51 protein-coding genes and 1 pseudogene (1 of these 52 running past the window's edge) are annotated in these 57,671 nt (G+C 43.4%); 26 read left to right on the top strand and 26 right to left on the bottom strand.

The genetic code is table 11. The features are described from left to right. On the bottom strand, window positions 1–1,157 hold the beginning of the coding sequence (locus GPUN_RS13735; protein ID WP_006006457.1) for an ABC transporter permease subunit. The gene continues 1,201 nt to the left of window position 1, outside the view; only the first 1,157 of its 2,358 coding nucleotides appear in the window; its start codon is at window positions 1,155–1,157; its stop codon lies beyond the left edge, outside the window. 96 nt (window positions 1,158–1,253) lie between these two features. On the opposite strand from GPUN_RS13735, the gene GPUN_RS10440 reads away from it, so the two are divergent. The 3 genes from GPUN_RS10440 to GPUN_RS10430 are packed head-to-tail and all read left to right on the top strand — an operon-like array spanning window position 1,254 to window position 5,392. Then, complete coding sequence (locus GPUN_RS10440) at window positions 1,254–1,757, top strand: glycine cleavage system transcriptional repressor (protein ID WP_006006455.1); 504 nt, start codon at window positions 1,254–1,256, stop codon at window positions 1,755–1,757. Between the two features lie 32 nt (window positions 1,758–1,789). After that, the gene (gene ppk1 / locus GPUN_RS10435; protein ID WP_040520944.1) at window positions 1,790–3,862 is read left to right on the top strand and encodes a polyphosphate kinase 1; all 2,073 of its coding nucleotides are present in this window, start codon (window positions 1,790–1,792) and stop codon (window positions 3,860–3,862) included. Continuing rightward, complete coding sequence (locus GPUN_RS10430; RefSeq protein ID WP_006006451.1) at window positions 3,863–5,392, top strand: Ppx/GppA phosphatase family protein; 1,530 nt, start codon at window positions 3,863–3,865, stop codon at window positions 5,390–5,392. It begins immediately after the preceding gene. Between the two features lie 83 nt (window positions 5,393–5,475). Here the strand turns inward: GPUN_RS10430 and GPUN_RS10425 are convergent, their stop codons facing one another. From GPUN_RS10425 to tkt, 4 genes are all read right to left on the bottom strand, one after another. Next, complete coding sequence (locus tag GPUN_RS10425; protein ID WP_006006449.1) at window positions 5,476–6,375, bottom strand: fructose bisphosphate aldolase; 900 nt, start codon at window positions 6,373–6,375, stop codon at window positions 5,476–5,478. 68 nt (window positions 6,376–6,443) lie between these two features. After that, window positions 6,444–7,616, bottom strand: coding sequence for a phosphoglycerate kinase (locus GPUN_RS10420; protein WP_040520961.1), 1,173 nt, complete (start codon window positions 7,614–7,616; stop codon window positions 6,444–6,446). Window positions 7,617–7,759: 143 nt separating this feature from the next. Beyond that, the gene (epd, locus tag GPUN_RS10415) at window positions 7,760–8,788 is read right to left on the bottom strand and encodes an erythrose-4-phosphate dehydrogenase (RefSeq protein ID WP_006006445.1); all 1,029 of its coding nucleotides are present in this window, start codon (window positions 8,786–8,788) and stop codon (window positions 7,760–7,762) included. Window positions 8,789–8,797: 9 nt separating this feature from the next. Continuing rightward, complete coding sequence (tkt, locus tag GPUN_RS10410) at window positions 8,798–10,795, bottom strand: transketolase (protein ID WP_006006443.1); 1,998 nt, start codon at window positions 10,793–10,795, stop codon at window positions 8,798–8,800. A 366-nt stretch (window positions 10,796–11,161) separates the two neighbouring features. Between tkt and metK the strand changes: the two genes are divergently transcribed. Together metK and GPUN_RS10400 are read left to right on the top strand one after the other, a co-directional pair. Further along, window positions 11,162–12,313 carry a methionine adenosyltransferase gene (gene metK / locus GPUN_RS10405; protein WP_006006441.1) on the top strand — a complete coding sequence of 384 codons (1,152 nt, stop codon included), beginning with the start codon at window positions 11,162–11,164 and terminating at the stop codon, window positions 12,311–12,313. Between the two features lie 54 nt (window positions 12,314–12,367). Further along, window positions 12,368–13,168 (top strand): M48 family metallopeptidase, encoded by an 801-nt coding sequence (locus GPUN_RS10400; protein WP_006006438.1) that lies wholly within the window; start codon window positions 12,368–12,370, stop codon window positions 13,166–13,168. Between the two features lie 90 nt (window positions 13,169–13,258). Here GPUN_RS10400 and GPUN_RS10395 read toward each other — a convergent pair whose 3' ends face one another. Then, entirely contained in the window at window positions 13,259–14,137 is an 879-nt protein-coding gene (locus GPUN_RS10395) for a mechanosensitive ion channel family protein (protein ID WP_006006436.1), read from the bottom strand. Between the two features lie 211 nt (window positions 14,138–14,348). Between GPUN_RS10395 and GPUN_RS10390 the strand changes: the two genes are divergently transcribed. From GPUN_RS10390 to ruvX, 4 genes are all read left to right on the top strand, one after another. After that, window positions 14,349–15,077 (top strand): 16S rRNA (uracil(1498)-N(3))-methyltransferase, encoded by a 729-nt coding sequence (locus GPUN_RS10390; protein WP_040520959.1) that lies wholly within the window; start codon window positions 14,349–14,351, stop codon window positions 15,075–15,077. 109 nt (window positions 15,078–15,186) lie between these two features. Next, a complete protein-coding gene (gshB, locus tag GPUN_RS10385) occupies window positions 15,187–16,134 on the top strand; it encodes a glutathione synthase (RefSeq protein ID WP_006006433.1) in 948 nt (315 codons plus the stop codon). A gap of 50 nt (window positions 16,135–16,184) precedes the next feature. Beyond that, window positions 16,185–16,760: a YqgE/AlgH family protein gene (locus GPUN_RS10380; RefSeq protein ID WP_006006431.1), complete on the top strand. Its 576-nt coding sequence runs from the start codon at window positions 16,185–16,187 to the stop codon at window positions 16,758–16,760. Between the two features lie 64 nt (window positions 16,761–16,824). Next, on the top strand, window positions 16,825–17,259 hold the full coding sequence (gene ruvX, locus GPUN_RS10375; RefSeq protein WP_006006429.1) for a Holliday junction resolvase RuvX: 435 nt from the start codon (window positions 16,825–16,827) through the stop codon (window positions 17,257–17,259). On the opposite strand, the gene GPUN_RS10370 is transcribed toward ruvX, so the two are convergent. The 3 genes and pseudogenes from GPUN_RS10370 to GPUN_RS10360 all read right to left on the bottom strand — a co-directional run bounded on the left by GPUN_RS10370 (window position 17,256) and on the right by GPUN_RS10360 (window position 19,175). Beyond that, window positions 17,256–17,579, bottom strand: a complete 324-nt coding sequence (locus tag GPUN_RS10370; RefSeq protein ID WP_006006427.1) for a putative signal transducing protein — start codon at window positions 17,577–17,579, stop codon at window positions 17,256–17,258. The genes ruvX and GPUN_RS10370 overlap by 4 nt on opposite strands. Window positions 17,580–17,793: 214 nt before the next feature. Beyond that, window positions 17,794–18,147: pseudogene (locus GPUN_RS10365) on the bottom strand (ATPase, T2SS/T4P/T4SS family); the annotation flags it as partial. Continuing rightward, on the bottom strand, window positions 18,135–19,175 hold the full coding sequence (locus GPUN_RS10360) for a type IV pilus twitching motility protein PilT (RefSeq protein WP_006006424.1): 1,041 nt from the start codon (window positions 19,173–19,175) through the stop codon (window positions 18,135–18,137). The pseudogene GPUN_RS10365 and the gene GPUN_RS10360, both read right to left, overlap by 13 nt. A 31-nt stretch (window positions 19,176–19,206) precedes the next feature. On the opposite strand from GPUN_RS10360, the gene GPUN_RS10355 reads away from it, so the two are divergent. From GPUN_RS10355 to GPUN_RS10340, 4 genes are all read left to right on the top strand, one after another. Beyond that, complete coding sequence (locus GPUN_RS10355) at window positions 19,207–19,917, top strand: YggS family pyridoxal phosphate-dependent enzyme (RefSeq protein ID WP_006006421.1); 711 nt, start codon at window positions 19,207–19,209, stop codon at window positions 19,915–19,917. A 54-nt stretch (window positions 19,918–19,971) separates the two neighbouring features. Continuing rightward, on the top strand, window positions 19,972–20,790 hold the full coding sequence (gene proC / locus GPUN_RS10350) for a pyrroline-5-carboxylate reductase (protein WP_006006418.1): 819 nt from the start codon (window positions 19,972–19,974) through the stop codon (window positions 20,788–20,790). Between the two features lie 14 nt (window positions 20,791–20,804). Further along, window positions 20,805–21,353: a YggT family protein gene (locus tag GPUN_RS10345; protein WP_006006415.1), complete on the top strand. Its 549-nt coding sequence runs from the start codon at window positions 20,805–20,807 to the stop codon at window positions 21,351–21,353. A gap of 68 nt (window positions 21,354–21,421) precedes the next feature. Continuing rightward, window positions 21,422–21,856 carry a DUF4426 domain-containing protein gene (locus GPUN_RS10340; RefSeq protein ID WP_238528975.1) on the top strand — a complete coding sequence of 145 codons (435 nt, stop codon included), beginning with the start codon at window positions 21,422–21,424 and terminating at the stop codon, window positions 21,854–21,856. A 49-nt stretch (window positions 21,857–21,905) separates the two neighbouring features. Here GPUN_RS10340 and yaaA read toward each other — a convergent pair whose 3' ends face one another. Beyond that, window positions 21,906–22,706, bottom strand: coding sequence for a peroxide stress protein YaaA (gene yaaA, locus GPUN_RS10335; RefSeq protein WP_006006411.1), 801 nt, complete (start codon window positions 22,704–22,706; stop codon window positions 21,906–21,908). A gap of 227 nt (window positions 22,707–22,933) precedes the next feature. Here yaaA and tal point away from each other — a divergent pair, with 227 nt between their 5' ends. The 3 genes from tal (at window position 22,934) to GPUN_RS14000 (ending at window position 25,958) form a co-directional block, all read left to right on the top strand. Continuing rightward, window positions 22,934–23,893, top strand: a complete 960-nt coding sequence (gene tal / locus GPUN_RS10330) for a transaldolase (protein WP_006006410.1) — start codon at window positions 22,934–22,936, stop codon at window positions 23,891–23,893. Between the two features lie 50 nt (window positions 23,894–23,943). After that, window positions 23,944–25,596: a glucose-6-phosphate isomerase gene (gene pgi, locus GPUN_RS10325; protein WP_006006408.1), complete on the top strand. Its 1,653-nt coding sequence runs from the start codon at window positions 23,944–23,946 to the stop codon at window positions 25,594–25,596. A 188-nt stretch (window positions 25,597–25,784) separates the two neighbouring features. After that, the gene (locus tag GPUN_RS14000; protein ID WP_006006406.1) at window positions 25,785–25,958 is read left to right on the top strand and encodes a DUF3545 family protein; all 174 of its coding nucleotides are present in this window, start codon (window positions 25,785–25,787) and stop codon (window positions 25,956–25,958) included. Between the two features lie 22 nt (window positions 25,959–25,980). Here the strand turns inward: GPUN_RS14000 and ung are convergent, their stop codons facing one another. The 10 genes from ung to GPUN_RS10275 all read right to left on the bottom strand — a co-directional run bounded on the left by ung (window position 25,981) and on the right by GPUN_RS10275 (window position 39,779). After that, window positions 25,981–26,658 carry a uracil-DNA glycosylase gene (ung, locus tag GPUN_RS10320; RefSeq protein ID WP_006006403.1) on the bottom strand — a complete coding sequence of 226 codons (678 nt, stop codon included), beginning with the start codon at window positions 26,656–26,658 and terminating at the stop codon, window positions 25,981–25,983. Between the two features lie 27 nt (window positions 26,659–26,685). Then, on the bottom strand, window positions 26,686–27,969 hold the full coding sequence (gene thrC, locus GPUN_RS10315; protein ID WP_006006401.1) for a threonine synthase: 1,284 nt from the start codon (window positions 27,967–27,969) through the stop codon (window positions 26,686–26,688). 3 nt (window positions 27,970–27,972) lie between these two features. Further along, a complete protein-coding gene (thrB, locus tag GPUN_RS10310) occupies window positions 27,973–28,950 on the bottom strand; it encodes a homoserine kinase (protein WP_006006398.1) in 978 nt (325 codons plus the stop codon). A gap of 1 nt (window position 28,951) precedes the next feature. Further along, on the bottom strand, window positions 28,952–31,426 hold the full coding sequence (gene thrA / locus GPUN_RS10305; protein WP_006006396.1) for a bifunctional aspartate kinase/homoserine dehydrogenase I: 2,475 nt from the start codon (window positions 31,424–31,426) through the stop codon (window positions 28,952–28,954). A gap of 359 nt (window positions 31,427–31,785) precedes the next feature. Continuing rightward, window positions 31,786–33,051 (bottom strand): M14 family metallopeptidase, encoded by a 1,266-nt coding sequence (locus GPUN_RS10300; protein ID WP_006006395.1) that lies wholly within the window; start codon window positions 33,049–33,051, stop codon window positions 31,786–31,788. A 7-nt stretch (window positions 33,052–33,058) separates the two neighbouring features. Continuing rightward, entirely contained in the window at window positions 33,059–33,901 is an 843-nt protein-coding gene (locus tag GPUN_RS10295) for an SGNH/GDSL hydrolase family protein (protein ID WP_006006393.1), read from the bottom strand. A 14-nt stretch (window positions 33,902–33,915) separates the two neighbouring features. Beyond that, window positions 33,916–35,397 (bottom strand): SLC13 family permease, encoded by a 1,482-nt coding sequence (locus GPUN_RS10290; protein WP_006006391.1) that lies wholly within the window; start codon window positions 35,395–35,397, stop codon window positions 33,916–33,918. 101 nt (window positions 35,398–35,498) lie between these two features. Beyond that, a complete protein-coding gene (locus GPUN_RS10285; RefSeq protein ID WP_006006389.1) occupies window positions 35,499–38,501 on the bottom strand; it encodes a TonB-dependent receptor domain-containing protein in 3,003 nt (1,000 codons plus the stop codon). A gap of 151 nt (window positions 38,502–38,652) precedes the next feature. Further along, window positions 38,653–39,123 (bottom strand): hypothetical protein, encoded by a 471-nt coding sequence (locus tag GPUN_RS10280; RefSeq protein ID WP_006006387.1) that lies wholly within the window; start codon window positions 39,121–39,123, stop codon window positions 38,653–38,655. Further along, on the bottom strand, window positions 39,120–39,779 hold the full coding sequence (locus GPUN_RS10275) for a sigma-70 family RNA polymerase sigma factor (protein WP_439644182.1): 660 nt from the start codon (window positions 39,777–39,779) through the stop codon (window positions 39,120–39,122). Before GPUN_RS10275 ends, GPUN_RS10280 begins: the two co-directional genes overlap by 4 nt. 555 nt (window positions 39,780–40,334) lie before the next feature. On the opposite strand from GPUN_RS10275, the gene GPUN_RS10270 reads away from it, so the two are divergent. Together GPUN_RS10270 and GPUN_RS10265 are read left to right on the top strand one after the other, a co-directional pair. After that, a complete protein-coding gene (locus GPUN_RS10270; protein ID WP_006006380.1) occupies window positions 40,335–43,130 on the top strand; it encodes a TonB-dependent receptor plug domain-containing protein in 2,796 nt (931 codons plus the stop codon). Between the two features lie 216 nt (window positions 43,131–43,346). After that, the gene (locus GPUN_RS10265; RefSeq protein ID WP_006006377.1) at window positions 43,347–43,793 is read left to right on the top strand and encodes a DUF1499 domain-containing protein; all 447 of its coding nucleotides are present in this window, start codon (window positions 43,347–43,349) and stop codon (window positions 43,791–43,793) included. A 67-nt stretch (window positions 43,794–43,860) separates the two neighbouring features. Here GPUN_RS10265 and GPUN_RS10260 read toward each other — a convergent pair whose 3' ends face one another. Then, complete coding sequence (locus GPUN_RS10260) at window positions 43,861–44,559, bottom strand: type 1 glutamine amidotransferase domain-containing protein (RefSeq protein WP_040520943.1); 699 nt, start codon at window positions 44,557–44,559, stop codon at window positions 43,861–43,863. 121 nt (window positions 44,560–44,680) lie between these two features. Here GPUN_RS10260 and GPUN_RS10255 point away from each other — a divergent pair, with 121 nt between their 5' ends. Both GPUN_RS10255 and GPUN_RS10250 read left to right on the top strand, forming a co-directional pair. Continuing rightward, window positions 44,681–45,613, top strand: a complete 933-nt coding sequence (locus tag GPUN_RS10255; RefSeq protein WP_006006373.1) for a LysR family transcriptional regulator — start codon at window positions 44,681–44,683, stop codon at window positions 45,611–45,613. 454 nt (window positions 45,614–46,067) lie between these two features. Beyond that, entirely contained in the window at window positions 46,068–46,601 is a 534-nt protein-coding gene (locus GPUN_RS10250) for a YehS family protein (RefSeq protein ID WP_006006372.1), read from the top strand. 23 nt (window positions 46,602–46,624) lie between these two features. Here the strand turns inward: GPUN_RS10250 and GPUN_RS10245 are convergent, their stop codons facing one another. From GPUN_RS10245 to GPUN_RS10235, 3 genes are all read right to left on the bottom strand, one after another. Then, the gene (locus tag GPUN_RS10245) at window positions 46,625–47,137 is read right to left on the bottom strand and encodes a GNAT family N-acetyltransferase (RefSeq protein WP_006006370.1); all 513 of its coding nucleotides are present in this window, start codon (window positions 47,135–47,137) and stop codon (window positions 46,625–46,627) included. After that, window positions 47,124–50,006 (bottom strand): M16 family metallopeptidase, encoded by a 2,883-nt coding sequence (locus GPUN_RS10240; RefSeq protein ID WP_158309273.1) that lies wholly within the window; start codon window positions 50,004–50,006, stop codon window positions 47,124–47,126. Before GPUN_RS10240 ends, GPUN_RS10245 begins: the two co-directional genes overlap by 14 nt. A 286-nt stretch (window positions 50,007–50,292) precedes the next feature. Continuing rightward, entirely contained in the window at window positions 50,293–50,679 is a 387-nt protein-coding gene (locus tag GPUN_RS10235; RefSeq protein ID WP_006006366.1) for an MAPEG family protein, read from the bottom strand. A gap of 119 nt (window positions 50,680–50,798) precedes the next feature. On the opposite strand from GPUN_RS10235, the gene GPUN_RS10230 reads away from it, so the two are divergent. Further along, window positions 50,799–51,470 (top strand): response regulator transcription factor, encoded by a 672-nt coding sequence (locus tag GPUN_RS10230; RefSeq protein WP_006006365.1) that lies wholly within the window; start codon window positions 50,799–50,801, stop codon window positions 51,468–51,470. 42 nt (window positions 51,471–51,512) lie between these two features. Next, on the top strand, window positions 51,513–52,901 hold the full coding sequence (locus tag GPUN_RS10225; protein WP_040520942.1) for a HAMP domain-containing sensor histidine kinase: 1,389 nt from the start codon (window positions 51,513–51,515) through the stop codon (window positions 52,899–52,901). Here GPUN_RS10225 and GPUN_RS10220 read toward each other — a convergent pair. After that, window positions 52,882–53,442: a DUF3833 domain-containing protein gene (locus GPUN_RS10220; protein ID WP_006006363.1), complete on the bottom strand. Its 561-nt coding sequence runs from the start codon at window positions 53,440–53,442 to the stop codon at window positions 52,882–52,884. The two genes, GPUN_RS10225 and GPUN_RS10220, sit on opposite strands and share 20 nt — an antisense overlap. A 10-nt stretch (window positions 53,443–53,452) precedes the next feature. Further along, complete coding sequence (locus GPUN_RS10215; protein ID WP_006006362.1) at window positions 53,453–53,953, bottom strand: chalcone isomerase family protein; 501 nt, start codon at window positions 53,951–53,953, stop codon at window positions 53,453–53,455. A gap of 244 nt (window positions 53,954–54,197) precedes the next feature. Here GPUN_RS10215 and GPUN_RS10210 point away from each other — a divergent pair, with 244 nt between their 5' ends. The 4 genes from GPUN_RS10210 to GPUN_RS10195 form a co-directional block, all read left to right on the top strand. After that, window positions 54,198–55,181, top strand: coding sequence for a 1-aminocyclopropane-1-carboxylate deaminase/D-cysteine desulfhydrase (locus GPUN_RS10210; protein ID WP_006006361.1), 984 nt, complete (start codon window positions 54,198–54,200; stop codon window positions 55,179–55,181). Window positions 55,182–55,286: 105 nt separating this feature from the next. Then, the gene (locus GPUN_RS10205; RefSeq protein WP_006006360.1) at window positions 55,287–55,703 is read left to right on the top strand and encodes a hypothetical protein; all 417 of its coding nucleotides are present in this window, start codon (window positions 55,287–55,289) and stop codon (window positions 55,701–55,703) included. Window positions 55,704–55,808: 105 nt separating this feature from the next. Further along, window positions 55,809–57,005 carry a saccharopine dehydrogenase family protein gene (locus GPUN_RS10200; RefSeq protein WP_006006359.1) on the top strand — a complete coding sequence of 399 codons (1,197 nt, stop codon included), beginning with the start codon at window positions 55,809–55,811 and terminating at the stop codon, window positions 57,003–57,005. After that, window positions 57,002–57,671, top strand: a 670-nt coding sequence (locus GPUN_RS10195; RefSeq protein ID WP_040520941.1) for a carboxynorspermidine decarboxylase, incomplete at its 3' end; no start/stop codon positions are given. The genes GPUN_RS10200 and GPUN_RS10195, both read left to right, overlap by 4 nt.

The raw sequence follows: 57,671 nt of genomic DNA, 5'->3' as shown, positions 1-57,671 counted from the left end.
GCGTTATGTTGTAAATCAAACGCTGTGTGCAACGTGCCTAGGCCCATTTCTATTGGCATAGGCAATGCTAAAGTCTTTCTTAATAAGAAATCACCGCTGTTGTTAACAAGTGTAAATTTGTTCAGGCTGACGCGGCTATTTGTATTTTTATCGTTGTTGCTAGCTTGTTTGTTATCATTGCTATGGTCTATGTTAGGCTCTACTGAGCGCACAAAGATGTCGAGTGACGATGGCGAAAGACTAAGCGCATTAATGTTCGCTTCATTGTGTGTGGATCTGCCGTTTTCATAAGCTTTAGCCTTGTCTGTCATTGCGCTGTTAACTGTACTGTTGATTGTATTATTGATTGTATTATTGATTACGCTGTTGGATACGTCAGTAAAATTACCGGCTTCATCCAGCACCAACGTTTGAATAATGTTCAATTGACTATCGTACATTCGCAGTTCGTTATGCGTCGCCACTAACACTTGCTCAAACGGTACGATAGGCAACAAACGCATCGCACCTTCATATAATCTGATAGTGGGCGCCTCTAAGCTTGAAAAGCTGTGCCTGAGAGTGAGGATATTATTAACACGACTTTGCGTGCGAACGGGGCGTTGAATAAATAGTTCTTCGCCACTTAAAGAAATGTTCCAAGTACTTGAGTTTGTTTGACTAAATTCATCTGGCAGTGCAATAGACGATGTTAAGAAGAAAGAATCTTTATTTTCTAAATAATATATTTCTAAGACATTGTCACTGGTCAACACTACTACATGTTGATTTTGATCGCCTGCTAAGGCAATGATATGTTTAGTGCAGTTTGGTGCAAATTTTTTAATCGCGCGATTAGCAGGGTTAACGCTAGCACTGCCGTCGTGGGCTAAAGACACGCTTGCGCTTAGATACAGCGCACAGTCTTTTACGCTTAAATTCACCCATTCCCCCTGCAGTTGAGTAAGGCCAATACTGTTGCTAGCAAAGCTACTTAAGGTATTATGGATTCTTTCGCTTTTAGGCGATTGCAGCAAGGGCAAGGCATTTGTGAGTATATGTAGTAGTAAGGTGGCAAAAATGGCCAACACCAATAGGCCAAACGCAGTAACAACTAGCTTAAAAAAGTAGTCACGGCGAAAACGGCGTTTCTCAAATAGGGTAGTTTTGCTTTTCATTACATAGAATTGGGTTTACATTTCATAAACAAGATGTGATTTTGCGATTATAAAAACACTTTACCACCCACAAATCAACTATAAGGAATCAAGAATATGCAGGCAATGGTACTTTCGATAATAGGGGCAGACAAATTAGGCTTAGTAGACGAGGTTGCCAGTGCAGTTGCCAAGGCCGATGGTAACTGGCTGCGCAGTAGTTTTTGCCATTTAAGCGGCCATTTTGCTGGGTTTGTAGAAATAATGCTGCCCAAAGAAAATCACAGCAGTTTAGTGCGTGACTGCCACGCGCTGTCAAACTTACAAATAACCCTATTGCCCGCAAATGAGGCGACATCAACAAACACTAAGCGCATTCGCATAAAAGTGACCGGCAACGATCGCAAAGGCATAGTGTCGGACGTAACGAGCGCCTTAACACGCTTTGATTTAAACATCGTTGAGCTAGACACAAAATGCGAAAGCGCACCCAACTGGGGGAATTTACTCTTTAGCGCAAATATTGTGGTAGAAACCTCTGAAAATATTGATACCACTAAGCTACGTGCCGCAATAGAAGGTATTGCAGATGATTTAATGGTAGACTTAAAAGAGAAGTAATTCTGTATAAATACTATCAAAAACAAGGAACTATGACTAGCATGAGTATTTTGTATTTCCCTAAAGAAATCAGTTGGCTTGCATTTAACGAACGTGTGTTACAAGAGGCAGAAGATATAAATACCCCTTTAGTTGAACGTCTGCGGTTTTTGGGGATTTATAGCAATAATTTAGACGAGTTCTATCGTGTGCGGGTGGCCGATGTAAAACGCCTTATTACCATTAGTCAAAACGAAGAACAGTTTGATACAGCCGCCGAATTAATCTCTTTGCTGACGCGTATTCATGAAAAAGTGCGCGGCCTGTCAGCCAAATTTGACCAAACACACCGCAAAGTCACGAAAGAATTAGAACGCTATAATATTTTCATTTTGCATCATTCCCAGCTTAGCCAGACGCAAAATCAATGGGTACAAGAATACTTTCGTAATCATGTTCTGCGTCATGTAGCACCCATTTTACTAGACAATAAAGTACAGCTAATTCAGCGTCTAAACGACAGCTCGGTTTATTTAGATGTGGCCCTGTATCGTCCCGGCAGAACCACTAGATATGCGGTGGTAGAAATCCCCACTAACGCCACCGACCGCTTTATTGTGTTACCACCTCAACGCACTCGCAAAAAGAAACAAATCATTTTACTTGATGACATTATAAAGCTGTGCGTTCACGAAATTTTTAGGGGTTTTGTCAAGTTTGAAAACGCTGAAGCCTATTCGTTTAAGATTACCCGCGACGCAGAGTATTCCATAAACGACGAGATTGACGAAAGCTACGTAGAAAAAATGTCGGAAAGCATGAAACAGCGCTTAATTGCTGAGCCCGTACGCATTATTCACGACTTTGGCATGCCCAATGAGATGATTGCAGATTTACGCAAACGCCTGCGTATTTCATCTTCTGATACCATTCAATCGGCGGGGCATTACCGCAACTTCAAAGACTTTATTAGCTTTCCAAATGTGGGGCGTGCTTACTTAGAATATGCGCCCCTAGCGCGCATAAGGAACAAAACCTTTGCCCAACACGACACTGTTTTTCAAGCCATAAACAAGCAAGATATTTTGCTTTACTACCCGTATCACGACTTTTTGCATTTTACAGAATTTGTGCGCCAGGCCGCTTTTGATCCCATGGTTAAACATATTAGGCTGAATATGTACCGAGTTGCCAAAGGTTCACGCATAATTAACTCTTTGGTTGACGCCGTTGATAATGGTAAAAAAGTGACAGTGGTGGTGGAGCTTCGCGCCCGCTTTGATGAAGAAAATAACATTGCTTGGTCAAAACGCATGACCGACGCGGGCATTAAAGTGATTTTGGGCAACCCTTCGGTAAAAATTCATAGTAAACTGTGTATTGTTACGCGCGAGGAACGCGGCAAACTGCGCCACTATTCGCACTTTGGCACCGGTAACTTTAATGAAAAAACGGCGAGGATCTACACTGATTTTTCACTGTTTACCTGCAACCAAGAGCTTGGACTAGAGGGTATTGAAGTCTTTGAGATGATCATAAACCCCTATCGTAAGTACCGCTTCAACCTGCTGCAGGTCTCGCCTATTAATGCGCGTAGTAAAATACAATCGCTTATTCGCCAAGAAATTCAGCGCCACACAGAAGGCAACAAGGCCTGCATTACGATTAAACTGAATAACTTGGTTGACCCAGAGCTCATTGACGATTTGTATCGCGCATCGCAGGCCGGTGTAAGAATCAGAATTATATGCAGAGGAATGTGCTCGTTAATACCGGGCGTTAAAGGACGAAGTGAAAACATTAGTATAATCAGTATTGTAGATCGCTTTTTAGAGCATCCGCGCATAATGGTGTTTGAAAACGGCGGCGAGCGTAAGGTGTTTATATCCTCAGCCGACTGGATGACACGCAACATGGATTACCGCATTGAGGTTGGCTGCCCGGTATTTGATGAAGACGCTAAGCAGATGCTGATAGATTTACTTGAACTTCAATTTCAAGACACCCTAAAAGCCCGTGTTATTGATGAAAAGCAAACTAACGAGTATGTGAAACGAGGCAATCGTAAAAACATACGTTCACAAATACAAACTCACGAATATTTAACCAAACGAGAGGAGTTCTAGTTGAGCGACCTGTACCAAGTTTTCAACGACAAGCAACACGCAAAAACTGAACTATATGCCGCCCTAGATTTAGGCTCAAACAGTTTTCATTTGGTCGTTGCAAGAGTTGTTGCCGATGCTGTTCAAGTAGTGAGTAAGGTAAAACAAAAGGTGCGCTTGGCGGAAGGTTTAGACGATCGCAATATTCTATCAAGCGAAGCAATCTCGCGAGGCGTAAGCGTACTGGAAAGTATGAAAGAATCAATGCAAGGCATTGAGCCAAGAGCGATTCGCGTTGTGGCAACACACACGCTGCGCCGAGCAAAGAACTCACGCGCGTTTTTACGCCAAGCGCGTAAAGTGCTGCCCTTTCCTATCGAAATTATTTCAGGCAATGAAGAAGCACGGCTTATTTTTGTAGGCATAGGCAGTAACTCTTCCTATTCGGGTGAGCGCTTAATTTTTGATATAGGCGGAGGTTCTACAGAATTCGCCATTGGCAGCGGCACCGAGCCTAGAATTACTAAAAGTATTCAAATAGGCTGCGTTAGCCATCAGCAGCGCTTTTTCCAGAATGGCGAAATAAGCAAAGACGCCACACGAAGAGCGGTAACCGCGGCCAAAGTTGAACTTGAACTTGCTGCGATAAGTTTAAACCGCTTTAAGTGGGAACAGACCGTGGCCAGTTCGGGCACAGCACGCGCGGTGTGCGCGGTAATTAATAGTAAAAAAGGCGTGTCTGTAGATGCGCCAGTAACATACCAAGCGTTGCTTGATTTACTTTCTCAATGTATTGAATTAGGCCACAGCGAAGCCCTTAAGTTTGAAGGCTTAAGTGTAGATAGGCAGCCTGTATTTGTGGCTGGGCTATGTATTTTAATTGCGATATTTCAATCGTTAAAAGTGACCCAAATGGCGTTTAGTGAAGCAGCCCTGCGCGAAGGTGTTCTGTATGAACTGCAGCCTAATCACAGCAGCCAAAATGTGCGCGTGCGCACGGCCCAAAGCTTAGCTACACGCTATGCGGTTGATATAAACTACGCCCACAAAGTCCTTACCACCTGCATGTACATTTTTGACAGTGTTAAAGACGCGTGGGAGCTCAAAAAACCGTCCCTCAGGCATTTCTTAGGCTGGTCTGCGCTATTGCACGAAGTAGGCCTTCAAATACATTCAAGAGGCATACAAAAGCACTCTAGCTATATACTACAATACTCTGAGATGGCCGGATTTAACCAAGATCAGCAGCAAATAATTGCATCTTTAGTTAGGTTCCATCGTAAAAAGATCCGCAAAGACGACTTGCTAACAGAGGCAAGTATAAGTGAAAGAGAGTTGACTCAACTGCTAGTGATTTTACGTTTAGCGGTGCTGCTAAACATCAATCGTTCAAAGTCGACCTTACCTGAGTTTACTATTACCGTAGAAGATAATGAGCTTAAGCTCGGTTTTGCGCAAGAATGGTTTGAATTATCGCCTTTATTACTGGCTGATATTGGTCAAGAAAATGACTATTTAAAGCATACAGATATGCATTTAACCTTGCTGTAGTCTTACTTTAAAGCAGCTTGTAACAACTAAAAAAGCTTATGTATTAGGTGCTTTTTTAGTTGTTACAAGCAATACAAACAAGCTTATGTAGCAGAGGCATCGTAAATTGTTTGAATGGTATGATCCAACTCATCGTTAAAATCATCTTCACAAAGCTGAGCGCTTAAACCTTGCGTTAGTGCGCGCGAAAAACTGGCTATCATCGATTTATTTTCAGACAAACGCTTGTTAGCTTCGTCACGGCTATACCCGCCCGACAAGGCAAGCACTTTTAACACTTTAGGGTGATTAATTAAATCGGCGTAAAAATTTGCGTGTTCTGGCAACGTAAGCTTTAACATAACCATTTGATCATCATTTAGACTGTCTAAATGCGCCAAAATAGAAGCTTTGAGCAAGCCTTCAGCGGCGGCTTTTTCAGGACTGTTAATATCTATCTCAGGCTCTATAATGGGCATTAAGCCTGCCGCTAAAATTTGTTTTCCTATTTCAAACTGCTGCGCCACGACCGCGTCAACACCTGCTTGCTTAGCCATTTTTATGACGGAGCGCATTTTTGTACCAAACACATCTTGCGCCCTTGCTTTTGCTAATAATGCGTCCAACTCAGGCATAGGTTTCATGATTTGTGCGCCGTTTTCTGCATCCGCTAAACCTTTGTCCACCTTCAAAAATGGCACTACCTGTTTGTTTTCCCACAAAAAACGCGCTGAAGATTTCCCTTTTATGCCTCTGTCTAGGGTATCTTCAAACAATATAGCGCCCAGTACACGACTACCATCAAAAGACGGACTTGTGATTATACGCGTTCGCATAGCATGAACACAGGCGAACATTTCCTCGTCGTTAGCGTAGCCCGACTCGTCAATACCGTATAAACCTAAGGCTTTTGGCGTGCTGCCGCCACTTTGATCAAGTGCCGCAATAAACCCTACCGTAATTTTTACTTTTTCCAACATTGCTTGCTGAGCAGCCGTGGTCATATTCAACTCCTTTTACGCTATAATTTAGTCTACGTTCTTTTGTATTTTACCATTGCTGGTAATGTCATTTAATCTCTGTCTAAAATAGCCACTGCGGGCAAGGTTTTACCCTCAAGGAACTCTAAAAACGCACCGCCTCCTGTGGATATATACGAGACTTTATCAGCAATACCGTATTTGTCCACAGCGGCGAGTGTATCACCGCCACCGGCAATTGAAAATGCGTCACTTTGCGCAATAGCATGCGCAATCGCTTTAGTGCCTTCACCAAACTGGTCAAATTCAAATACGCCTAGCGGGCCGTTCCACACAATAGTGCCGGCATTTTTCAATATATTGGTTAGCACCTTGACGGTATTAGGCCCTATATCGAAAATCATATCATTGTCACTTACCGCATCTACCGATTTGGTAATAGCGGGCTCATCTTTTGAGAACTGCGATCCTACTAACACGTCGCTGGGGATGGGAATATCACCGCCGTTGTCTTTCGCCGCTTTTATGAGCGCTTTTGCCTGATCAATTAAATTCATTTCAACAAGAGACTTGCCCACATTGTGCCCTTGGGCAGCAATAAAAGTGTTTGCAATCCCACCGCCTACAATAAGCTGGTCAACTTTGCTTGATAAGCTATCAAGCACGGTAAGTTTAGTGCTTACTTTAGAGCCGCCTACAATAGCCACCATGGGCCTTGCTGGATTATCTAGCGCTTTGCCTAGTGCTTTTAGCTCACCGTCAAGCAAGGGCCCGGCGCACACTTGCTTAGCATATTTCGCCACACCGTGAGTGCTCGCCTGTGCTCTATGAGCAGTACCAAATGCATCCATAACGAAAATATCGCACAAGGCTGCGTATTTTTTGGCTAAAATATCGTCGTTTTCGACTTCACCCACATTAAAGCGAACGTTTTCTAAAAGCGCAACTTGCCCGGACTTAAGCGCAACTCTTTGATCTAAATAATGACTAATAAGCGCCACTTTTTGACCTAAGGCCTCACTCAAATAATCAGCCACCGGCTGCAGCGAATACTTTGTTTCTGGCGACCCCGGGGTAGGCCTGCCTAAATGAGACATAAGCAAGACTGCTGCCCCTTTTTCTAGCGCTGTTTTTATGGTGGGTAAGGATGCTCTTAGTCGCGCATCGGAGCTAATCTGGCCTTCGTCAATAGGAACATTTAAATCTTGTCGAATTAAAACGGTTTGCTGGTTTATATCTAGCTCAGACATTGTACGTATTGGCATAGCTGTTTCCTCATTGCAGATTAATATGTGAATAAGCGCTGCTGTTGTTTCGTCTTTATGCTTATATTCACCCATTTGCAGAATAGTAATGCTAAGCTGATGACTAAGAACTTCTAATGCTCACTATTGGCTATGCGTGACTTTCACTGGCCATCACAAGCATAACCAATTTTATGCATATACAAAGCAGTGTCTAACATTCTATTGGCAAAACCCCATTCATTGTCACACCACAGCAGTGTTTTCACTAAGGTTTTGTGACTCACGCGTGTTTGCGTACCATCAACAATGCAAGAATGCGGGTTGTGGTTAAAATCTATCGACACCAAAGGTTCTTCGGTGTAATCAATAATATTAGCGGGGTAATCTCGGCCTGCGTACTTAAGCGTATGGTTAACATCGGCGGTAGTCACGTCATCACGTAGCGTTACGCTTAAATCCATTGCGGTGACATTGATAGTAGGGACTCGCACCGCGATGGCCTCAAACTTGCCCGCAAATTCTGGTAGTATGCGCTCTATGCCTGCCGCAAGTTTGGTGTCTACTGGAATAATCGATTGACTCGCTGCGCGCGCGCGCCGAGGGTCTTGGTGATAACCGTCGATGACCTGCTGATCGTTCATCGACGCATGAATAGTAGTAATAGTTCCGCTTACAACGCCAAACGCGCTGTGTAAGGCCTGAATAACCGGCACTATACAGTTTGTGGTGCACGAACCGTTTGACACCACGGTATCGCTTATTTTTAAAGAACTATGATTTACGCCATATATAATTGTGGCGTCTACGTCTTGGCTAGCGGGTGATGAAAACAGTACTTTTTTAGCACCTTGACCTATATGTGCCAGCGCTTCAGATTTCTCGCTGTAAATGCCAGTACACTCAAGCACAATATCAGCATTCACGCTATTCCAGTCAATATCGCTTATGTTGTTATGGCGCATTAATACAATTTTATGCCCGTCAATATACAGATGGCCTTTATCTACGCTTACTTTATGTGCAAAACGTCCGTGGGCAGAATCGTATTTGAGCAGATGGGCCATGGCATCTGGCTCGGCAATTTCATTAATGGCTACCACCTGTACGTACTCTGCGTAACCGTTTTCAAATAGGGCGCGCACAATATTGCGCCCTATTCTACCAAAGCCGTTAATGGCTATTTTGAGCAAGAATGTCTCCTAGCGTTGAAGGGCTAATGCAGCGTCTACAGCCGCTTCTACCGTTATTCCAAAATGCTGGAACAATTCACCCGCAGGCGCTGACTCACCAAAAGTGTCCATGCCAATTACAACGCCGTCTAAGCCAACATATTTATACCACGTGTCTTTTGCAAGCGCTTCAATGGCGATACGTTTGGTAATAGTGGGGGGTAATACTGAGTCGCGATATTCTTTAGATTGACGATCAAACACGCTTGTGCACGGCATTGATACCACTCTTACCGACATACCCTTTATGGCTAATTGCTCGGCCGCTTGCGCTGCTAAATGCACTTCAGAACCTGTTGCAATAAATACCACATCAGGATGTTCGCCAGTATCAAGCAACACATAAGCGCCGCGTTCAACGTCTTTCACTTGCGCTGCGTTTCTTGCCTGCTGTGGCAGTCCTTGGCGAGTAAATATAAGCGCGCTAGGCCCATCGGTTTTTTCTATCGCGGATTTCCAAGAAATAGCCGATTCAACTTGGTCACAAGGACGCCACGTATCTAAGTTAGGCGTAGCACGAAGCGCAACAAGTTGCTCAACCGGCTGGTGTGTGGGCCCATCTTCGCCCAAACCAATTGAGTCATGCGTATATACGAATATAACTGGCAGCTTCATGAGCGCGGCCATGCGCACCGCATTTCGTGCGTATTCCACAAACATAAGGAAGGTCGCACCATATGGCTTAAAACCGCCATATAAACTAAGGCCGTTCATCATTGCCGACATGCCAAATTCACGCACGCCATAATTAACGTAGTTACCACTGGCGTCACTTGCAACAATGGTTTTGCTGGTGTTGTGGATGGTTAGGTTAGACCCGGCTAAGTCTGCAGATCCGCCTAATAATTCGGGTAATACTGGTGCATATGCGTTTAAGGTGTTTTGCGAGGCTTTGCGCGTGGCTAAGGAGGCTGGGTTTTGCTGTAGTTCGCTTATATAATCGCTGCATGTTTTTTCCCAGACATCTGGCAGTGTCGCGTTCTTACGACGAGTGAACTCAGCGGCTAACTCAGGGTGGGCCTGCGCGTAGCGGGCGAATTTATCATTCCATGTTTGTTCTGCAACAGCGCCTTTTTTGCTAGCATCCCAAGCTGCGTAAACGTCTTTAGGCACTTCAAATGGAGGGGATGTCCAGCCAAGGGCCTCACGCACAAGTACTATTTCGTCATCGCCCAAAGGCGCACCATGACAACTTTCACTGCCCTGCTTGTTAGGCGAGCCAAAGCCAATGGTGGTTTTACAACAAATTAAGCTTGGTTTATCTGTTTGCGCCTGCGCTTTTGCAATGGCCGCTGAAATCTCGTTAGGTTCATGTCCGTTTACATCAGCAATTACGTGCCAGCCATAGGCCTCAAAACGCTTCACCGTATCGTCAGTAAACCAGCCTTGTACGTCGCCGTCTATTGATATACCGTTGTCATCCCAGACTGCAATAAGCTTGCCTAGGCCAAGCGTACCGGCTAGCGAACATGCTTCATGAGAAATACCTTCCATGAGGCAGCCGTCGCCTAAAAATGAATAGGTGTAGTGATTAACAATGTCTAAGTCGTCTTTGTTAAATTGCGCAGCCAATACTTTTTCAGCCAGCGCCATGCCAACGGCGTTGGTAATGCCTTGGCCTAAAGGACCGGTGGTGGTCTCAACACCGGGTGCATAGCCGTATTCTGGGTGACCGGGTGTTTTAGAATGCAGCTGGCGAAAGTTTTTTAGCTCTTCAATAGGTAAATCATAGCCCGTAAGGTGCAATAGCGAATACAGCAGCATGGATCCATGACCGTTAGAAAGAATGAAGCGATCGCGGTTAGCCCAGTTAGGGTTTTTTGGATTGTGCGATAAGTAATCACACCACAACACCTGGCTAATATCGGCCATCCCCATTGGGGCGCCAGGATGTCCTGATTTAGCTTTTTGTACTGCATCCATACTTAATGCACGAACTGCATTAGCAAGGTGACGACGAGAAGGCATGATTGCTCCTTGGTAAAAATTACGACGGTCGCTATTGTTACTCACCCGCCCCGCTTGTTCAATAATTAAATCTCGTTTTGGGTTTCTTTTATTCACTTGTTATGGAGTATTAAGGACTTGTAAAAACCAAATAGACTTTTTTAACGTAAAGCACCATATCGATTTCGCTGTGAATTTTAGACGTCTAGAAGTAAAGACTGGTAAATGAGCTGATGTGAGCTATAATATTGGCCTGCATATTTACTTTGCCTGTTTTTATAATGGAACGCTCATCAAAAGCAGTGAACGTAAGCATTTTATAGTTTAACTAAGCCCGTTGCTGAGTAAAGCACAGTGGGGGGGCTGTTTATTTTTTAGGATTTTGGCATGACAACACACGTATTTACTTCGGAATCGGTATCTGAGGGGCACCCTGATAAAATCGCAGATCAAATTTCTGATGCGGTACTCGACGCCATTCTTACAAAAGATCCCAAAGCAAGAGTGGCGTGCGAAACGTTTGTGAAAACAGGCATGGTCTTGGTCGGCGGCGAGATAAACACAACGGCGTGGGTTGATATTGAAGAATTAACCCGTAAAACCGTCAAAGATATTGGTTATGTTCACTCTGACATGGGCTTTGATGGCGGCTCGTGCGCCGTACTAAATGCAATCGGTAAGCAGTCATCAGACATTAACCAAGGCGTCGACAGAGAAAGCCCCCAAGCTCAAGGTGCGGGCGATCAAGGACTCATGTTCGGCTATGCCAGTGATGAAACCGACGTGCTCATGCCTGCACCCATAACGTATGCACACAGACTGGTGCAGCAGCAAGCCAAGCTGCGTAAAAACGGCACCTTAAACTGGCTGCGTCCCGATGCAAAAAGCCAAATTACCTTCATATATGAAGACAATGTGCCAGTAGGGATAGATGCTGTCGTATTGTCTACTCAGCACTGCGATAGTGTTTCGATTAAAACCTTACGTGAAGCGGTAATGGAAGAGATTATTAAGCCCATACTGCCCGCGCAGTGGCTAAGTAACAAAACTAAATTCCACATTAATCCAACCGGTCGCTTTGTGATTGGCGGCCCAATGGGCGACTGCGGCCTAACAGGTCGTAAAATTATTGTGGATACCTATGGCGGTATGGCGCGTCACGGCGGCGGTGCCTTCTCAGGTAAAGACCCATCAAAAGTAGATCGTAGCGCGGCCTATGCAGGTCGCTATGTGGCAAAGAACATTGTTGCCGCTGGTCTGGCTAAACGCTGTGAAATCCAAATATCTTATGCTATCGGCGTTGCCGAGCCAACCTCCATCAGCATAGAAACATTCGGTACCGGCAAAATTAGCGAGACACTGCTAGTAGAATTGGTCAAAACTCATTTCGACTTAACGCCTTACGGACTTGTAAAAATGCTCAACCTAGAGCAACCTATTTACAAAGAAACAGCCGCTTACGGTCACTTTGGTCGCGAGCAGTTCCCATGGGAAGCAACCGACAAAGCCGTTTCCCTAAGAAGCGACGCTGGTTTATAATATTGACTTGTGTAAAACGTCACTGCGTTTTGTGGCGAATGCTTAGGAGCTTGTATGAAATTAATGGCGATAAAAGCCCTAGCAGTCATTGCTACTGCGCTACTGCTAAATGCCTGCGCCACATCACCTACCGGCCGCAGCCAAGTGCTGCTGTTTCCCGACGGTGAATTAGCCACTATGGGTCAACAAGCCTTTGCAGGTATGAAGTCTGATATTAAAATATCAAACAAGCCTGTAGCAAACGACATGGTGCAGTGTATTGCTCGTGAGCTCCTTAAATACGTCGATGACTCAGTCTATAAGGGCGAATGGGAAGTGGTGGTATTTGACGATGACCAAGTGAATGCTTTTGCCCTTCCTGGTGGTAAAATTGGAGTATATACCGGCTTATTAAATGTGGCGGTCAATCAGCATCAGGTAGCCGCAGTAATAGGCCATGAAATTGGCCACGTCATTGCTAAGCATGGGAATGAGCGTATGTCGAACAACGCCGTCATAGGATTTGGACAGCAGGCAGTGGGTCAAGTGTTAGCGGCTAACCAAGTGTCACAAACGCCTGAAATTATGATGGCACTTGGCGTTGGCCTGCAGTTTGGCACCTTAAAATATAGCCGCGTGCATGAAAGTGAAGCCGACGAAATAGGCCTTACCTTAATGGCTAAAGCGGGCTTCAAACCCACTGAATCTGTTTCGCTTTGGCAAAACATGGCGGCGCAAAGTGGGGGCAAACGTCAGCCTGAATTTATGTCGACCCATCCAGCGCCAGAATCGCGCATAGAAAATCTGATAAACCAAATGCCACAGGCTGAAAAGTTATTTAAGGCAGCTCGCAACCGACCTAACTGCGGCGATTAGCTTGCTTCTTATACGATGTAGACGATTACAAAAAAAACCGTTGATATTACTATTAACGGATTCATTATTACGTAAGTGAATACGCCATGTTTATAAGTGCTCCTTTGCTATGGGCTCTTCATTTTTATGCATGTGAACATCCATTTGAGGATAAGGGATAGAAATACCTTCCTCGTCAAAGCGCAGCTTCACGGCTTCAATGAAGTCAAACTTAAAACCCCAGTAATCACTGGACGCTGTCCATGGGCGCACCACAAAATTAACGCTGCTGTCGCCAAGTTCAGACACCGCTACCTGTGGGGTAGGATCAGCCAATACGCGAGGATCGGCAGCCAGCATTTCCAGTAACACCGATTTGGCTTTTCGAAGGTCGTCGTCATAACCAATGCCAAACACCATATCGACACGGCGTGTTTCTTTGGCACTGTAGTTGGTTATGTTACCACTGTAAATTGACCCGTTTGGTATAATAATTTCTTTGTTGTCGGGGGTGACCATCATTGAGGTGAAAATACCGACACTTTTTATGGTACCCGAGGTATTAGCAGCATCTACATAGTCACCTGCTTTGAAGGGGCGAAATACCAGTAACATTACGCCTGCCGCAAAATTTGCAAGAGAGCCTTGCAAAGATAAGCCTATTGCCAAACCTGCGGCGGCTAAAATGGCGGCGAACGAGGTAGTGTTCACGCCCAACTGATCTATAGCCGCAATGACGACAAATAGCATCAAAATTGCGCCTATAATCGATTTCAGAAAATCAACTAGCATTTCATCGTATTTTGATTTAGCCATTACTTTGCCAAAAATACTGAGTAAGATTTTGACGACTATTTTACCCACTATGAGTATTACTATCGCCATTGCGATATTAATACCAAATGGAATAAGGTACTGATCTACGTATTTTGATGCTTCTTCAATGGTAATTCCATATTTTGCTGCTTCTTCAGTGGTGTTTTCCAACATGAATTCGCTTCCTTACTGACTATATTTAACAAGAGGCGCTATTGTTTTGTCATTTCAAGTGCCGTATTTTTGAACATATTCTTATTGCTTCAATGAGGTAATAAGAATACATACAGTACTTAAAATACCAAGTTAGCAGCGCAAAACAAAGTTATTATTTATGCCGTTTTGATTTATACTAATGGTCATTTATCCTCTACTATCTGCAAAAATGCGAATTCCAAGATTTTTTATAGAAGACCCTTTAATTATCGACAGCACTATTAACGCCCCTACCGAATTAGCGCACTACATGCATAATGTACTGCGCCTTCGCATAGGCACGCCCATTGTTTTATTTAATGGCAATGGCAGTGATTTTCCTAGCGAGATAGTCGACATACAAAAACGCAGCGCAAGCATCCTCATTAATGCGCAAATTTCACTGTCGCTCGAGTCACCTCTGCATTTACATTTAGGCCAAGGTGTCTCTAAAGGTGAACGAATGGATTTTGCTTTGCAAAAGTCGGTTGAATTAGGCGTGACGGAAATTACGCCTATTATTACTGAAAATTGCAACGTAAAGCTTGACCAAGAACGTTGGGATAAGAAACTTGCTGCATGGCAAAAACTGATTATTGGCGCCTGCGAACAAAGCCAGCGGAACATCTTACCCATACTGCATCAGCCAGTGACTATGCATCAGTGGCTAGGACAGTCTAGCGATTTAACAAAAATCATTTTGGCGCCGGGTGCGAAAACCTACTTGTCGGGCCTGCAACAGCCGCAAAAAGGCTTTAGAGTTGTTATTGGACCTGAAGGAGGCTTAAGCGAAAAAGAAATTTATACGGCCACTGAGACAGGATATACACCGGTCAATATTGGCAGTCGTATCTTACGCACTGAAACCGCCGCTATTGCTTGTTTGGCTATATTACAAGCTAAGCACGGTGATATATAAGCCGCGAATTTTGTGTCTATTAAATTAGATTATTGGCAGCTGCGCTTGCTTTTATCTATAAAACCCACACAATTGAGTGACAAAATATGCAACTAATACACGAGCCCCTATGACTATTAAGCTTGGCATTGTAATGGATCCGATTGAGTCCATTAACATTAAAAAAGATACGACCTTCGCAATGATGCTAGAGGCGCAAAAACGCGGCTACGAAATTTACTATATGCAAATTGGCGATTTATACATTACTAACGGCCAACCTAGGGCGACTGTTACCCGCATTAGCGTGCAAGAAAAAGCATCTGATTATTATTCAATACTGGCACAAGACGACATCTGCCTAGGTGATTTGACGGTGCTGTTAATGCGTAAAGATCCGCCTGTTGATAGTCAGTTCATTTATGCGACACATATATTTTCTTTAGCAAAAGACTTAGGTACGCTTGTCGTAAATGACCCACAGGCATTGCGCGACTTTAATGAGAAATTATTTACCTCTTTATATAGTGACTTCATTCCTCCCACATTGGTTACGAGTAATAAAGAACGCATAAAAGCGTTTCATGCAGCGCATAAAGATATCATTGTGAAGCCGCTTGACGGTATGGGCGGCACCAGCATATTTCGTGTAAAAGAAGATGGCGTTAATTTGGGCGTTATTTGTGAAATTATTACCTCTAATGAAAGTGTGCATGCAATGGTGCAAGCGTACATGCCAGAAATTAAACTAGGCGATAAACGTATTTTGCTAGTAGACGGTGAAGTGATCCCCTATTGCTTAGCACGCTTGCCCAGCGGTAACGAAACGCGCGGAAACTTAGCCGCTGGGGGCATCGGGCAGTCCCAGCAGGTAAATCAGCAAGACATGCAAGTAGCCCAAGCGATTGCCAAGGATATGCCCGATAGAGGCATCCTATTTGTTGGTTTAGATATGATTGGCAATAAGGTCACTGAAATTAACATCACCAGCCCAACCTGTGTAAGAGAAATTGAAGCAGCTTATGACATTAACATATGCGCTAAGCTGTTCGATGCCATTGAAAAACGCTTACACTAAACTATGCAAGACCATTTATGTCGCTAAAACGCAATAAGGGATACTATTTTATGTCTAAAATCAAAACCACGCAAAGTCTCAAAAATCACTTTTTAATTGCAATGCCAGTATTAAGCGACCAGTATTTTTCACGTTCGCTCACCTTTATTGTTGAACACACGAGCGAAGGCGCAATGGGCATTGTGATTAATCAGCCTTCTACTATGACGTTTAGAGAACTCATAAAAATGGCTGATGCAAGTGCAATTGTTGACGACGACATAAGTAATAAAGTTGTTGTATGCGGCGGCCCGGTGCATACCGACCGTGGGTTTATACTGCATATGGCCAAAGGTGGCTACAGCTCTTCTATTAACGTTAGCTCTGATATTATGTTAACTACTTCAAAAGATATTTTGTCTATGCTAGGCAAGCAAGACGGGCCGGCAAAATCAGTCGTCGCCCTTGGTTACGCCGGTTGGGATGCTGGACAGCTTGAACAAGAAATTCAAGACAGCGCATGGCTGACCATTGAGGCCGACAAGGAAATACTTTTCGACACCCCTAATAGTAAAAAATGGGAAGCAGCGGTTAATAAATTGGGCATCAATGTATGGCAGCTAACGCAGCAGGCAGGACAAGCATGATGATGCGGTCCTTTTTAGCCCAAGGCTTGTTAACACGGCTGCTGTTAAGAATGCGATCGTAAATATGCATACATTGCCCAGCGACTCCATACGCACCGTTATTGCTTTTGATTTTGGCATGAAAAGTATAGGCTTAGCAGTAGGACAAGCGATTACTAACACCGCCTCCCCTTTGCAAGCAATTAAAGCCCAAGACGGCATTCCTAACTGGGAGAATTTAGCTAAGATCATTTCGCAGTGGGAGCCAGACGGACTGCTTGTGGGTTTACCGCTCAACATGGACGGCACTGAGCAGCCTATTACTGCCAGCGTAAAGCGCTTTGTTGGTAGGCTCAAACACAAATATAATCTTCCAGTATTTTTGCACGACGAGCGCTTATCAACAGTAGACGCAAAAGCAAAATTATTTGAACTGGGCGGCTACAAGAAGCTCAGTAAAGAAAAGGTCGACAGCGTGTCTGCCTGTTTAATTTATGAAAGCTGGGTTTTTACTGTCTAAGCATCTGCAGGCTTTTCTTGCTGGCACTGCCAACACATCATAAATTGACCTTCGTTTATCTCATTACACGTGCTGCATTGCCATTCGATTTGGCTAGCTTTTGCTAACTCCCGCTCTAAGGTATCAACCAAGCCTTGCGCCCTTTGTCGCCATTGTTCATCTACCAGCCATATTTCAGGTAAGGTTTCATGCGGCGGAATTTCGCCGCTGGCGCCTTGGATAAATTCGTTTTTTAAAAAACACGGAATGTCGGCATCATCAAGCATCGCTTTAATTTCACGTACTTTTATTTGGTTGTAGTCGGTATAAAATTTTTCCAAAATAATCAATCCTGACGATTTGTACATTGTCTAAACGCACTCTAGCAATTCCTTCAGGCTTACGCCACTCACCCCTTCCACAATTTTTGTGACCTCGTTGCTGCTCACGGATATATTAGTCTTGCGCAAAGCTCGATATCTTCTATTAAACTGATTATTTCAAAATTAAACTACGAATAATTCCGGCTAGTTGTCCATATCAATAGACACACTTTTGCATGCCCTGATCTTGGCCCTTCACCATAGCTTCTTTTAAAAGGCCAATTTCGTTTCGTTGAATAAGAGCTTTAATAAGCGGCGTGTTGAGTAATATTTCTATCGCAGCTACTCGGCCGTTGCCGTCAATATTTGGCACAAGTTGCTGGGCAAAAATGGCGCGAATGTTTTGGCTTAAATCAAACCTTCGCTTTGCGTGACTGCTCGCTGGAGGTAAATGCATTATGCGCTCAATGGCCTGGTTGGCGTTGTTTGCGTGCAAAGTCGCCACACATAAATGTCCTGTCTCGGCAAACAACATTGCATATTCTATGGTTTCCATAGAGCGAATTTCACCAATCAAAATAACGTCGAGGATTTATCGATTGACTCGGCTGCTGCATCTTGACGACTAATAATGCCTTGGGCGACTAATTTTTGGAGGCACTGCTCCATGGTTTGCATGCCACGAGCTTGGCCCGTTTGCATAACCGAGTACATTTGCGGCACTTTGTCCTGTCTTATTAGATTTCGAATGGCCGGAATACCAATCATTATTTCGTGTGCCGCGACGCGCCCGCCGCCGGTTTTTTTCAGCAGGGTTTGTGATATAACCGCGCGCAGTGACCCAGACAGCATCGAGCGCACCAGCGACTTTTCTGCAGCAGGAAATACATCTATAATTCTGTCTATTGTTTTGGGTGCCGAGTTAGTGTGCAAGGTGCCAAACACCAAGTGACCGGTTTCAGCCGCCGATATTGCTAGGCGTATGGTTTCTAAGTCACGCAGCTCGCCCACCATTATTACGTCGGGATCTTCTCGTAAAGCCGAGCGCAGTGCATTATTAAAGCTGTGAGTATCGCGGTGTACTTCACGCTGGTTTAGTACGCACAGCTTGTTTTGATGTACAAATTCAATGGGGTCTTCTATGGTAAGAATATGCTCGCGCTTATAAGTATTAATATGGTCAACCATCGCCGCCAGCGTGGTTGATTTACCCGAGCCAGTAGCCCCCGTCACCAGCACTATGCCGGTTGGCTGATTAATTATTTTCTTGAATATTTCAGGTGCGCCAAGCTGTTCTAAGCTTAAGACTTCGTTGGGAATAGTCCGCATTACCGCAGCAGCGCCGCGGTTTTGGGTGAAAGCGTTTACTCTGAAGCGCGATAAGTTCTGTATTTCAAAAGAAAAATCTACTTCTAGGTTTTCTTCGTATTCTTTACGATGTTTGTCATTCATTATATCGAAAATGAGTGCATTTACGGTTTTGTGGTCAAGCTCTGGTAGATTTAGCTTTCGCATTTCACCGTCCACACGGATAATGGGAGGCAATCCTGCACTTAAATGTAAATCCGAGGCTTTATTTTGCACACTAAAGGCCAATAATTCGTTAATATCCACAGGCTAATTCCAACTATAAGTAAAAAATGTTATGGCAACCGAGACTACACAAGCAACAGCGACACTAACGGCAAATTTTGCGCGCATTAACGACCAAATAAAACAGGCAGCAAACGCTAATAAACGCGACCCCAGCCATATTAAATTGCTGGCCGTAAGTAAAACCAAACCCGTATCGGATATAGTAGTTGCGTATGCATTCGGGCACCGCGATTTCGGTGAAAACTACGTACAGGAGGCGGTCGAAAAAATTCAGCAAATGTCTTCATACTCAGACATTTTGTGGCACTTTGTCGGCCCCTTGCAGTCAAATAAAAGCAAACTCATTGCAGAATATTTTGATTGGATGCATTCGCTAGACCGAATCAAAATTGCCAAGCGCCTAAATGAGCAGCGTAGTGCGCATCAAAGCCCGTTAAATGTGTGCGTGCAGGTCAATATTGACGACGAGCAGAGCAAGGCAGGCATTGCGCCTTCAGAAGTGATAAACTTTATAGAACAACTGCAGCCCTTAAGCCGCATAAAATGCCGAGGCTTAATGACTATACCCAAAGCAGACGTGAGTGATACTGAGCGCAGGGCTAGTTTTGCAAAAATGCAGGATTTATTTTCGCAATGCGCACAACGCTTTGACAACATAGACACCTTATCGATGGGCATGAGCGATGATCTTGCTATTGCGATAGAATATGGCAGCACAATGGTGCGGGTAGGCACCGCTCTTTTTGGCAAGCGCGACTAAGCATTAACGCTATCTTGACCTAAACTGACCTAAACTAACCTAACAGGGGACATTTTGAATAACACACAAAAAATTAGCTTTATTGGCGCAGGCAACATGAGCAAAGCCATTATTTCAGGCCTCGTAGACAAGGGTTATTTACCCACTAATATTATGGCAAGTAACCCCAGTGCGGGGAAACTTGATGCCTTAAAAGACACATTAGGCATTCATACCACGCACAATAATCAAGAAGCCATCGATTTTGCCGACGTGGTGATGCTGTCGGTAAAACCGCACTTAATGCACAGCGTATGCGCTGGCTTCACATTACACAACCTTGACACTTTGTTTGTGTCTATTGCGGCCGGGCTCACAGTAAAAAGGCTGCGTGAGTTTTTACCTGAAAATGCCCATATTGTCAGAGTAATGCCTAACACGCCCTCGGCCATTGGCTTAGGCATGTCGGGGATTTATGCCACTAGCGACATTACCGATTCACAAGTTCATTTAGTGGAACAAATAATGCAAAGCGTGGGCAAAACAGTCGTGGTAAAGACTGAAGATGACATTAACACGGTGATTGCCGCCGCGGGTTCAAGCCCTGCATATTTCTTCTTAATTGCCGAAGTAATGCAGCGCGCTGCGATTGACATGGGCATGGATAAAACCAGTGCACGCACTTTAGTTGAGCAGGCGATGCTAGGCAGTGCCAGCCTTATGCAAAAAACGCCAGAGCTAGAATTATCACAGCTTAGGGCCCAAGTTACATCTAAAGGTGGCACGACTGCTAAAGCGGTTGAAAGCCTACAGCAAGACAACATCGACAAAATATTTGCACGCGCCATGCAGGCCGCAGTTGCTCGTGCAAAAGAAATGTCAGAACAGTTTTAATAGGAAAAATAAGTATGGCTTCTCCCGTGTTAACGTTATTAATGTCAGTGTTCAATCTGTATTTAATGATAATAGTGATTAGAATTTGGCTGCAGTTGGTAAAAGCAGATTTTTACAATCCTTTCAGTCAATTTACGGTGAAGGCAACCCAGCCTGTGGTGGGCCCGCTGCGGCGTATTGTTCCGTCAATTGGACCATTAGATACCGCCACGCTGGTATTTGCCATACTGGTTGTATATGTAAAAATATTGACTTATGCGCTAATCGCTCAAGGCGCCCTTCCCCCTTTATTTACAGCCTTTATATTTGCATTATTCAACCTTGTTAATCAGGTGCTATGGCTTATATTTATCATTGTGATTATTCGCGCAATTTTAAGCTGGGTAAGCCAAGGCGGTCATCCGGTTGAAATGGTGATGAGCCAATTAACCGAGCCATTGCTGCGCCCTATTCGTAAAATAATGCCTGAGATGGGCGGTTTAGATTTGTCTGTATTGGTATTTTTACTGGGTTTACAGTTTATCATTAATCTATTTGGCAGCGCTTTTGGTCCCTTTGTGTAAGCAAATTTGTATACACGTCATAAGATCGCTCAAAGACACAGAATATGAACAAAGAGGCAAACACGAAAATGAAAATTAAATTTATATGCTTATCAGCGTGGGTGATTTTTGCCGCTATTTCGGCGCAAGCCAGCGCTGAAATTAAAAAGGACCTAGGAGATTGGGAAGTGCATTACATTGCCCTTACGACCACTTTTTTATCACCAGAAATAGCGCGAGCGAATAATATAGTACGTAGTGGTAGAAACGCCTTAGTGAATATTTCGGTGCTCAACAAACGCACCAAAGAAGCACAAGAAGTAAATATTACAGGCACTGCGCGTAATCTGCTGGGCACAAGCAAAACCCTTGCGTTTACGCAGGTGAAAGAAGGCAAAGCAATTTATTATCTAGCCAGCGTAGGGTTTTCAGATAAAGAAATACTGCGTTTTGATATTGATATTAATCAGGGCCGCAGTAATCAAAACCTCCAATTCCAACAAACCATGTATGTTGAAGACTAGACTCAGCGGTTTTATATCGCGCTAGCTTGTGCTTCGCACTTGGCATACTCTAGCGCTGGGCGCGCTTGAACACTAGCTTGATATCACTAGATTCACTTTCATCAAAATAGTAGCCGTCAACGTCAAACTGTTTCAGAATGCTTACATCCATAACTTTATGCTCAATAATAAAGCGCGCCATTAAGCCCCGCGCTCTTTTCGCATAAAAACTTATAATTTTGAATTTCCCATTCTTCTCATCCTTAAACTGCGGTGTAATAACCGTCGCATTAAGAAGTTTAGTATTGATTGAAGAAAAATATTCATTAGACGCCAAGTTTATAAGCACCTCGTCACCTTGGTCTTTCAATGCCTTGTTTAACTCGGCGCTTATGGTGTTATCCCAATATTGATACAGATTATTGGCATCGTCTACTTTTAGCTTAATGCCCATTTCTAACCTGTAAGGTTGCATTAAATCTAAGGGTTTTAAAGTGCCATATAAACCCGACAAAATACGTAAATGCGCATTCGCAAATTCAACGGATTTTTGGTCTAAAGACCCCGCATCTAGCCCCGTATAAACGTCGCCGTTAAAGGCATACATGGCCGGGCGTGCGTTATTGTCGGTAAACGGAAACTCAAAACTCGAAAAGCGTTGAGCATTCAAAATGGCCAATTTATCGCTAATTTTCATTAGGCTGCTTAAATCTGCCGGAGACAGTGTTTTACATCTTTTAACCAACTCCTTCACATTGTCAATTAACAACGGCTGAGAAGTGACTAACGATGCTTGCGTTTCACTGTTCAAAAATGCAGGAAGCGGTGATGTAAAATCGAGATTTTTAGCCGGTGACACAACAACAAGCATAAACATACCTTTTAGTTAATGAGTTAAGCCATGCACTTGGCCTTTAATACGTATTATAATACGCTAATGTTAAGCAACTTGGCCAGCAAACACCTCAAGTTTTAGTTATACAAAAACCACTTTAACGATATATTTTATACCCATAGATTGGTTTTCACTGGTTTTTCAACCGCTATACTTGATATGATGATGCTTTAACGAAATTCAATACAAGCGAGCCTTTATACATGTCTAACCAATTAGAATCTTTACGTGCCATAACCACCGTTGTTGCTGACACAGGCGACATTGAGGCAATAAAAAAACATACCCCGGTAGATGCAACCACCAATCCCTCGCTGCTGTTAAAAGCGGCGTCTATGCCTTATTATGCCACTTTAATAGACCAGTCTATAGAATATGCAAAAAGCCAAAGTAATGTACAAAGTGAGCAGCTTGCTGCGGCAGGCGACAGACTCTCGGTACTGATCGGAAAAGAAATTTTAAATGTCATTCCAGGCCGTATATCCACAGAAGTAGACGCTCGCCTGTCGTTCAATACCCAAGCCACTCTTGCTAAAGCCAGACAGTTAATTGGTATGTATAAAGAAGCGGGGGTTGATAAATCGCGAATATTAATAAAAATGGCCTCAACCTGGGAAGGCATAAAAGCAGCAGAGGTTCTTGAAAAAGAAGGGATTAACTGCAACTTAACCTTATTATTCAGCTTTGCCCAAGCACGTGCTTGCGCAGAAGCAGGTGCTTTTTTAATATCGCCATTTGTAGGTCGTATACTCGACTGGTATAAAGCAAATATGCAAAATGAAGACTTTGATGGCGCTAAAGACCCAGGCGTTATATCGGTCACCAGCATTTATAATTACTATAAAGAACATGGTTATAAAACCGTGGTAATGGGCGCAAGTTTCAGAAACACCAGTGAAATAATAGAGCTTGCTGGCTGCGACAGACTCACCATTAGCCCGCCGTTGCTAGAAGAATTAGCCAACACTGCAGGTACTCTTAGTCCTAAATTAGTCGACAACGGCGCCACAAGCCCCGCGCCTACTCCTTTAAGTGAAGCAGCCTTTAGGTGGGAAATGAATGAGGACGCCATGTCAACGCAAAAACTAAGTGAGGGTATTCGTAACTTTGCTGGCGACCAAGTGAAGCTTGAAGCGCTGTTAGCACTAAAATTAAATCGCTAAGTGATCATATTTTTGTATAAGTAGTTGTGTGCTCACGCAAAGGAAAATAAATGAATAAGTTAACACAAACAGATGCTTGGATTTCACTTGAGCACCATGCGCCGCTTGTAAAGCGTCAGCATATGCGCGACATGTTTAAAACAGATCCCCTACGGGCTGAAAAGTATTCACTACATGCCGCTGGCTTGTTTTTAGATTATTCAAAAAATAGAGTAAGCGCAGACGTACTTGATGATCTTTATGCATTGGCAAACGAGCGCTTATTGCCAGCTAAAATCAAGGCTATGTTCAGCGGTGAGAAAATTAACACAAGCGAAGGGCGCGCTGTTTTACATACCGCACTGCGAAACTTTTCTGGCAAGCCTGTTATGTTTGATGGCAAAGACGTCATGCCCGAGGTGATGGAAACCTTACAAAAGGTAAAAGCCTTTACGCAAGCTATTCACAACAAAACACACAGAGGCTACACCGGCAAAGCGATTAAAAAAGTCGTCGCAATTGGCATAGGTGGGTCATTCTTAGGCCCTAAAATAGTGACGCAAGCGCTTAAGCCCTGCAAAGTTGCCGCGCTAGAAGTGGTGTTTGTAGCTAACGTTGATGGCTGCCATATAGCAGATGTATTAGCGCAATGTAGTGCTCACGACACCCTGTTTGTGATGTCCTCAAAATCGTTTAGCACCCAAGAAACACTGCAAAACGCTTTATCTGCCAAAGCATGGTTTTTAGCCCAAGGTGCTGGCAAAAAGGATATTGCGAAACATTTCGTAGCAGTGTCTTCAAATGTGGCCAAGGCGGTTGAATTTGGCATGGCCGAAAGCAATATATTTCCCATGGCCGATTGGGTAGGTGGACGCTATTCGTTGTGGTCAGCAATAGGCTTACCGATTAGTTTAGCACTTGGTTATGATCATTTTGAAGCCCTGCTAAAAGGTGCTCACGAAATGGACTGCCATTTTCAAGAAGCACCTCTTGCGCAAAATATGCCTGTTATAATGGCGATGTTAGGAATTTGGTATCGCAACTTCATGGGTGCTCAGTCACATGCACTGCTGCCTTATTACCATTACCTAAGAGGCTTCCCCGCCTACGTGCAGCAGCTTGACATGGAAAGTAATGGCAAAGCTACTACTCTTAAAGGAAAGGCGGTAGATCATGGAACAGGCCCTATTATATGGGGCGGGGAAGGCACAAACGCCCAGCACTCATTTTTTCAACTGATCCACCAAAGTAACATGCCCATACCTTGCGACTTTTTGTTTCCTGTAAAAGTGCCTTATTTAGACCAAGCACAGCAACAAACTCACCACGATATGCTGGCGTCAAACTGCTTTGGGCAAACCCAAGCGCTTATGCAAGGTAAAACATTCGAACAGTGCTACAAAGAGCTTGCCAACACTGGTTTATCCGAAAAGGAAATGCAAACACTTGCGGCACATAAAACAATGCCCGGTAACAACCCAAGCAATACCTTAATATTTGATGAACTTAACCCTGCCAGCTTAGGCGCGTTGATCGCTTTGTACGAGCATAAGGTGTTTGTTCAGGGCTGTATTTGGGACTTGAATTCGTTTGACCAGTGGGGGGTTGAACTAGGCAAAGACCTGGGTAATAAGGTACTTGATATGATCCAAGGTAGGATGAATATTGACGGCGCAGACGCCTCTACTCAAGCACTCATTAAACGCTTCAAGCAGGCAAAATAATATTTTTATTCTTATTTTTATTACTAAATTGTAATCCCAACTTAACATTAACTTTACATTGTTATATTATTTTACCGATGTATGTGATACTACTATGTTTGGTCACAGTAAACATTCGAGAGCACGAACAGCAAAATCTCAATATATGCAGTAGGTTTACCACTCGTTGTAGCTAATGGAGAAATATCATGGAATCAATAGATTTTTTGAATGCGGTAGAACGTGAGAGTCGCGGTGAGAAAACTAAAAGTAAAAAAAGAAAGTGGCGCGAAATTGAGGCAATTAAAGATCGTTTCAGATTAAAAAAAGAACTATGCGATATGGACATGAGCTGGGAGGCGGAACTCAGTCGAGGACGCTGACATATCCTTAACAGCATATACCTTATGGCACTTGCCAATCTATAGGTTTTTTGCCAAGCTTAATGAGTAAATCATTGGCTTGGCTAAAATGCTTGCACCCCAAGAAGCCACGATGCGCTGACAGCGGCGATGGATGAACGCTAGTCAACACATGGTGCTTTGACGTGTTGATTAATTTGATTTTTTGCTGCGCAGGCTTACCCCACAGTAAAAATATAAGATCTTGAAGATGCTCACTTACCTGCATTATAACGGTGTCAGTAAACTGCTCCCAGCCCATGCCTTTATGCGAGTTCGCGTTTGCTTCGTCCACTGTCATCACCGTATTTATCATTAATACGCCTTGCTGTGCCCACTTTGTGAGGTTGCCGTGCTTTGGCATACTAAAATCTGCAACATCTGTCTGTAGTTCTTTATAAATATTACGTAAAGAGGGCGGGATTTTCACATTATCTTGCACAGAAAAACAAAGACCGTGAGCCTGACCTTCGCCGTGGTAGGGATCTTGCCCTAGGATCACAACGTTAACATGATCACAAGGCGTAAGTGAAAAAGCATTGAACACATCGGCTTTGGGCGGAAATACTTTCATGCCACTTAAGCGCCTTGACTGCACAAACGCCAAGAGTGCTTTAAAGTACTCTTTCTCTTTCTCGGCGCCAAGCAGTGTTTGCCAATCTATCTTATTGTGCTCTTGCATACCTACCCTTTGATTGCGGCGCAGCGCTTATTTTAAGATGCTGAACATATGCGCTTTAAGCGCTTCATAATTATTGTCTATATCGGTAAAATGCGCTTCTTTAGCCGACGCTTCTGCTAAGGCCGTTGGCAATGCTATTGATTGGCCTAGTACATTTTCAACTGTTTCTCTAAATTTAGCTGGGTGCGCGGTGCCTAAAAAGATCCCTACTTCATCACCTGTCAGCGACTTACTTAAAGATCTATAGCCAATAGCCGCGTGCGGTTCACAGATATAGCCTAAAGCCGCCAACTGGCGCATTGCCACCTGCGTGTATTCTTCATCAACCGCTTCGCCTGTGATAATATCGACATCTATCCAACCTTTATCAACCATCGCTTGAATGCGCGGCCAGTTGTTTGGCTGGCTTACGTCCATTGCATTTGAAATGGTGGGAATAGTCGCGTTAGGCTCCCATTTTCCAGTGTGCAAGAATCGCGGAACAGTGTCGTTGCTATTGGTAGCGGCTATAAAACGCTTAATAGGCAAGCCTAGTAACTTAGCAATAATACCCGCCGTCAAATTACCAAAATTACCACTGGGCACCGCAAATACAGCTCTATCTCTCTTCTCTACAGGCAGTTGCGCAATGGCTTCAAAGTAATAGCATATTTGCGCCATTAACCGGCTAATATTAATTGAATTGGCAGAATTTAAGTGCAAACCATCGCGTACGTCTGGATCGTCAAACGCAGTTTTCACAAGTTGCTGGCAGGCGTCAAAGTCACCTTGAATAGCCACGGTGTGAATATTACCGCCTAAGGTTGTAAAGAGCTTTTCCTGCAGTTTGCTTATTTTGTCTTTGGGGAACAATATTACCACTTGGATATTGTCAATACCGTGAAAGGCATGTGCAACTGCCGCGCCAGTATCTCCAGAGGTCGCAGTAAGAATAGTGACAGGTTTGCCCTTACTAATATGGGTTAAACACTGCGCCATAAAACGACCGCCAAAATCTTTAAAGGCCAGCGTTGGGCCATGAAAAAGCTCTAGACTAAACACGTTATCACTAACAGCCACTAAGGGCGCAGCAAAAGTAAAGGCATTGTTCACAAAGTCAGCCACGGTTGCATGGGGTAACTCATCCCCAATTAAATGGCTTAGTATTTGCACGCTACGCTCGGCTAAAGGCATAGCAAGTAGCGCGTTGATATTTTCTAATGGGGTGATTTTTTCGGGAAAGTAAAGGCCCTGCTGTTTACCTAAGCCTTTTTGAACGGCGTAGCAAAAGCTTGCAGTATCACTACTGTCTTTTAAATTAACTAATTCCACAGTTTATTCATTTCCTATTGGTAGGATAATGCGGGTTCCCACAGTATCTATTTTACAAATATGGCTAAAGCCATCGTTGTTTTGAATGTAGTGCTGGTTTAACCATTGCTCAATCACTTGTGCGCTTTGAAGACTGTCAGTTACCACAAATATGGTTGGCCCCGACCCTGATATACCAAAACTTAAGGCATTATTTTGCTCACTAAACGCGCGCGCTTTATCAAATTCAGGCAGCATTACTTTACGGTGTTGTTCTGCAATGACATCTTTCATCATTTTAGCCGCTAAGCTTTGATTGTTGCTATGCAAACTATCAACAAATACTGCTAACTGGCGCCCAAAGTTAAGCGCATCAGCCAAACTATAGTGTGTCGGTAGCAATGCTCTGGCCTTCGCGGTTGACACCGACAGGCCCGAATAAGAACTTACCCAATACCAATTATCAAACACCGGTAGTTGAATTGCAATTGGCGAATGCTCACCGGTCATTAATGTCATGCCGCCATAATAACCAGGGGCCACGTTGTCGTAGTGAACTGAGCCGCTGATTTGCCCTTCTAACTCACCCATCATATACAGCAGTTCGTTTTTATCAAATGGCGCTCGCCCAAGCGTTTTTTCAGCGTGTGCGTTAAGGGCATAAAATGCGGCAACAATAGAGCTTGCGCTAGATCCTAAACCGCTGCCTATGGGGAGATTTTTGTGTAAATGCAGACGCACTTTCAACGGTGTAAGCCCCGCTTTTTGCATAGCGTTTTGAAAATGCGCATAGCAGGCTGTAACAATATTGCCTTGCGGATCAGCTGGCAGTTTATGTGCGAAACGGCCGTCTTGCGTCAGCGAAAATTGCGCCGCGTCAAACACTTCGACCCAGTCACCTAGTTGCGTTTGGTCAATAGGCGCAAGCGCTGCCCCTAACACGTCAAAGCCCAAACTTACATTTCCAATAGAAGCGGGTGTGAAGGCACGCGTACTTGTCATATTAGTTAAATTCCAACTGTAAGGGCATGGTACGTAGTATATCAGCAAATACGCCCGCAGCGGTCACCGTCGCGCCAGCGCCATAGCCACGAATAACAAACGGAATAGGCTGATAATAGTGACTGTGAATAGCCAAAGCGTTTTCGCCGTCTTTTACGGTGGCCAGCGGATGGCTCAGGGTCACCGCCTGAATACTTACCTTGCACTGACCTTCGCTAATGGAGCCTACATATCGCAGTACTTTGCCATCTTCTTTAGCTGCGTAGGCCATTTCGCCTATGTGTTGATTTAGTTTTGGCAGGTTTGCCATAAACGACGCTACATCACCGCTTGCATCAAACCATGGCGGCAGCACCGACTCTATTTCAATATCGCTAAGCTCCAGACTTAAGCCTGATTCACGCGCCATGATCAACAGTTTTCGTGCGACATCCATACCGCTTAAGTCATCGCGTGGGTCGGGTTCAGTAAAACCATTCTTTTTCGCCGTTTCGGTGGCCTTGGAAATACTCATGCCTTCATCCAATTTGCCAAATACATAGGAAAGCGAACCTGACAGTATGCCCTCGAACTTTTCAAGTTTATCGCCTGCAATAACCAGCTTTTGAAGATTGTCAATTACCGGTAAACCTGCGCCAACGGTGGTTTCATACAAATACTGGCGGTTGCACTGCTGGGCGGTCTTTTTGAGCATTAAGTAGTCTGCGTAATCGCCGGTATTGGCTTTCTTATTTGGCGTGACCACGTGAAAACCAGCTTTCATCATATGCACGTACAAGCTGGCAATCTTTTTATTGCTAGTACAGTCTACCACCACAGGGTTTGTTAGGCTGTTATAACTAACAAAATTAGCCAGACGGTCAACACTGAAGCTCCCGGTACTTTGCTTTAACAGCCCGTTTATGTCTTGCGACAAATCTATGCCGGTATTTTGCAATAGACAGTGCTTTGAATTGGCGATGCCAAACACTGTTAAACGAATGTTGCGGCCTAACAAAGCCTGCTGCTGCTTACCAATTTGATTAAGCAACTCCAGACCAACGGTACCTATGCCAATTAAAATTACATCAATACTGAGCATATTGGTAAAGAAATTTTGGTGAATAATCTTAACTGCTTTCTTGGCTTTGCTGTTTTCAATAACCGTAGAAATGGAACGCTCTGAAGAACCCTGCGCAATAGCCACATTATTCACACGCGCTTGGGCTAGGGATTTGAAAAACTTCGCCGCCAAACCTCTAGACTGGCGCATACCGTCGCCTACCAAGGTCACTATGGCTAAATCTTCACGCACTTCTATGGGCTCAAGTAAATGATTCGCTAGCTCAAGAGCAAAATTCTCTTCAAGTAACTCTTTTGCTCTTACCGCGTCTTTGTGGGCAATACAAAAGCTAATGCTGTATTCCGATGAGCTTTGCGTAATTAAGCTAATCGATATATTGCCTTTAGAAATGACGTCGAATATACGACTCGCCATGCCCACCATACCTTTCATACCCGGGCCTGACAGGTTAAACATCGCTATATCTTCTAGATGCGAAATACCTTTGACGCTAGTCCACTTTTCGCTAGCTTCATGGCTAATTAAGGTGCCCGGTGCAGCAGTATTAAGCGTGTTTCTAATAAGACAAGGAATGCCAAATTGCGCAATGGGGCCTATGGTCTTAGGGTGTAACACTTTGGCGCCAAAATAAGACAGCTCCATGGCTTCTTGATACGTCAGCTTGTCGATTAATACCGCGCCTTCAACTTGATTAGGATCGGCATTGTAAACACCGTCTACGTCGGTCCAAATTTCACAGCAGCTAGCATTGATACAGGCAGCCAAAATAGCGGCAGAATAATCTGAACCGTTGCGTCCTAAGGTTACCTTCTCACCTAGCTCGTTAGCGGCAACAAAGCCTGGCATGATAATCAAGGTGCTGCCGTCGCTGGGCACGTCGCTAAATCTTACTCTGCAGTCAGACAGCACCGCTAGGCTGTCGAGGTAATCGCCTTCAGCAACAATGTATTCAACGGGATCAATAATGAGATTTTTAATATTGTGAGCGGTCATAATGGCGCTGAATATACGTACACTGACATATTCACCCATGCTTAAAATACTGGCGGTCACCTGATCAGGGCAAATTCGAAGAAGGCTAATGCCGTCTAGCTGCTGCTTCAATAGCGCTAGACGTTCGCTAATGTAGGCGTCTACACCCTCAAAATCGAAGTTAGGTAGCTTAAGGTGCAGCTCATTCGCAATCCCATGCAGGGTCATATCTAATTTGGCATATAATTCACCAAAGTCTTTACCCATACTGGCTTGCTCGCACAATAACGATAGCGCATTGGTAACCCCTTTAGGCGCCGACAATACCACCGCTGCCCCCTTGCAGTCTTTGCTTTTATGCGTGTTAGCACTTATTTCAAAGACATTCAAATAACGAGTAGCATCGGCCAATGAGGACCCACCAAACTTTAACACCTTCATTTACAATTCCGCCCTTATCAATTAAGTTTACTGACTAGATAATTTTTTATTTCTCAAACGCTTTTCAAAAATTCTTGCACAAAAAAAACCCGCTTAATGCGGGCTTTTGTTAACTAGACTGACACCCGCTAACATCTGCCCTTGTTTAAGGTCATCATAATAGTACGCATAATAGCAGGCGCATTTATAATTATGTTTATGTCGTTAGTGTTCTTATTTGTTTTCATAAGTTCAATTTGCCGTATAGACGTCTATATGTCAACTAGAAATTCGGTGAATTATGTTTTATTGTAATCTACGTAGTTTTTAAATAGTCGAACCAACTAATGTGAACAACTGAAATACCCTTAAAGCTCCCTTCACTTCGAAGGGTTGTCATTTACAATAGGCTCCACTAACAAGGGTGTAAATATAAAACTTTCCGGTTCTGTGTCCAACATTTTTTGCATAAGTGTTTTTGCGGCTTCTTGGGCAACATGACGGATCAATTGGCGATCGGTATTATCACCCATTTCATAAGTGATAGAGTGGATTTTGTATTCATCTGCAAGAAACTGTTTAAACACACCGCGACCAGGGCTCGTGCCTGGACTCGGGCGTACAACAAAAGACGACAGTGTGGCGTTTTTAAGGCGCTTTAACCAGTCTTTTGAAAAGTCTTGTGGCGCTACTGCGTAGTCAGACCCCATGGTATAAAAAACATCTTGTTGGGTGGAGTGAAAGTCGAGTGCAAAAACAAGCCTTTGCTGCTCAATCAAGGTTAAATCAAGCCAATATTTGACCTGCTGTGTTTCGATTTGCGTAAACTTGCCCCAGTCTCGATTTAAATCAGAACCTAGAGTGTTATGTCGCCAGTTGCCGTGGGCAACCCCATCGGGATTCAAGTTAGGCACGATCATGACATTAAAGCGGGCTAAAAATTCGCGGTTGAGGTCATGCTCTATAGATAGTTGTTCAACAAAAGAAATAAGTGCCAAAGCGCCTGTTATTTCGGGTGGATGTTGGCGCCCAATAATTAAAAACCATTCATTATTTTCAGGTTTTGAATGCACCAGCGCGTCTATATTTCTGCCTTGGGTAGATGAACCCAATTTGCTTAGTGAAAACGGCGAGTTTTCTGCAATACTGTTCATCCACTGCGCATAAAAAGCGTTGTCAACTATCTCTTGAGCGGCAATATAAATAGCCTCTTGTCCAAGCGTCAACTTAATGTGAATGTTGCTATCGATTATTTCAAAAGGCATAGGCTGCCAATGTTTGCCATCAATACTCATTTTAGGTGAATAGCGTGCTTTGGCGCCTTCACTTTTTAACACTAAGCGCAGTTCCTGAGTATTTGCTGGTGTTTGGTTAATGACTTTAAATGCATACCAAGGGCTAGGGTTAATAGGGCTATTTTCAGGTTTGCTCAGCAGTTCGTATTGTTTGTTAGAAAATTCATCATCTGCTAGCTGCACGCAAGCGTCTAACTTTCCAGCATCAAAGTTAGCCGCAAAATGGACATCTTTAAATTCGCATGCATAGCTAGAGGCGCTAAACGCTAATAAAAAAGCGCTTAGTAATGCTAAGTGACTTATTCTTTTTTGCACGTTTATTTGTTCAAAACTCGTCTTTACATTATGCATACTGCACCTATTTTTTAGCGTTTTTATAAAATCCTTGCGTCACCAACCAGCTTAGTTTTTGCAATTCAAGTGCAAGGCTTGGGTCAAGCCCCGCCGTAAAAATATTTCCTTGGGGCGACTCCTGATAAAAACTTGCGTACAGCACGCAAGCCATTAAATAGGTGCCAGCGACACTAGGATGCTTTAACTCTTTTTTGTAGCTTAAGCTCGCATGACCCTCTTGATCTTTTGAAATTCCTAACACATCGGGCACGAATAATTCGATATGGGGAAGTTCTTGTTCGGCAAGCCAAAAGGCGAGGCCCACGGGCACAACCAAAACATCGAGTTCATTAGCTATAGATGTATACGCGTTGGCAAGCTGCATACCCATGTCTAATTGTCCTTTATAGCCCCACGTCATTAACAAAATTGGCTGTAAGTCTTTTTCTTTGATTCGTTTAACGGCCTGTTTCAAAGCCTTGGTAAACCGCGCCTGTTTTTTAGCGTCAATAGGCTCATTGCTGTGTCCTTGCAGAACTACCGCCTCCCAAGTGCCTTTAGGTTTTGCTAATAAAAAATCTAAATCGTCCAAATGTTCATAAATATGGCCACCAGACAAGGTCGATAAACGCAGTCGATTCTCACCCGCTCGCCATTTATCACTAGCCCTGACTAAACTGCCCAGATGATTATGCACACCGTTATTATAAAAGCTAAAACTATTGCCCATAAACAATGCTTTTTTTACGTCCTTAGCGGGCGCGATTTTCGCTTGAATTAATGTCGGTTTGACAGTTGATGCAAATCCATGTAATGACCAAATACCAAGCAAAGTTAATATACATAATTTGCCGATTACATTTTTCATATTTGACGCCTTTTTCATGAGAACACCCAAGGCGCTAGCCACACAGAAACGATACTGAGTAAAATCATACCCATAACATTTAAGATAAAGCCCGCTCTAATCATCTGTGGAATATTGAGCACACCTGAGGCAAATACAATGGCGTTGGGCGGGGTTGCAACCGGCAGCATAAATGCGCAGCTTGCAGCTAAGGTAATAGGCACGCATAACAGTAGTGGCGAGACACCCAGTTCCAGCGCTACCGCAGCGACAACCGGCAAAAAAGTAGCTGCGGTGGCAACATTGCTCGTCAATTCAGTTAAAAATATGACCAAGCCTGTAGCAGCAATAACTAAGGCGAAAATACCAAAAGCGTCAAGATAGGTTAAATGTCCGCCTAGCCAAGTTGCTAGTCCTGATGAAGACACCGCTGCCGCCAAGGCTAAACCGCCGCCAAATAAGATGAGAACGCCCCAAGGCAAACGATTCACATCATGCCAAATCATGACTTGAGGTTGCGATTTATCACCACTTGGCAACAAAAAGAGTATCAAGGCTGCTGTCATCACTATGCCCGTATCGCTTAGAAAATCGATACCTAAAAGGGTAGATATGGGGCGTCGTGCCATCCAAAATAAAATCACTAAAGAAAACACAATGGCAACGCGCTTTTCAGCCTTGCTCATTGGCCCAAGCTCGCTACGCAGTTTTGCTAAATGTTGGTTAACTGCAAGGTTAGCCGGAATGTCGATATTAAAGCTCCAGCGCGTTAGCGAAAACCAAGCAAGGGGCAGCATGCACACAGTAACCGGAACGCCTACCAACATCCAGCTAGCGAAAGTAATGTGAATGTTATAGTTTTCAGTTAAAAAAGCAGCCAGCAAGGCATTAGGAGGCGTACCAACAAGTGTTGCTAAACCACCAATAGTGGCGGCATAAGCAAGTCCCAATAGCATGGCAGCCTGAAAAGACTTCGTTTGCTTTGCATCTAGATGCGTGTTGTTGTCGGCAATGACTTTGGCAACTGATAATGCAATAGGCATAAGCATCATAGTGGTAGAGGTATTTGTCATCCACATTGACAGCAGCGCCGCCACAATCATAAAGCCGCCTATTAAGCGTCGTCCGTCGGTACCGGTGTAGCTTAAAATAGCCAGCGCAATACGCTTGTGCAAATCCCAGCGCTCAACCGCTAAAGCCAGAATAAATGCACCTAGGAATAAATAAATGATGGGATTTGCGTAAGAAGATGTCGCGTCTGCCATACTACTGATACCTAAAAAAGGGAAGGTAACAATAGGTAAAAAGGCGGTTACAGGAACGGGCACAGCCTCGGTCGCCCACCAAATGGCCATCCACATTCCCACAGCAGCAACGCGCCAAGCCGTTGGCTCCAAGGTTGTATGGCTGGAGCCTAACAACATCATAATAACAAACACTAAAGGCCCTAAAATAAGCCCTATATCCTGATAACGTGCACGGGTTTGATCCGTAATATCGGGTAAACTATTACTCATAAAAAACAGCCTAATACTTTTAAACAGAAAACTAACTTACAGGCGTTTATGCGCAATAAAACCTGCAAGTTATTGACAACCCATCAGACCTAAAACAAGCCCTAAAAACTAGCCCTAAGGTCTAGGTAATAGCTACGGCCAAAGTCTCTGTGAGCATCAGCAAAAAAACCAAATGAATTATCAGACAGTGGGGCACGCTCGTCGGTCAAATTACGAATACCAAAACGTAAACGCGTGTTTACCTCATTCATATTAAAGCGATAGTCAACGGTCGCATTATAAGTCGTCATGGCTGGAATAACATAGCGGGTACCATCGCTAAGCGTTAATGAGCTTTGGTAAAATTCACCTATTCTATTGCCGCTCAGGCTCGCCCCAAAGTCGTCTTTACGCCATGAAGCTCGCATAGAGTGACGTTGCTCTTGATTACCGTCTCGCCCAATAAGATCATCAAAGCCGGTGATTGGAAAGTTAATTGGAATTACACCATTGTTTTGCGCTTGCACTAATAATGCGGCTTGCCCACCGGCTTGTTGTTCAAATTTATCGATAAATGATCCATTATAGCTAAATTTAAAATCACCAAACTCAGTGTCGACATCGTAGTACAAGGCGACATCAAAGCCCGCAAGATTGCGATCATCAAGGTTAGCGTACTGATCGTTAATAGAGCTCACCTCTCCTGCTGGACATATACCCGCCGCAGCATAAATTGTGGCCGCTTCTGCACTGGCTTCTTGTCTTGGAACTGCCGGGCTAAAGGTGCTACTAGCACAGTTAGTATCGCCATTTTCTAAGCGAAATAATAGGTCAAGCAAGGTGTGATTTTCTTCACCAAATAAACCAATGGTACTTTCCTTTTCAATTGACCAATAATCAACGGTAATGGTTAATTCGTCAGTAGGCGTAAATACCAAGCCTAAAGATGTATTATCCGACTCTTCTGGCACTAAACTTTCACTACCTTGCGCGACACGTTGAGTTGAATATCTGCAGTTAAGTATATCTTGGTTTGGATCTCCCCCATTTTCAGCGGCGAACAAGCACGCATAGTCGGTAATGGTGGCGCTTCTAGTCACGATACTTTCGTTAATTGTAATAAGATTAGGCACGCGATACGCTTGTGACCACGAACCTCTTAGTAATACTGATTCGAGTGGGCGCCAACCAAAGGCAAGTTTACCCACTGCCGTATCGCCAACGTCTGAGAAGTTTTCATACCGAATAGCCGCTTGTACATTTAAATTTTCAAGCACTGGAATTTGAAATTCAGCAAATAAAGAGCTTACGTCTCTATTGCCGCTGCTATCAGGCGTTGGACTTGAGTTCACCACATCCGAGACAAATGGAAAGGTGTCTCCTTCATAGTCGGTAAAGGCAATAGTGCCGTCAAGACGATCATCTCTATCATCCGTAAATGACTCTTCTCGATATTCAAATCCCAGCACAAAACCCACAGGACCAGCCGGTAGTTCAAAAATGTCAGTATGTGCAAATTTAAGGTCAAACGACATGAGATCTGTTTCGTTTTTGCGCACTACGTCAATAAGAGTTCGCTCTATATTTGAATCCACACCACCACTAAAAGGATTATAAGCCGCTGGTGTACTATCAAAAAGCGCTTCTACCATCAGATTGTTAGACACTCGATTACGCGTTAAATCTTCTTTTTTCGCTTTTGAGTAGCTAACTGCAGTTTCCCAATCCCACTCACCAAAAGTGCCTCTAAAACCTTGCAAAAAGCGGAAGGTGTCGCCGTCGTTATCGACAATTCGAGGTAACTCAGCGAAGCGGTAATTATCCATGGTAATAGCTAAGCCACTGCATGGCACGTTTCCGCCTATCACGCTGTCGGGTAAACGATTAGGTGAGCCACAGGGCCCAAATGGGTTGTAATAGTTTTCTGCGCCCACGCGTAATTTAGAGCTGGAGAAGGATGCCGTAGGATGACGGCGTAAATTGGTTTTTGACTGGTACAAACTGAATTCTGTAAAACTTTCAACACCATTATCAAATTCATGATTAATGAACATAAACAAGTTGGCCCGCGTTAATTCTGAACTCAAATCACGATCTGCATTTAAGTTGTAGCGTATAACGCCCTGCCCGTCTGGCGCACCACAGGTTTGGGCATTAATGGCAAACGCACAGCGCTCATCGCCAGCAGGATACACTTCAAATTCGCCCGCGCCGTCAACTATGTCGCTCCCTAATCCAGAGCTAGCGCGACTAGTAAGCAAGTCAAATTGACCAAACAAGCTATTAGCACTGGTGCCCCTAAAAGCAATATCGCCAAACCACGGTGAGTCCTCAGGAATTCTGCTTCTAAAATCGGAGTTAGCCCAGCGTGGATCATCTTGTGAGTTAACACGATCGCGTGCATAGTAATTAGCAAATACGCTTAAATTGGTGCGACCAGCGTTAAAGTCTTTACCCCATTCAACAGTAAGGCTTTGTTCGTCGCGCGGGATATTCTCGTATTCAGACCATCGACCAGAAACAGTAAACCCAACAAAATCAGTTTTCATAACGTGATTAACGACACCAGCAACAGCATCTGCACCATATATAGCAGATGCGCCATCGCGCAGCACTTCAACTCGGCTTAAGCCTTGTACCGGAATTGTGTTCACGTTTGCCGAGTTAACGGGCACAAAGCTACCGCCAACTTGTTCGGTTTGATACGCGGCAGAATTAACCATGCGGCGTCCATTAAGCAGCACAAGGGTGTTACCTGTGCCTAAATTACGTAAGTTATAGGTACCGATATCACCGCGCGCCGCATTAACGCCGCCTGAGATGTTTTCAGCTTCACTAAAGAAATTTTGCCCATTCTCTGGTATGAGCTGTAGTAGATCATCCATTGAATCGATGCCCATCTGGCCAATGATCTCTGCATCAATGACGGTGACAGCTAAGGCTTCGGCCACTTGACCGCCGCGTATATTTGAACCTATAACTTGTATTTTTTCGACATCTTTATCGTTGCTGGCTACTTCTGCTTCTTGCGCAAAAGCAGAAACACAAAGTGCGGACGCAATGGCTACTGACAGTAGCTTAGGTACAAAAAAAGATAGTTTGTTACGTCGTGTGTATGTTTCCATGATTGTTCCAGTTATTTTTTACTAACACTTCATTAACGCGCACCTAACATAAATCCCCTACACAAAGCATAAAATATATTAAAGACCCCCAATAGAGTGGGTTTGGTGTCAGATTGAAAAATTGATAACCCTTTGAAAAAGTAAGCAAGTCCTAAAAAAGCGACTGAATAACGGGAACGAGCAGACCGCAAAGTATGAGTCCAATGGTGAGTGGATATGCCCATGATGGACTTGCTGTTTGCTCACCAAAACTAGCTTCGGTAAATAATGTTTTAGGGGGTATATCCGATTGTGAAGGAAAGGGCAATACCACCGACTTATCAATGATATTCGACATAGATTTAGCGCAGGCACTACGAGCCCATATTTCAGACAATTCAAAATAGGCTTGCTGGTGAGAAGGATCGGCCTGCAGCCAGTCGAAAAAGTGAGTATGTATATCTTCGCCGGCACTAAACAATTGATTAGCGTCCAAGGCCTGATGATTGCGTAAAGTCTGAGCAGCGTCTTCAAATTGCTGGAAGTCTTCATCTTGCGTAGTGTCAAGCATAGCGATCCAAGAAGCGGCTTGCTCTAGCACTTCACTAGATACTTCATACCCCGACCACTGCTCTATATTCAAGATGCCACCTTGGTAATTAAATTGCTGGTTGCCAAATGGTTCTGTTGAGGCTCGGGCATATGCTTGGGCTTGGGCTTGGGCTTGGGCTCAAGCATATGTTTGCGGCACAACAACAGTCCTTTAGTAAGATGGTTTTCAACTGTCTTTGTGGAAATACCTAGCATATTAGCAATCTCCTGATGTGACTTTCCAAGCAGTTTGCGTTGAATAAATACTTGTCTGCAAATGGGAGGAAGGCGATTTATTGCAGCAATTAATTGTATATTTTCGTACTCGAGTATCGCTTGTTCTTCTGCATTATGGTTGTTGGGATTTTGAGAAACAGTGGCTTGAACGTGAAGCATTAGCTGCGAATCTGCGTATCTACCTTCTACTTTTTTATGGCGTAATATACTTAATGCCAAATTCTTAGCAATAATTGTTAACATTGACCTTAAGCCCCGCAGTAAATCTATATAGTTATGATGGCTTGGCTTTTCTTTTATCAAAAGGTAGAGTTTCAGATATGCTTCTTGCGCTACTTCTTCAGCTTCCTCCTTAGGAATCAGTTTGCTTAAAAACCCAAGTAGACTTGCTTTGGATTCATGCATAAATATCGACAAGGCGGTATTAAGCAATTCATCATTATTTTTACTGTGATGGTTATACAATGTCACTCGCCTTTTGAAATAAGTGTAGTTAGTTCACTTTGCTTTGCTTTGCTTTGCTTTGCTTATTAATTATTTTTTATATAAGTAACATTGATCAATTTATTTTACAAATATTTTACATCGCCAGCTTGATTTAGGCGAGTGTTCAAGAAGTAATTAAGCATGCAGGTTTTATCAGCAGCATGTGTTAACGCATTAAAAAGACAGATCTGAAAGGTGATATACGTGCTTCTTACTCAATTTTTTTAGGGGATAACGCACTTACGTGCTGAATTCGTAACCACTTTTTCCCCGCTGAGCTCTCAAGCAACACCCTCGTCATATCGTTACAACCATAAAAATGTTTCATGCTTAGGCGTTAATTAGACATATTGTCTACTTCTGTTTGCTGTTTTGTGTAGCGTTAAGCGTCGAATTTTTGTACATATAATATAAAATATTTGTTTATTTAGTAGGGGGTTTTTCGTGCCTACGCGTTAGTTAATATGAGAATTGATTTTAAACAACACACTGCTAGTAACTTAACGCTGATAAAACTATAACGAAAAAGGTAAAGTCAAAATGAAAAGATACGACTACTTTAAAAATCACAAAAAGCTAATTATTGCCACATCTATTGCAACGGCTTTGGGCACTCTCTCCGCCCACACACAAGCACAAGACGAGACAGAACTGGACGATCTTCAAAAAATTGAAAGAATAATTGTTTTAGGCTCTAACATTCGTAAAATTGACACCGAAAGCGCCGCACCAGTTCAATATATTGATAGAGACAGCATTGAGCTGAGCAGTATCGGTTCAATCTCAGACCTCGTTCTCAACATACCAGCAAATGCTGGATCTGTAATAAATCCTGTTAGTGGTGAAAATATTGGTTCCTCAAATTTTAACATCCGCAACCTAGGCGCAGGCTCAACACTTGTTTTAATCAATGGCCGCCGAGCAGGCAAGAGCCCATTGAGTGATAATTTAGGTAATCAATTTTACGATTTGAATCAGTTACCCTTGTCTATGGTAAAAAGCGTTGATATACAAACAGACGGCGCTTCGGCCATCTATGGCTCTGAGGCTGTTGCGGGTGTAGTCAATATAGTGACACGCAAAGGATTTGAGGGTCTAGAAATCAGTGCCCGCTATGAGGATGCAAGTAATCAAACAGAAACTATTAATTTTGCGCTTGGCAGTAATGGTGAACGTGGTTCTTTTGGTTTATACGCCACGGCTTACAATGGCAGTATTAACTACCGCGATGATTTCGATTTCATTGTGGAGCGTTCTGGGGGGGTATTACTATCAAGCAGCGGCTCACCTGATGAATATCGCACCTTAGACTCACTTACGGGTGAGTTTGGAAGTACTAAAGTCATTGACCCTTACTGTGAAGAAGCCGGGCAGGTTGTTCAAGGAAATAATTGTAGATATAACTTTTTTGACCATACCAGCCCCGTCCCAAAGAATAATCGTTTATCGATTTTTGCAGAATTTGACTATGATTTAGGTCAGGTATTAGGTTTTGAAGAGGTAAAGGCATTTGGCGAAGTAAGTTACGCACAAAATACTGCTACCCGCGCCTTCGGCCCTCAAATGAACGGCAACGGCGAATACGGCGGTCGCTTTTTAATTCCGAGTAGCCATCCTTTCAATTTTTTTGTAGAAAATGCAGATGGTCTACAATATATTGACCCAACCACAGCAAGCGGTTCTCAATTCTGGGAACAAAATCCCAATGCGGCGGCTAATTTAACAACCAGTGGTAACTTCAGACCAATAGGTGCAGCAATTGCAGGCAAAAACGGAAATGGAAATGATTATATTAACAACTCTGACCGCCATTTGATTGGTATTGATGCATTCACCGGAAACTGGAGTGTTTCAGCTTGGTATCAAAAATATGAGCACGAGAATAGGTTTATAGCAGAGGGTGATAGCATCGCTAGCGGCTTGCAATCTGGTTTAATGGACGGCACGCTCAATCCATTTGGTATCGCATATGCTTTACCAGACTTTATTTCTCCTAAAGATGGTACTAGCATCGCAGCTCATGATCTGGATAGCTACAACAATAACATTGGTTACATCACTACTAATATTCGCACAAGCTCACAACAAACCGTTGATTTTGTAATGAGCAACAGTGAAGTTTTTGAGCTGGACGCTGGCTATGTAGGTGTTGCTTTTGGTTTTCAAAATCGCCAAGAAACATTTACTTTCACGCCTGATAGAATAACAAGTGCGGGTTTAGGAAGTGTTGCATCGTCAAGATCGCTGTCCGTTAATGGCGAGACAGATGTTGATTCAGTGTTTGTTGAAGTCGCAATACCAGCCCTGGAAAATTTAGATTTACAGCTTGCCTTACGCTATGAGGACCATGGAAAAGAAATCGGCACTACTACCGATCCCAAAGTTGCTGCATTATACAAGCTAACAGAAGATATCTTACTGCGCGCATCATACGGTTCATCATTTCAAGCACCAACGGCAATTCAAGCAGGAGGAATAACAAGCAATACCGGTGTTGATTTTCTTACAGCAAATGGACGAGTTACTTGCAACGCTCAAAATGCAGAACAAGGCGACTTTATTGCAGATACTTCGGCTAAAGTCCTTGGCAACTTAAACCCACAGTCAGCTGACAACATCAACTTAGGGATAGTGTGGCAAGCCTCGAATAAAAGTAGCGTGTCGGTAGATTACTGGCAATACGATTACAAGGGTCTTATTGTAAATGCTCAATCGCCGCAAGCCGTATTAGATAGCGATTGCGACGATGGGATATTGAATGACCCTAATATCACCAGAGCTTCTGACGGGGTTCCTCTATTTATTAATACTTCCTTAGAAAATGCCGATAGTGCAAAAACTGATGGTATTGATGCTAAATTTAAATATGGCTTTGACAGCAATATGGGTGCATTTGATTTTAATGTCACAGTATCTTATGTTATGTCGTTTGAAGCGGTTCTAAGCGGGGTTACTATCGACGTAGCAGGAAGACGCAACGCCAACACAAACTCTTTTGGAGCGATGCCAGAACTGACGGGGAATGCTAGTGGGAGGTGGACAAAAGATAACCACCAAGCAACGCTTACTTTTCGTTATACAGATTCTTATTTACAAGATGATGCAGCGCGAAACAACGATCTTTTAGGGCAAAACATAGATAGCTTTACGACTCTAGATTTTCAATACCGGTATGATGCCTCACAGATAATCGGAATTGGAAGTTGGATAATGCTCGGGGCTAATAATCTCACCGATGAAAACCCACCACGATATGGTGCTCGTCCATTTTTTGATGAGGAAGCGCACTCCATCCGTGGCAGAGTCCTTTATGCAGAAATTGGTGTAACATTTTAATACGGATTTAATAAACAGTCTATTCCCGAGGTGAAGATCATGCTATGCCGCCAAAATTTCGATAGCAGAGTTTACTTCGGGGCTATTTATTGTATATTCTGGCGAAGGTGAATACCTATTCTGCGCTAAATAATAGTTTTGGATTCTGCAAATTCACCAGCGAAGAAAAAGAGTTCTCCGAGGCACACAAGTATCCTCAATTATTAAGGAAAATCAATGCGTCAAAAAGTATTAGCCGTCCTATTATTTACCACTTTCTTGGCAGGATGCGCAGGCAGTGCACCTAGATTAGGCATCACAAATGGCGAGTTGAGCCCATGCCCCATCACACCCAACTGTGTAAACACGCAAGCAAGCACTGATGTCGACTCTATACAACCAATCTTGTTCACCGGAACACAGGCTGAGGCAAAAGAGCGACTCTTAACCGTTCTTAAGCAAATGAAGCGAACCCAAATCACACAAGAGCGTGAAGATTACATTCGAGCCGAAACTATCTCTGCAATTTTCCGATTTGTCGACGATGTTGAGTTTTATTTCCCCTCACGAGAGAGTGGAAAAATCATCATACACGCACGCTCTGCTTCACGCCTTGGCATTTCAGATGTTGGCGTAAACAAAAAACGAATAGAAAGCATTAGAGAACAATTCAACGCAAATTGATAACGCTAATTAAAGTACTTAACATACGCTCAAGTCGTATGCTAAGTAACACTGTGAGGTGAATAGTTTATGCTATGGCTGCTAAGAGCTTTTCAGCGGCCAGTTCTGAACTTGCCGGATTTTGGCCAGTTATCAATAAGCCGTCTTGAACAGCAAACACACTCCAATCTTCACCTTTATGATAGTTACCACCACGCTTAATTAACTCATCTTCTAATAAGAAAGGCACAATGTTAGTCAACTGAACGGCCTCTTCTTCACTGTTCGTAAAACCTGTGACGGTTTTGCCCTTAACAGAGTACTGACCTGAAGTATCTTTAATATTCAAGAAAGCAGCGCTTGCATGACATACCGCAGCGACTGGCTTATTGGCCGCTAAGAAGCCTTCGATTAAGGCAATAGATAGCGCATTATCCGTTAAATCCCACATTGGTCCGTGCCCGCCTGGATAGAAAACGGCGTCGTAATCTGCCGCCTTAACATCGCTTAATGTAGCGGTGTTGGCAATTAGGGCTTGCACGTTGGTGTCAGCATCGTAGCGTTTGGTTGCCGGGGTTTGAAAGTCTGCTTGTTCACTTTTTGGATCAATCGGTGGCTTGCCGCCTAGTGGAGACACTATGCTCACTTCTACGCCTGCATCGATAAACGCATAATAAGGTGCTGCAAATTCTTCCACCCAAAAACCAGTTTTTTCACCACTATCGCCTAGCTCGGCATGAGAGGTTAACACCATTAAAATGTGTTTAGTTTTTGCTTGTGTATTCATTATTTTTCTCGCATCTGCTTTTAAAGTCAAGGCAGTCTATGTCTTTTTATAATTTCTAACAATATGTAGAAAATAAACAACATTGTTTTAATTATTGATACAATGTTTGTTATGATGCATTATGAATGTACATTTCGAACAACTCAAAAGCATGATGGTCTTTGCTCAGATCGTTGAGCAAGGCAATCTTACTGCGGCCGCTCAACATATTGGTTTGTCTAGAGCCGTGGTTAGCTATCACCTCAAAAAGCTAGAGTCTCAGCTTGAGGTGAAGTTACTTAATCGCTCTACCCGATCAATTTCATTGACACAGGCCGGCACTGAGTATTATCAGTCTTGTCGAATGATTGCCGAACACGCCATCATGGCCAATCAGCAAATTGAAAATCTCAAAAGTGAACCCCAAGGCTTATTGAAGATTACCTGCCCGGTTAACGTTGGCCTGAATATGGTGGTGCCTGCACTCAATAATTTTCGCAGCCTATATCCCAAAATACAGCTTGATGTAACCTTAACCGACGAAGTACTCAATATTATGCAAGAAGGAATTGATCTTGCTATTCGCGGCGCTCCCCTACCCGATTCAGGCTTACAAGCACTCAAGCTTTCTAAACTGTCGACCTGCTTATGCGGCTCTGCTGACTATTTTAAGAAACGAGGCCGGCCGACCCAGCCAGCTGATTTACACGAGCATGAATGGGTAGTGTATAAGCTCAGCTCTAACACCCTTGAACTACGTAAAGGCATCCTTTCATATACCATTGAAATGAAAGGCGGCATTACCACCAACAACGCTGCTGCACGCACGGCCTTTATTGAAGGCGGGCATGGTTTGGGCAGGATCCCGGTATATGACGCTTGGCCCAAAATTCAAGCGGGTACCTTAGAGTCGGTACTAGATGATTATCAGCTAAACGACATCGATATATATGGCGTTTTTCCTCCAGGTAGCGCTGCCTCTAAGAAACTTCGGTTGTTAATCGATTACTTGAAAGAATATTTCATAAAGATTGATCGCCAAACTCGCAAAACTATGTCTAATAGACGATCTTAGCCTGCTACGTCGTATGCAATTAGCGTAACGCAGTGAACGTCTAATGAACAAAAAATCGGGCATTTAAGTAATTCAAATTTTCGGGTAACAAAATGCTCTATTTACCATTACTCAGAAAACGATGCGACTCGATGGTAATCGCTAGACCGTCAGTGTCTTTTAACATCTCTGGTAGGAAGGACTGATCAATTTTAATTAAGTACACTGCAGGTTCATGTCGCCCAAGATGGCTTAGAAATTGAAGCCTTAATTGCGCTGCCAAAATTTGGTAAGGCTCCACATCTTACAGTAATAAATCCGCATGGCGGACCTGGCACAAAAGACCGAGACGGTTTTGCTCCTTGGGTGTATTACAGATTCAATTTAGCGGCGCTGCCTTTTCATGCCAGTGCCGCTATGCCTACGCGCATTCATGCTATATAATTACGTAACTTAATTTTACAAAAGACTTTACATGTCCTCTACCGAACTTCCAAAAGCAGCAGACTACAACGCCTTTTTCAACAGTGTTTTACGCCGTCTTAGATTTGCCTTGTCCTTAGACGATAACGCCACTATTAGCATATTCAAGCTTGTTGATTACAAGATGGAAGAAGAATATTTGCACGGCATGATGAAAAAAGAAGAAGAAACAGGTTTTATACCTTGTCGCGATAAAGTGTTAGCGCTGTTTTTAGATGGCCTTATTATTAAAAGACGCGGTAAGCAAGACAACCCAAATGCGAAACCAATAAAAGTACTTAGCGGCAGCGACAGGCTTTCAAACAATGACATTTTGCGTAAAATCAGAATTGCCATGAGCTACCGCGAGGAAGACATGATGGCTATTTTACGCCTAGCTGAATTTAATGTGGGTAAAAGCGAGTTAACGGCTTTGTTTAGAAATACTGATCATAGAAGCTACCGCCCCTGCCAAGACCAAATGCTTCGTAATTTCTTGCAAGGCATGGTAATTAAATACAGACCCGATGCGAAAAACAAAAAATAAGGCGCTTTGTTAGGCGCGCCAATCTACCGCTTTATTATTTTTCCGTACCCTACGTACTTCATGGCCACGTTGCATCTTTCGTAGCTCTGGCCGTAGGTTTGCATAATTTCTGTGCTGTGTACAAAGCCATTTTTTTCGTACAGGTGAATAGCGGCTTCACACTTTGCATTGGTTAGCAAAAATAGCGTTTTTACTTTCATGCTCAAGGCTTGATCAATGACGTGATGCAGTAGCTTTTCACCTACTTTCAAACCGCGCACTGGTGACAAGACCCCCATTTTGGTAAGCTCAAAGACACCTTCGCCTTTACTGATAAATGCACAAGTGCCTACTACTTTGTGCTTAGGATGCTGCGCAAACCATATTTTTCCACCCTTATCAATAATGTAGTGCTGGGGCTCGTTGAGCACCTTTTTGTCGATCTCTTCAAGCACAAACATGTCGTCTATCCACTGTTTGTTTATTGCGCCAAAATGATGAGCCAAGGCTGGTGTATAGTCGATGAAGGTGATTATATCTTTGCTACTTTTCTGCATGCGTCTTTACCTTGGCATCACTAGCGTTAGCCTCATCAACCTCAACAACATCGGCCACAACAGCATCAAACTCAGCATTATTAAGCTCATCAAGCTCCGAGCCGCTAGGCTGTGGCTTTAACGTGGCATATAAACGATTGTCCGTCACCAAATATTGCTTTGCAGCCTCTTTTACCGCCGCTAAGGTAACACTGTCAACCAAGGCCTTATAATCATCTATTGGCAGAGGCATGAAGGGCGTATAGTGATTCAGCATGTAGTTTAACCAAAACCCGTTTTCTTTTAGATTTTTTTCACGACTGGTTTTTGCCTGTGTTTTGAAGTTGTCTATTGCCTGTTCATCAATATTACCATCAACAAAGCTTGCAAATATGGCGTTTACTTCTTCATAAAGTTCATCCACTCGCTGCGGATCACAGGTAAAGCTCACGTTTATACTATAGTTTTCATAAGGCCAGCGACTCAATCTGGCGCGCACGCTCACCGAATAAACCCCAGCTAAGTCCTCGCGTAAACGAAGCCTTAAGTCTTTTTCTAAAGCAGCGTTAAGGGCAGACATTGTCATTTGATTCTGATACGTCCACACTGCATCACCAAACAAACTCATAATTACCGTGGCTTTGTCTTCAGTGCCTTTTTCCATATGAATTTGATAGTCACCGCGAAGGGCGTAGTCAGGCAGTTTGTTGCGCGGATCTTTGACGCTAGTGGTGGGTAAGCTCGCTACGTAAGTCGACAAATAAGCATCCATGTCATCTAAGTTAATATCGCCTACAAAAATGAAGGTGAAGTCACTGGAGTTTGCAAATCGCTGTTTGTAGACAGTGTAAATGGTGTCTAAATTTTGCTGGTCGAGCATGCCCACATCAAACTCAACGTTGCGCGGATTATCCGACTGTGTTTTAGACTGTATTGCCGCATAAAACTGTGCACTAGAGCTGTTGTACTTATTTTCTAGCTGAGGTCTGTATGTTTCTTTCAACCATTCAAAGCGCTCAAGATCTTTAACCGGCGCTGTAAAGCGCAAATAAATGCTTTGCATCATGTACATTAAGTCTTCTTTATTGCTGCCTCCGCGCATACTTTCACTATAAGTACTAATGTTCGGGTTGACTGAAAAACGTTTTTCACGCGAAAACTGGGCAAGCTGCTCCGTGTTTAATTCACCTAAGCCCATAAAATCAAGGCTGTTCATAAGCCCAAACGAGCGTAAGTAGGTTTCGTCATCTACAAGGGCATATCCGCCGTCACTGATGGCGGCAAACTGTATTGCGTTTTCTTTAAAGGGAGTGGGTTTTAGGATGATCTTTATGCCATTTGATAATACCCATTCATGCGCATCCCACTTTTCAATACGTCTTTTAGACAGCACGCTGCCAGCCTTAGGCAGCTCGCGCATAAGCACAGACACCTGCTCTTTATCGGCTAAAACCTGAGTAGGGACGCTTTGCACCTGCTGCCAAATTTGCGCTAATTCATCTTCATTAGGCAGTTCACTTAACATATTGGTAGGCGCAGTTAAAAATACCACAGCATTTTGATGGGCGGCCCACTCAATCATTTGCGCCTGCAAATCAGCCAAGATAATTTCATCTATAAACACTTTAGATAAGACATAGTCTTGCGCTAAGCTAGTAATGGGGCCTTCGTTTAAGAAGTACTCCACGTATCCGCCTAAATATGCCGAGTGGCTTAGGGTGTTTTGGCTCTCAAGAGCACTTTCAAACCATTCCAAATACAATCTTTTTTCGGTCGCAAGCTCTTGCTCGCTTATGCCATGGTCAACTACGCGCTTTACTTCCGTTAGCAAGCGCGTAAATGCCGCCTTGGTTTGCTCAGGTTCAACACTGGCTCTAAAGAAAAATTCTTCCGACGTTGGTATTGTTTGATTGGAGCCTATAAGCGCACCTGTAAAGGGACTGCTTGTGTCAAGCGCCAAGTCACTTAAACGCTTGCTTAACACCCCATTCAACAAATTTTTAATCACCTGTTGTTTATACTGTGTTTGCGTAGTAAACGCAGCGAATGGCTTCGTGTTTCGCCACGAACTCGAGAGCGTTATGCCGCTAAGCTCCTCATCTGTAAACACATTAAATACCGCAGAGTCATAAACGTCCAAGTATTGTGCGGGCACAACAACGGGCGTCTTTGGCCGCTTAATATCCCCAAAGTACTTTTCAATTAAACCTTGAATTACTGCCGCATCAAAATCACCCACCGCCACAACCGACATTAGGTCGGGCCGGTACCACGTATTATAAAAGCGAATAAGGTCTTCATGCTTACCAAAGGTAATTATTTCCTGCGTGCCAATAGGTAGACGACTCGCATAATTAGTGCCTGCAAACATAACCGGCCACTGCTGTTTAGCGATACGCTCGCCTACCCCTTTACGCGAGCGCCATTCTTCAAGCACAACCCCGCGCTCTTGGTCTATGGCAGTAGGGTCAAAGGTAACTTTGTGCGCCCAATTTTCGAGTATATGTATCGCCTTTTCAATAAGCTCAGGATTATCGGTGGGTACTCGCAGCTTATAAATGGTGTTATCAAAGCTGGTGCTAGCGTTTAAATGAGCGCCAAAGCGCATACCAATAGACTCTACAAATTCAATAATTTCTTGTTCTTGGAAGTCTTGCGTGCCGTTAAACGCCATATGCTCAGCAAAGTGCGCAAACCCCTGCTGACTATCATCTTCAAATATAGAACCAGTTTTTACGACTAGCCTTAACTCAGCGAAATTTTCCGGTTTTGCATTTTCACGAATAAGGTAATTAAGACCATTGCCAAGGGTTCCCTTTACTATATTTTCATCAACGGGCAAAACATTAGAAAGTTGCTGCACAGCCCTTATGCTTGTGTCACTTGCCACTGGCACACTTGCTGTGGTGACGTTTTTAGCCGATTCACACGCAAAAAGAAAAGCACAAAGGCAGAAAATCAGCAGCAATTTGGCACTTAAAAATCGTGTTTTGCTGACATAAAGGCCGTTGTAAGCATGACTGTTTAGCACGCATTTATCATTGGAAAAGCTCAGTAGCATCTATAAAGGCCTATTTTAATGTGGACGCACATAATATGTTATTTTCACTTTTTTGAGAATGAAAAAGCAGAAGACCTTATTCACATCAGATAAACAAAGTGTAAACCAACACACGCTAGCTCAGCAGCAACCAGTAATGAGGAACAAGGGTTGCCATTGACAGCGCCCACGCTAAGCTGCGCAAAATATGTAAATTAGCACAATAAAGCGCAATATAAACAAGCCGAAGCACGACAAAGGCAACACACCATGCCCCAGTATTCGCATTTTGAGCATCTAGTGCTAATACCAACAAAATTGTTGGTGCAAAATAAGCAATGGCTTCATAGCAGTTTTGGTGCGCCGCAAGTGCTCTAGCCCCTAAGCCCTCTAGGTTAGCCTGCTGCTGACGTGGATGCATATTGTCGTATTTACCTTGCCTTGACATAGCAAAAGCCAAGGGCACTTTTGCAACCATGGGCATGAATATTACCGCTGCAACACATATAATAATGATAAACACTTGATCTCCTTATTTTTACTGACTAATCTAGCTACACAAAATGCACCGTAGCTATATGAAGCATGCACACTACAGTAATTTAACCTGAAAAAGGATACTATCTTGATTGAGTTTTACCAATGAATATATTATTAGTAGAAGACGAACCCACCGTAGCAAGATTGATCCAAAAAGGACTAAGTGAGAGTGGTCATAGCTGTGAACATGCAGACAACGGTAAAGATGGCTTGAGTTTCGCTACGTCAAAACAATATGACGTTATTATTTTGGATCGCATGCTGCCACACATGGACGGAATAGAGGTTCTTAATAGCTATAGGAGCCAAGGTGTAATAACACCAACGCTTATATTGAGCGCAAAAAATAAGGTTGAAGATAAAGTAAAAGGCCTGCGCGCGGGCGCTGAAGACTATTTAACTAAGCCCTTCGCCTTTGAAGAACTATTAGCCCGTATCGAAATTTTGGCTTCTCGCAATGCACCCTTAAGTAATACTAATTTAACCTTAGGTGAACTTGACCTAGATTTGATTAACCGCAAGGTAACGCGTGAAGGCAAAGTAATAGACTTGCAGTCAAAAGAGTTCAAACTGCTAGAATATTTGATGCACAATCCTGGTAAAATTGTCACACGTACCATGCTGCTTGAAAAAGTATGGGAGTACAATTTTGACCCGCAAACCAATGTCATTGACGTACATATTAGTAGGCTACGCAATAAAATAGACAAGGGCTTCGATTATCCTATGATTGAAACTATTCGCGGCGCTGGTTACATGATTAACAACCGTTAATTAGCTAGCCTTTCAAAATGCCCATTAAACAGGAAAGACACCGTGCGAGCCATCTCCGACTATACGAAAAGCTCCAGTTTTGTGGTCAGCGTTTTCTTCATTATTTTGTTAATGGCGGGCGTAGGCTTTAACACTTACACGCTAACCGTGGCCAGCGATGACTTATTAGTACGCGAAACCCAAGCTGCGATTCAAGCCGACTTAGGAGGCTTTCGAAGCCTCTACAACGGCTCAGGCCGTCAAGCTGTAGAACAGGCTATTGACGAACGTATTAGTAATAAAGCCAACGATTTTTTATACTATTTTAAAGATAAAAATAGCACCTACCTAGCCGGTAATTTAGCCCAATGGCCAAGTGAAAACATAGCCCTTTTTAGCAATGGCGTACTCGACATTCAAGTGTCTTTAGGGCAAAAGTACAGCCAACAAGGTAACCCTGCTATGGCCCAAAAAGAGCGAGCCATGGCAATGGTTATTGAATTTACGAATGGCGATAGCCTGTTAGTTGCCCGCAGTTTACAAGACATTGAGTTTGCAGTTGCGCTCGCGCAAACCTCGTCTTGGGTTCTGATAGTCATCGTTTTTGTAATCGCTATCACCAGCTTAGGGGTGTCTTATTATGTGGTAAGTCGAATCAATAATATAGCCGATACCGCCGGAGATATAATCACCACCGGCAATTTAAGTGATCGTTTGTATATTGAGTCGCAGTGGGACGACTTAAGTAAGCTTGCTCTAGTGCTTAATCAACTGCTCGATAAAATAGAGTCGTCGGTAAAGGCCATTACATCAGTTTCAGATAACATTGCACACGATCTGCGCACGCCATTAACCCGTTTGAAAGGACACATAGAAGATTTAAAAGACAGTAAAGAACGCGCTGAACTTATTGAGGAATGCGATAATCTGCACGGCATTTTCAACTCACTTTTACGTATTAGTGATATAGAAAACAGCAACAAAATATCGGGCTTTTCAAACATAATGTTAGACGAAATTTTGGGTGACGCAGTTGATTTATATTCTCCATTGGTGGAAGCAAAAAATATCACCCTGACCTTTGAAACTGACATTATTTTGCTATTTGTAGGCGATAAAGATTTATTATTCCAGTCTTTTGCTAACGTATTAGACAACGCCATTAAATTTACACCAGAAAATGGTCAGATTGCCGTTGAACTTAAACAGCAAGACGTTGCCGTAGTATTTAGTGTAGACGACTCTGGACTTGGCGTAAGTGAAGAAAACATTGTGAACTTAACCCAGCGCTTTTACCGAGAGGACGACAGCCGCACCACTAATGGAAATGGCTTAGGACTTGCACTAGTGAGCGCGATTGTGTCACTTCACGGCGGTAAAATATGGTTCGAAAATTCGCACATTCCACCGCAAAGTGGATTGCGCTGCGCGTTTAGTCTTGTTTCTGCATAAATATGGTGACCTCGGCCATAACAATCCCAAATTTTTTGATATACGACCTGTTCATCATATTGTTGCCATCCATCGCCCAAAACCAATCGTCGAAATTAACGCCGTAAGTGGTGCCGTCAACGTCTAGGTCCATCTCGTAGGCAAAATTAAAGGCGTTGCCATAGGCAATACCTTTGGCTTCTCCTACTATGTCGCCTGCATTGCCTATATAAGTACCATTTGCATTTTTGGTAATGGTCCAAATTCGCTTTGTTGGTCCAGCGCCCATGCCGTAGGTAAAGGTTTCATCTAAGATTAACGCGCCATCTTGGATACTTCCGTCAATGTCAACAACAAAACGCTGCACAATCTCGCCAGAGCGATTTTGGACAATTCCCCATGCCGTTACCTTGCCGTCAAAAAATGCTTCTAATTCAAACTTTGGCTCTTGCGATGTGTAGTTTTCGCCGTCTATTGATATAGAGCAGCCCGCAAATAAGAAAACAGTAGCGACTGCCGTAAATAATTTATACAAGGGACGGATGTATGAAGACTGTTTCATTGTTACCTCTTTATTTTACTAGACCTAGGAGCTGTCGTCTCATCTCGGGCTCAGATGTTTCTTCAGACAGCCATATATCAAAAAACCATATGCTAAATTCTTTGTCATGAACTTTGCCCAGCGGCGTCTCGTTAAGGTAGAAATGGCTAACATTTTCGGCATCTACCACACCGGTTATCATCTCACCTTCTTTGACGTTTGGGAAAATGTCCTGCATTTCTTGATACCATTTTGCCAATTTTACCTCATCATTCATACCTAAATCACGCATTTCGTCAACTGACCTGCTGGCTATTTCTTTGCCTTTGAAATCGCGCAAATACTTAAGCTCCAGCGCAAAAGGTTTATTTTCCTCAAAGGTTCCCTGAGGTGCGATAAGGGACGCATCGTATATATCCCAAAAAATGACTTTTAAGCGAGCCTTTCCTACTAACGCTGGCGCATCAAAATGCGCTTGTAAAGCAACAGGCGATACTTGTGCGCCTGCGTTAAAAGATAAAAAATTTAACATAAAGAGGACCGCCATGGCCCTTTTGATAATTGAAGGTAGCATTAATATTTTGCCTAAGATAAAAACAGATAATATGTAAAACGTATATCATTTAGCTTTAGATTATTAAGTTTGTGTAATCAACACTGTAAGCGGTGCATTATGCATGTTTACCTTGTTAATATGTTATTTTCTAATTTATGTATACGTCTTGTAATCAAAATATAGTCAGTATAAGCGCTGACAGATTTATTAAAGAGCGAAAATGGATTTAAACATACGCTTGCCTTCGCCGGTTGAAGATATAGCAGGACCCTTTATTATCGATGAAAGAAATGCCGATAAAACATCACTTTCAAGCAAAATTTCAGTACTCGTTAAGCGAGATGACTTAATCCATCCTATTATGTCTGGTAATAAATGGCGCAAGCTAAGCGCGGCACTTACCACTATTAGCCAACAGCAATATCAGCATGTTGCCAGCTTTGGTGGCGCTTACTCTAATCATTTACATGCACTAGGGTATGCCTGTGCAGCATTAAATATAAATTTTACAGCAGTAGTAAGAGGCGACTATAGCAAGCGGCTTACTCCTACCTTACAAGACCTGCAGCGGTGGGGTACGCACTTACACTTTGTGTCAAAAATTGAATATAAAAATAAAACAAGCGCGCAGTATTGCCAATTGTTACGCCAGCAATTAAACGCAGATTATCTAATTCCTGAAGGCGGCTCACATGCAAAAAGCATCGTTGGTGTTGGCGCAATAATGACGGAATTAGAAACTCAGGCTCCTGATATTACTCATATTATACTGCCCGTAGCAAGTGCAGGAACCTTAGCAGGCTTAGTCTTAAATGAGACGCTACCTCACGTTAAAATTATCGGCGTTGGTGTATTAAACGGAGAAGGTTATTTAGAAGATTTAGTAAACGGTCTGCTTGCCTCATCAACCCCTAGCTATCAGCGAAAAGAGTGGAAAATATTGCACGACTATCATCACGGAGGATATGCCAAGACAAGTGCATCTTTAAGACAATATGTGAGTGAATTCAATCAGTTTTACGCAGATCAAAACAGACTTAGACCACTTGCCATCGAGCCTATTTATTCGGGTAAGTGCTTTTATGCCTTAAACGCCTTGCTAAGCGCTGATTATTTCCCATCTAATAGTAAAGTTCTTATTTTACACACAGGCGGTTTGCAGGGTGCTCGGTCTTTGCCAGCCAACAAAAATAGTTCCACTTAATAGTGCATTCATTTCTGCACTAAAACACCCTGAAAAAAGAAAACTGAACTTTTAACACAAGGTTGGCGTTAACTATTGCATGGTCAATCAATTAGGCAATTCGGAATGAAAGAGCGCTTTATTTTACAGCAGCACTTACCCTTAGCGCACATGATTAGCAGTGCTTTAGACTTTTGCGAGTCCATGTTATTGCGCAGCGATATGCTCTATCCGTTTGCGCTAATTTGTGCCAATAATGAAATACACAGTATATTTGCAAATGACGAGGGCCAACTCGCTCACGGCGCAATGATTGAATCACTCCAAGCACAAATTCAAGCGCATAAAAATATTGAACCGCGCTATGCAAGTGTGCTGGTTTACGCGGCTGACATCAAGCAGTCAAGCATACCTGATACAGACGCACTAATACTAACAATCACCGACTCCCAAGGCCATAACACCATTACACTGTATCCATTCACACGCGTTAAAAGCGGTATAAAAATAAGCCAGCCCTGTACCTGTGACTTTCCAGACTAAATCGACACTTGTCAGCGTGTCCATCACCTCGTATTATCCGGCAAAAATTGATAGTATCTACATTATTATACTATCAAAACGTTACTGTTTTTAAGGAATTCTAATATGTCAAAAGTATTAATTATTGGCGCGGGCGGCGTGGCCTCTGTGACAGTCAAAAAATGTGCTCGTTTACCAGAGCTGTTTGACGAAATTTATTTAGCTAGCAGGACTATTTCGAAATGCGAAGCACTCCAAAAAGAAGTCGGCATTGACCGTGTTAAAGCGGTGTTTGCAGTTGATGCAGACAGCGCCGCGCAAGTCACTGCGCTTATTCAAAAAGTGCAGCCCGACTTAGTCGTTAACTTAGCTTTACCTTACCAAGACTTGCCCATTATGGACGCCTGCCTAGCCACTAAAACTGACTATTTAGACACCGCCAACTATGAACCCAAAGACGTCGCTAAGTTTGAATACTCATGGCAATGGGCTTATCAGGACCGCTTCAAAGAAGCTGGCATCATGGCCTTACTTGGCAGTGGCTTTGACCCGGGCGTTACAAATGTATATACCGCCTATGCTGCGAAACATTATTTTGATGAAATACATTATTTAGATATTGTTGATTGTAACGGTGGCGATCACGGCCAAGCCTTTGCAACCAACTTCAATCCTGAAATCAATATTCGTGAGATTACGCAAGTAGGCAAATATTTTGAGAATGGAGAATGGAAAGAAACGCCACCTTTGAGTGTGCGCGAAGATCTCGATTATCAAAACATTGGTGTAAGAGCGTCGTATTTAATGTTTCATGAAGAACTAGAGTCTATTGTGAAGCATTTTCCTAGCCTAAAGCGCGCGCGTTTTTGGATGACCTTTGGCGACGCATACCTGAATCATTTAAAAGTGCTCGAAGGTATTGGCATGACCAGCATTACGCCTATCGATTTTCAGGGTCAGCAAATTGTGCCTTTAGAGTTTTTAAAAGCGGTGCTGCCAAACCCAGGCTCATTAGCACAAGGTTACACCGGCCAAACCTGCATTGGTACCTACGTTACGGGTATTAAGGACGGGCAAGAAAAGACCATCTTTATTTATAACAACTGCAGTCACAGCGCATGCTATGAAGAAGTCGGTGCGCAAGCTGTATCCTACACTACAGGCGTTCCTGCCATGATTGGTGCAGCCTTAATGTTAAATAAAACGTGGCATAAACCAGGCGTATGGAACATGGAACAATTTGATCCAGACCCCTTTATGGACATGCTGAATGAACACGGTCTAGCCTGGCATGTTATAAAATGTGAGAGCCCATTTAAATGAACCGACACTCTTTGTTTGTAGATAAGAATATCCCCAGCCCCTGTTTTGTGTGTGAAGAGGACAAACTGCGCGCCAATTTGGTACTTATGCAAGACGTACAGCAGCGCGCCGGCGTAGACATTATTCTTGCACTTAAAGGGTTTTCAATGTGGTCAACTTTCAGCATTGTTAGTGAGTACTTACAAGGCGCCACCGCAAGCTCAGTTTGGGAAGCTAAGCTGGCCAAATATGAAATGGGGAAAGAGGTTCACGCCTATTCACCGGCTTATAAACCGCAAGATATGGACGAACTCATAGGCTTATGCGAACACATTTCATTTAATAGCATAAGCCAGTGGCAACAGTATAAAGACCAGCTATTGGCAAGCAGTGTATCGCCTGGTCTGCGTATAAACCCTGAAAACCAAGAAGCTAACACACCTTTATACGATCCTTGTGCCCCAGGTTCGCGCTTAGGCATTTTGGCAGAGCAGTTAAATGGCGTCGACATAAGTGGCATTGAAGGTTTTCATGTGCATAACTTGTGCGAGTCTGACTCTTTCGCCACCCAGCGTACGCTTGAAGCGATTGAAGATAAATTTGGGCAATATTTGCCCACTTTAAAATGGTTTAATTTAGGCGGTGGACACCTTATGACCGGCGCTAATTATGACCTTGAACACTTAA

Origin of the sequence: Glaciecola punicea ACAM 611 (assembly GCF_000252165.1) — a bacterium.
GTDB lineage: Bacteria > Pseudomonadota > Gammaproteobacteria > Enterobacterales > Alteromonadaceae > Glaciecola > Glaciecola punicea.
Note: the sequence above shows the minus strand (reverse complement) of the source record. Positions and strands in the feature narration are given on the sequence as shown.

Bases quoted from the DNA above. Each gene is read 5' to 3' on its own strand.
- GPUN_RS10440 (WP_006006455.1), top strand. From the start codon at position 1,254: ATGCAGGCAATGGTACTTTCGATAATAGGGGCAGACAAATTAGGCTTA.
- ppk1 (WP_040520944.1), top strand. From the start codon at position 1,790: ATGACTAGCATGAGTATTTTGTATTTCCCTAAAGAAATCAGTTGGCTT.
- GPUN_RS10425 (WP_006006449.1), bottom strand. From the start codon at position 6,375: ATGACCACGGCTGCTCAGCAAGCAATGTTGGAAAAAGTAAAAATTACG.
- GPUN_RS10420 (WP_040520961.1), bottom strand. From the start codon at position 7,616: ATGCCAATACGTACAATGTCTGAGCTAGATATAAACCAGCAAACCGTT.
- tkt (WP_006006443.1), bottom strand. From the start codon at position 10,795: ATGCCTTCTCGTCGTCACCTTGCTAATGCAGTTCGTGCATTAAGTATG.
- metK (WP_006006441.1), top strand. From the start codon at position 11,162: ATGACAACACACGTATTTACTTCGGAATCGGTATCTGAGGGGCACCCT.
- GPUN_RS10400 (WP_006006438.1), top strand. From the start codon at position 12,368: ATGAAATTAATGGCGATAAAAGCCCTAGCAGTCATTGCTACTGCGCTA.
- GPUN_RS10395 (WP_006006436.1), bottom strand. From the start codon at position 14,137: ATGTTGGAAAACACCACTGAAGAAGCAGCAAAATATGGAATTACCATT.
- GPUN_RS10390 (WP_040520959.1), top strand. From the start codon at position 14,349: ATGCGAATTCCAAGATTTTTTATAGAAGACCCTTTAATTATCGACAGC.
- gshB (WP_006006433.1), top strand. From the start codon at position 15,187: ATGACTATTAAGCTTGGCATTGTAATGGATCCGATTGAGTCCATTAAC.
- GPUN_RS10380 (WP_006006431.1), top strand. From the start codon at position 16,185: ATGTCTAAAATCAAAACCACGCAAAGTCTCAAAAATCACTTTTTAATT.
- ruvX (WP_006006429.1), top strand. From the start codon at position 16,825: ATGCATACATTGCCCAGCGACTCCATACGCACCGTTATTGCTTTTGAT.
- GPUN_RS10355 (WP_006006421.1), top strand. From the start codon at position 19,207: ATGGCAACCGAGACTACACAAGCAACAGCGACACTAACGGCAAATTTT.
- GPUN_RS10345 (WP_006006415.1), top strand. From the start codon at position 20,805: ATGGCTTCTCCCGTGTTAACGTTATTAATGTCAGTGTTCAATCTGTAT.
- GPUN_RS10340 (WP_238528975.1), top strand. From the start codon at position 21,422: ATGAAAATTAAATTTATATGCTTATCAGCGTGGGTGATTTTTGCCGCT.
- yaaA (WP_006006411.1), bottom strand. From the start codon at position 22,706: ATGCTTGTTGTTGTGTCACCGGCTAAAAATCTCGATTTTACATCACCG.
- tal (WP_006006410.1), top strand. From the start codon at position 22,934: ATGTCTAACCAATTAGAATCTTTACGTGCCATAACCACCGTTGTTGCT.
- pgi (WP_006006408.1), top strand. From the start codon at position 23,944: ATGAATAAGTTAACACAAACAGATGCTTGGATTTCACTTGAGCACCAT.
- GPUN_RS14000 (WP_006006406.1), top strand. From the start codon at position 25,785: ATGGAATCAATAGATTTTTTGAATGCGGTAGAACGTGAGAGTCGCGGT.
- ung (WP_006006403.1), bottom strand. From the start codon at position 26,658: ATGCAAGAGCACAATAAGATAGATTGGCAAACACTGCTTGGCGCCGAG.
- thrB (WP_006006398.1), bottom strand. From the start codon at position 28,950: ATGACAAGTACGCGTGCCTTCACACCCGCTTCTATTGGAAATGTAAGT.
- thrA (WP_006006396.1), bottom strand. From the start codon at position 31,426: ATGAAGGTGTTAAAGTTTGGTGGGTCCTCATTGGCCGATGCTACTCGT.
- GPUN_RS10300 (WP_006006395.1), bottom strand. From the start codon at position 33,051: ATGCATAATGTAAAGACGAGTTTTGAACAAATAAACGTGCAAAAAAGA.
- GPUN_RS10295 (WP_006006393.1), bottom strand. From the start codon at position 33,901: ATGAAAAATGTAATCGGCAAATTATGTATATTAACTTTGCTTGGTATT.
- GPUN_RS10290 (WP_006006391.1), bottom strand. From the start codon at position 35,397: ATGAGTAATAGTTTACCCGATATTACGGATCAAACCCGTGCACGTTAT.
- GPUN_RS10285 (WP_006006389.1), bottom strand. From the start codon at position 38,501: ATGGAAACATACACACGACGTAACAAACTATCTTTTTTTGTACCTAAG.
- GPUN_RS10270 (WP_006006380.1), top strand. From the start codon at position 40,335: ATGAAAAGATACGACTACTTTAAAAATCACAAAAAGCTAATTATTGCC.
- GPUN_RS10265 (WP_006006377.1), top strand. From the start codon at position 43,347: ATGCGTCAAAAAGTATTAGCCGTCCTATTATTTACCACTTTCTTGGCA.
- GPUN_RS10260 (WP_040520943.1), bottom strand. From the start codon at position 44,559: ATGAATACACAAGCAAAAACTAAACACATTTTAATGGTGTTAACCTCT.
- GPUN_RS10255 (WP_006006373.1), top strand. From the start codon at position 44,681: ATGAATGTACATTTCGAACAACTCAAAAGCATGATGGTCTTTGCTCAG.
- GPUN_RS10250 (WP_006006372.1), top strand. From the start codon at position 46,068: ATGTCCTCTACCGAACTTCCAAAAGCAGCAGACTACAACGCCTTTTTC.
- GPUN_RS10245 (WP_006006370.1), bottom strand. From the start codon at position 47,137: ATGCAGAAAAGTAGCAAAGATATAATCACCTTCATCGACTATACACCA.
- GPUN_RS10230 (WP_006006365.1), top strand. From the start codon at position 50,799: ATGAATATATTATTAGTAGAAGACGAACCCACCGTAGCAAGATTGATC.
- GPUN_RS10220 (WP_006006363.1), bottom strand. From the start codon at position 53,442: ATGAAACAGTCTTCATACATCCGTCCCTTGTATAAATTATTTACGGCA.
- GPUN_RS10215 (WP_006006362.1), bottom strand. From the start codon at position 53,953: ATGTTAAATTTTTTATCTTTTAACGCAGGCGCACAAGTATCGCCTGTT.
- GPUN_RS10210 (WP_006006361.1), top strand. From the start codon at position 54,198: ATGGATTTAAACATACGCTTGCCTTCGCCGGTTGAAGATATAGCAGGA.
- GPUN_RS10205 (WP_006006360.1), top strand. From the start codon at position 55,287: ATGAAAGAGCGCTTTATTTTACAGCAGCACTTACCCTTAGCGCACATG.
- GPUN_RS10200 (WP_006006359.1), top strand. From the start codon at position 55,809: ATGTCAAAAGTATTAATTATTGGCGCGGGCGGCGTGGCCTCTGTGACA.